Origin of the sequence: Rossellomorea vietnamensis, assembly GCF_001305855.1 — a bacterium.
Lineage (GTDB): Bacteria > Bacillota > Bacilli > Bacillales > Bacillaceae_B > Rossellomorea > Rossellomorea vietnamensis_A.
Genome location: NZ_LIXZ01000017.1, coordinates 1 through 57671 on the forward strand (window position 1 = coordinate 1; position 57671 = coordinate 57671).

The following is a 57671-nucleotide window of genomic DNA, read 5'->3' on the forward strand; positions in this document are numbered from 1 at the left end:
TTATTAATGATGGTTAAACTGAAACTACTCAAGATTAGTTTGTGGCTTGGAAAAAAGATAAAAATAATTTTCAACTCAGATACTATAAAGTTAAATACAGGAGATGAAATATGCGCAAATAATCCGAGTATATTATTAAGATAATTTTAAATGTCTAATTTGTTAAATATGAGATGTACTTATATTTTATAACTACCTTTTATTAAGGGGATCACAATATGAGAACCAAACATTCTATCTTTAACATTACTGCAGGACTAGCAAATCAGCTAATCATCACATCATTAAGCTTCATATCAAGAACCATATTTATCGGTGCATTAGGAATTGAATACTTAGGGGTTCAAGGCCTATTCACTAATATCTTTGCTATGCTTTCTCTTGCTGAAGCCGGAATTGGATCTAGTATTATTTACAGTTTATATAAACCTGTAGCTGATCATAATATTGCCAGGATAAACGCTTTAATGAGGCTATATAAAAACGCATATCTTGCAATTGCTGTAGTAATTCTGATTCTGGGTCTAGTATTATTTCCATTTCTCCCCCTATTTCTAAAAGATTCTAGTGTAGATCACATCAACATTATTTACTTAATATTTTTACTGAATACAGTAGCCCCATATTTGTTTCAATATAAGATTTCATTCTTAAATGTTAATCAAAAAAACTATGTTGTTACTTTAATATATTCAGCATCTTCAATCATTACTATGTGCCTGAAAATCGGAATACTTTACTATACTAAAAACTTTATATTATTTCTCATAGTAGAAAGCATCATTACCATAAGTACTTCAATCATTTTAGCAGGATTAGTGAATAAAAAATATCCGTTCTTAAAAAGTAAGGAAGTAACTAAACTGGACGCTTCAACTAAAAAAGGAATAATAAAAAATATAAAAGCAATTATCCTGCAGAATGTGGGTGTTTTTTTAGTTTTAAGTACAGATAACATCATTATTTCTTCTTTTGTTGGAATAGCGGCAGTTGGCCTTTATTCAAACTATAGTATGTTGATCGAAATATGTCGTAATTTTTCTTATCAAATTTCAAATAATATTCATCATAGTGTAGGAAACTTAGTAGCTACAGAAAGTAAAGAAAAGATTTATAGTATCTTTAAGGTTTCTTTATTCTCGAATTTTTGGCTGTATTCATTTTCTTCTATTTTTATGTACGTGGTTATTGAGCCATTTATTACACTCTGGATAGGAAAAGAATTTCTAATGGGAAAAACAATATTAATTATTTTATTATTGATATTTTTTGAACGAGGAATGAGAAACTCTATTACTATGGTTAAGAATACAGCAGGAATTTATCATGAAGATCGCTTTGCGCCTTTAATACAAGCTGCAATAAATTTAGGCACCTCTCTAATTTTAGTAAAGTTTATCGGGATTACTGGTGTTTTTCTAGGAACTTTGATTAGTGTCATTTCTGTGCCACTATGGCTTACTCCATTGCTAGTATACCGAAAAGTGTTCCAAGTGCCATTCTTTAAATATTGGGGGATTTATTTCCTCTATTTTGGAATTGCTTTAATGACGTGCTTTATAACAGAATCTTTTTGTAAGTATGTTATTCCAAATGGGAATTTGAATTTTCTATTAAAAGTCACAACTTGTCTTTTGTTACCCAATATTATTTTCTTAGTTTTATTTTTTAGAACACAAGAATTTAGGTACTTGGTAAGTGTGGGTGGAATCGTTGTTGAGAAATTGTACAAAAGGGTTAAGGTTATAAGCCGACTTAGAAGAGACGCCAGTGTGTGAAAGAGTTTATCATTGCTGATCCTATATAAAGTACTTTAATTAATGCTTCCTTTCGATGGATATCAACTTGCCATTCTACTTTCTAAGGCCTGTTTAAAAGTAAATTGTTCCTTTTTTACAAACGGATCATATTTCTATTGCGTTCTTAATATAATTGTTGTATCGTTCTTTATATAGTACGAAATATCTAATTGTAGAATCTTTTTTTAGAGAATACGAAAGAAAATGTTCTTTATTTTGAACAACATTAAAACTGGGGGCAATCTAATATGAAAAAAACACTGTTACAGATTTCTCTTCTTCTTATTACAGTCTGTTATTGCTCAATCATATGGTTGCAATCAAGTCACTTCAATCCAGAGAGTGCCTCGGCGCTTATCAATACACTAAGTCCATCACTTGCATTAATATTAGGAATTGGTTTTGAACTATTTCACTTCGTCGAATTTGGATTATTGTATCTATTGATCATTCTATTCCTCCTTACGTTTGGGTACCTGACCAAGAAAAAAGAGTTGATTGCTATCTTTTTTTCTGCCTCCTATTCACTGATTGATGAAATCCATCAATATTATGTTCCTTTTCGCTCTTTTTCTATTGGAGATATTATAAAGGACTTTATTGGGATTATTATAATTGGGTACTGGGTAAGAAAAGAGTTGAATACCAAGAGTCATTCTCGAATAAAGAATTTATTACATAAAGTGGTTGCAGAGTAATGTAAGTAAAAAGATGGTTGAAGTGAAGTCGGGCGTTCTTTATTAAGAATATCAAGAGGGAGGGAAATTCATTGAGTGCTATAGCAGGTATCTTCAACCAAAATAAGGAACCGGTACGAATACAAGACATAAACATGATGATGGGAACATTTGAAAAGTTTCCTGCTAATGATATTCAATTTTGGAGTAAAGATCAAGTATTTCTTGGGTGTCATGCGCAGTGGATTACTCCTGAGTCAGTTAATGAAGCTAATCCTTACTATGATTATGATCGAGGATTAACCATCACTTCCGATGCTATTATTGATAACCGTAATGAACTATTGGATAAGCTTCAAATATGTAAATCAATCAGAGATATTACGACAGATAATCAAATAATTTTATTATGCTACGAAAAATGGGGAGACGATTGTCCCAAGCATTTATTAGGTGATTTTGCTTTTATGATTTGGGATGGCCGAAATCATAAAATGTTTGGAGCCCGTGATTTTTCAGGAAGCAGGACATTATATTTTAACCAATCTGATCACAGATTCTCTTTTAGTACAACAATTGAAGGGCTACTTGCTTTACCGGGGATTAAAAAAGAATTAAATGAACAATGGTTGGCGGAATATATTGCGATCACCGGTTTAGTTGATACAGCTAATATGAATTTATCAATTATTAAGGGAATCGAGCAGCTCCCTCCTTCACACAGCATCACTATTAAGGATGGAAAAGTTACACTAAAACAATTTTGCATTATAAAACCAGGAAAAGAATTAAAACTAAAATCAAATCAGGAATATGTGGAAGCATTCCAAGCTCTATTTTCTGAATCCGTACGCTGCAGATTACGTACTTATAAAAACGTTGGAGCACAACTGAGTGGAGGATTAGATTCAGGAGCTATTGTTGGTTTTGCTGGGAAGATTCTAAAGAATGAAAATAAAACCTTACATACGTTTAGTTATGTTCCAACAAAAGATTTTGAGGATTTCACCCCGAAAAACATTATGCCAGATGAAAGTCCTCTTATAAAGAAAACGGTGGACTATGTAAGAGGTATAGAGGCTCACTATTTGGATTTTGAAGGAAAAAATTCTTTTAATGAAATAGATGACCTACTAGATATTATAGAAATGCCATATAAGTACTTTGAAAATTCCTTTTGGTTGAAAGGAATGTTTGAAAAGGCAAGTGAAAAAAATGTTGGCGTGTTACTAAATGGTGGCAGAGGGAATTTGTCCATTTCCTGGGGATCAGCTCTACCTCATTACGCTGATCTTCTCAAGCGAATGAAGTGGATTCGCTTAGTGAAAGAGTTAAACAAATATAGCCGTAACAAAGGAGGGAGTAGGTTTAGGTTAATTAAACCTATAAGTAAATTGGCTTTCCCAGCTTTTAATAACCTCTCTAAGTCAAATCAAGGATATTTCATACCTAACATGATTAACAAAGATTTTGCAGCTAGATTATCTGTATTTGAGAACCTAAAAAAATACGGAATAGAAGATTTTGGGTGGGTTTCATCCACTAATGTATATGATAATCGTAAATCTCATTTCGAGGAGATTTTCCACTGGAATGCAAGTAATACTCTAGCAACCAAATTATCCCTTCGCTATGGTTTGTGGAAGCGTGATCCTACAAATGATTTAAGGATCATAAGGTTTTGCTTATCTTTACCTGAGGAACAGTATGTTCAGGATGGAATGGATCGAGCCTTAATAAGGAGGGCCACTAAACATTATTTACCGGATGAAGTTAGGCTTAATCAAAAAGTTAGGGGGGTCCAGGGGGCGGACTGGCTTCATAGAATGAACTCTTCATGGAATACTTTTAACGGAGAAATTCAAAAACTTAACAAAAACAAAAAATTTTTATCTTTAGTGGACCAAGAAGTAATAGAAGACGCTTCTAAGAGAATTAAAAAGGATCTACATCCCGAAGATGCTGGAGATCCAAATTATAAAGTACTAATGATTAGTTTAATTTTGAATCGTTATATTCAAAAATTTAATTGAAGGGAGGTGACACTATGAAAAAAGTTTGGAACAAGCCAACAATTGAAGCTCTAGACATTAAAATGACAATGGCATCTACCGTATGGGGACCATATACTGATGAAGCTTACGTACCTGGTGAAGACGTAGATAAAGATGATCCAAAAACATGGGACCGCTTTACGAGCTGATTTAACAATATGAATTTAGTCTAAGCATTTGCAATCCAATACTTGCTTAGTGAAAGTCCTTGTTAGGATATTTGTATTAACAAAAGCCCCTATTTACCTTATGAATCTAATAGGGGCTTTTAACTAAGGAGTGAAAAATTTGTCAATTACCAAGAAAAAATTTGCCTATAAAGCTTTTGGCTTAACTCTTCTTAGTGACATATTAATGCCTGAATTAATTCCTGCTCTTGAAGATCAAACAAGGGTAGACATAACTGTAAATATTTCTAATGGCTTTCCCTTAAATTCGCCTTTAGTAAACACACCATTTAAACATATTGTCGAAGGTGATGAAGTTATATTTTATATTCCTGAAGTTGGAAGTTTTTCCGTAGTACAGGATAAAAAGATTATTGTTAATCAAATAAATGACAGAGTAGATCAGGGCTTAGTTCGTTTGTACATTCTAGGAACTTGCATGGGTATTATTTTACTTAAGAATAATATTTTACCTTTACACGGAAGCGCTATTGTAATTGGTGATAAAGCTTATGCTTTTATAGGAGATTCTGGAATGGGTAAGTCTACTTTAGCATCTGCATTTGTTAAAAAGGGTTATCCAATATTAACTGATGATATTATACCAATCTCTCATTCTAGAGAAAAAGGGTATTGTATTATTCCTTCCTATCCTCACCAAAAACTGTGGCTTCAAAGCCTAGATAATCTTGGTATGAGTAGAGAACATTACCATTCTATATATGGAAGAGAGGACAAATACAGCATCCCAGTCAAGGATCACTTTATTACTCAACCTGTGAGAGTTGCAGGTATTTTTGTCCTAGGAAAAACTTCTGAATTCCAACCTATAATGTCTGAATTCACAAAGCTTGAAGGTCTTCACGCACTTTATTTACAAACATATAGAAATTTTCTGATATCTAGATTTGGTTTACTCGATTGGCATCTGACTTTAACTGCAAACATGATCAATGAAATACCGCTATATAAACTAGAAAGACCCTGTTCAGGTTTTAGTATTAAGCAATTGGTATCAATAATATTAAATAAAGTAAGAGTGGAGATGGAGTAATGATTAGAAATCAAGAATCTATGATTCTCTGTTGTAGAGTATCCATTCATGGAGAAAGTATTGAAAGTAACATGGGCGGAGAAAGAGTATTGTTAAATGTGGAAAATGGAAAGTACTATAACTTGGGCGAAGTAGGGGGTGTAATTTGGGATTGTTTAAAGTCATCTAAGACAATTGAACAGACCATTAGTATACTACTCGATGAATATGATGTGGAGCCATCAGTCTGTGAAGAAAATGTCCTTACATTTCTTCATAGTTTGGAAGAAGAAAATCTGATAGCAGTCAATAATGATTAAGGGTTTAGAAAGATGAATTGGGAACGAATACTAAGAAGGATTTCCATATTTAGTTTGCAAAACACTCATACAAAGAAACTTTATGTAGAAGCTTACTTATTTCTAGGATTGGCTAGATTCTTAAAGCTCATTCCTTTTTCTAAAGTTGTTGAGTACATGGAACTAAAACCAGGAATAGCCAATTTGAAAGGGAATCAGAAGGATATTATAGAAATAGCACAGACGATAGATATTGTAAGTAAGTATACATTTTGGGAAAGTCAGTGTTTAGTGAAGGCACTAGCCGCCATGAAAATGTTGGAAAGGCGTAGAGTGGGAAGTACCCTCTATTTGGGAACATCTAAAGATCAACATGGGAAATTGATTGCACATGCCTGGCTTGAAAGTAAGAATATTTATGTTACTGGTGCAGAAGGGAAAGAAAGCTTCTCAGTAGTTGGTCAATTCGCAAAAAATGTTAAGGGTGAATTAAATGTCAAACATTAACACTCCATGCTCTTTGCCTAAGGAATTAAAATTAATACTAAACATTCTTAATGGCAGTAAGCCTTCCCAAACGTTAAACCAGGAAATGGATTGGGACTTGTTTCTGCAGTTAATTGTGCACCATCGGCTATATCCAGTCTTATACCCGCTGATTAAGCATAATAACAACCTTCCAGAGCAAATAAAAGTTATGGTCAGGAAATATTACCAACATAACACATTACAGATGCTTCACTTGTGTCTTGAGATGAACATACTAAGTCAAATCTGTGGGAATCAGGATATTAAACTATTAATTCTGAAGGGGCCACTACTTGCAGAGGATCTTTATGGGGATCTATCTTTAAGGACATGTGGAGACATAGATGTAATGGTTCCAATTAATGACCTAGATCGTATGGAAAAAGTTCTTAAAAGTGAAGGTTATGTTAAGGATGATTATATTAAGACTGTTTTAGGTGATTGGAAATGGAGGCATCACCATGTTTCCTATTTTCATCAAACAAAAGGGATTAAAGTTGAAGTACATTGGAGGCTGAACCCTGGACCCAGCAGCGAGCCTTCTTTTGAACAATTATGGGATAGAAAAAGAGTTTACAATTCTGGTATGCACACTACTTATTTTTTGGGTAAAGAAGATCTCTTTTTCTTTCTCGTTACTCATGGAGGACGACATGGTTGGTCAAGATTACGTTGGTTAATGGACATTCATCAGTTATTGAAACAAGAAATGGACTGGGAAGCTATCAGACTCTTATTATCACGTTATCATTATAATCATGTTGGGGGTCAAGCGATTCAGTTATCATCAATGCTTTTTAATTCACCCATCCCTTATGAGTTCAAAACCGAAGTACAAAAGAATAAGTCAAGAAAGCTAGTTAATCAAACAACCTTCTACTTGGAAAAGATGGTATGCCTACATAGTAAAAAAGTCCCAGAGGAGGTAACCAGACACCATCAACGATACTTGTTTAACATGATGTCTCTTAAGTATAGAATCTTATTTATATTGAGCTTTCTGCATCCTTATCCTGAAGACGCTGAATTAGTTCCGTTGCCAAAGAAACTACATTTTCTTTATTTTCCCTTACGACCAATTATCTGGGCATGGAAAAAGTTAAGTAAACCTGCAATAACATAGGAGTGTTACTGATGAATCACTTGTTTTACTTTATCAGACAGCTGCACCACCTCTCTGGGAGAATATTGTATTACAATCTTATAGCCATGATGTTAGTCAGTCTTATGGAGGGGATTGGAATACTACTTCTTGTCCCACTCATTAGTCTAATTGGTTTTAATGAACTAGGAAGTGAAAGTCCACAATTCATTTCATGGTTAAGTCAGCTTTTCAATGGAGTATCACCCTCTTTCAGTTTATTCTTCGTATTAGGGCTCTATATTATTATTATTGTAGGACACAGCTTTTTTCAGAGAACGCAGCTTATTCTAAATACAAAGATACAACAGAGTTTTATCAGACATCTAAAAGAATCTACGTATAACAACTTGCTACGAGCAAAGTGGAGCTTTTTTCTTGTGAATCGGAAGTCTGATATCATAAATATCATGACAAAGGAAATTATTCGAGTCAGTAATGGAACGGCACTTTTTCTTCAATTCCTAACTTCTATCTTATTCACATTCCTTCAAATCGTACTTGCATTTTGGCTATCGCCTTCTTTATCACTATGTGTACTATTCTTTGGAATAATATTAATGCTATCATCTAAAAGATTTATAAAGAAATCAAATGAGTTAGGAAAAGAAACCATACATTTATCCAAGGATTTCCTAGCAGGAATAACAGATCATTTTAATGGAATTAAAGATATAAAAAGTAATAATTTAGAAGAAGCACATATAAATTGGTTTACAACAATAAATAAGCAAATGGAAAACAACGTACTAAAGATGGTAAGATTGAGTACTTTGTCACAGCTTATATATAAGATTGTGTCAGCTTTGCTAGTTGTCTCGTTCCTATATTTTGCTATTCAAGTATATCAAGCACAGCCTGCACAACTGATTTTGATTATTGTTATATTTTCAAGGCTGTGGCCTAGATTTTCTGGTATTCAATCTAATCTTGAGCAAATGGGAGCGTTATTTCCAGCATTTAAAGTACTGCAAGAAATACAGAATGAAAGCTTAGCTTATAAAGAATTTAATAGTCAAAGTGTCGATTTTAAAAAACCTTTATTTGTATTTAACAACATTGAATGTAAGAATCTTCATTTTAAATACAACGAATCTTTATCAACGTATGCTTTAACTGATATAAATATTTCAATCCGACCAAACAAAATGACTGCGATCGTAGGTCCATCAGGTGCAGGTAAAAGTACCCTCATCGATATTCTAATGGGACTTAATAGACCAGATAAGGGTGAAGTAGTAATAGATGAAAAACCTCTCACGGACGAAAAACTATTAACTATAAGAAATTCTATTAGCTATGTTCCCCAAGATCCGTTTTTATTCAATGCAAGTATTCGAGACAATTTGATGATGATTAATCCTCAAGCTACTGATGAAGATATATGGAAATCTTTGGAGTTTTCGTCAGCTGCTGAATTTGTTAAGGATATGCCTAAGGGGCTTGATACAATGATTGGTGACCGGGGTATCAGGTTATCCGGAGGAGAACGCCAACGAATCGTCCTGGCAAGAGCTATACTAAGAAAACCCTCCATCCTAGTCCTGGACGAAGCCACCAGTGCCCTCGACAGCGAAAACGAAGCCAAAATCCAAAAAGCAATTGAACGACTTAAGGGAAAAATGACCATCATCGTCATCGCTCACCGCCTATCCACCATAAGAAATGCCGATCAGGTCATCGTCTTAGATAAAGGACGTGTTGTTCAAGCTGGCGGATTTAATCAATTGGCAAATGAGAAGAAGAGCATGTTCAGTAACCTATTAGAAAAACAGACGAAGGCGATCCCATAAAAGGAACTGGCTGTGCCAGCCAGTGCTTTTATGGAATTTTTTTGTTTTTTAAAAAAACGGTCCATCTAAAAACAGATGGACCGGCACATTATAAATATTTCAGTTCTATTTCTTCCACCACTTTTCGATAGTTCAATTCTGCTTCTTTTGTCTTTCCTTTGTTAATGAAAATCCACGCATTTTAATACTAAGTTGTGATAAAGGTTTTGATAGATTTCTAACGAATTCTCTTCTGATTTAATGCGCTCAGAAATGATTGGGGCATATTCATAATATCTTCCGACTAATTTTCTTCCTTCAACCGTTTGGACCAATATCGAATCTCTAAAATTCCTAATAATGGTTAGTTCTTCGCAATCATCCGGCAGGTGGTTGGCTTTCACACAGGAGTCTGTAATGAAGCAATGGCCAGGCGGCTTCCATGGCTTATGTTTTCTATGTAGTTTGCAGATATAGAATGGTGGCCAGCAACAGCAAACCTTTCCATCGTCCCCGCCACCACCTCCACTAATGGTTGTTTCAAATGAGATCGTCTGATGGTCGAGAATCTTCGGGACATACATCTCCTCTTTCTTCAAAACATCGCCTCCGTTCATAGTAGATAATTGTTTATGAAAAATACGTGAATCAAAAGCACTATATGATTATTCTATGCTGAGATTTGTTCTTAATAAAGTTATTTTGTTCGACAAATAATGAGATTTTTTGAATTAAATTGCTAATTTATATTGTAGATTGTCGAATGATTTGTTCTTTAAAAAGAACAATAGATATAATATAATGATAAAAGCAATAGGTAAATAGACATTTGTGCCAACATAAAGTAATTACCTGTTCGATATAGTAAAAATCATTCAGAAGAGAGGTGGAAGAAATGGTACTAGGGAAAAGGCAGAATGAAAAGTATTTTAAGCCAGAAGTTTTATCGCATCAACAAATTGTATTTGAAACGGCTCAGAGTTGGAATCCTGGTAAAGGTAATCGTGATCACAAAGGAACGGGAAACGATGGTGTGAATTTTCCTCCGGGGAATCCGAATACGATCCCTGGTGGAGCAGGTACTCCAGGTAAAGGAAAAGGTAAAGGGAAGAACTGATAGATTAGTGGAGATCAATGAGGTCCATCATTGATCTCTGATAAAAAGGAGAATCTCATGAACAGTTTCAAAACCAAAATTGGTGAACACATCATAAACCTAACCTTAGATACAAACCGCTTTATTTCTTTTTTTTCAAAAACTTTCACACCAATTAAGAATGAAGATAGAGACTTGCCCTCGCATTTGAACGTATACATTGAATCTGGGTTTGGAAATTCTTTTGTCAATTATGATGTTTCTATTACGGACCACTCTGAATACATTCAATACCACAGACAGGATTATCTAATAAAAGTGGATCCTCAATTTACAAGAGCCCAAATCTTCGCCCATGATGAATTAGCTCTAAAACATGCACTCATGAATGTTTATAGTGCTTTTATTCTCCACCATAACTGGGGATTATTAATTCATTCGTCCTGTGCTATAGAAAATCATAAGGCACATCTATTCGCCGGTCACTCTGGAGCCGGAAAATCAACGGCTGCGAAATTGTCCTCACCTAGACCTCTGCTTTCAGATGAAGCCACTCTTGTGAAAGTGACCAAAGACTCCATCACGATCTATGATTCTCCATTCCGTAGTGAGCAGGAAGGCAGCGGTGATCAAGCACCTGTCCCTTTGAGCAGTATTCAATTACTATTTCAATCTAAGCAAATTGAACGTCTACAATTAGTGAAATCTGAAGCCTATATCCAACTTATAGACAAAGTCTTCTATTGGAAACGAAATGGTGAGGAAGTTACAAGGATAATGAAGATGTTAAAAACGATTGTAAACCAGGTACCCGTATATAATCTTAAGTTTCAAAAGAACAATAAATTTTGGGAGTTGATATCATGATGACTAAATTTGTGAAAACCAAAGAGTATGAGGCTTCCCAATTCGATGATGAATGGGTCATATTAAATACAGATCAGTTTACTGCCACCAAGGTCAATGAAGTGGGGGGATTTTGTTGGGGGCTGCTTGATAATGAGCACACTGTCGATTCGATTGCGGAGGAAGTAAAGCAACATTTTGAGATAGTAGAAGATACAGAATCATTCAAGCATGACATTGATCAGTTTTTAAAAGAGCTTCATCGCTATGGTCTTGTAACAAATGTTAGCTAATCAAGAAGCGATTCATTTAATTTCAAATGTGATGAAGAAGCATAAATGGATTGATTTGCTTGCACAGGGTACCAGTATGTTTCCATATATTCAAGATGGGGATGTATGTACATTTGTGACGTGTTCACCGGCAGAGCTGCAGAAAGGGGATACGGCTTTGTATCATACTGTGCAGGGGAAATTGGTTACTCATCGCTTTGTGAAACAACAGACAATTAACGAGGATACATTTTATATATTTAAAGGAGATACAAATCTAGGTTTTGACGAGCCTGTAGGCGATCAACAGATCGTCGGGAAGCTCATTTACATAAAGCGAAGGAGAAGAAGGATTTCAGCAGAAAGCGTACGTTCTATTTTATGGAGTAAAGCTATCCTTTTGTTGCCATACTTATCTCAATGGTTGAGAAGTTATCTTAACAGCAGGGATACGGTTAGAAATTAACCTAATCTGGAGTGTAAATATGAAAAATAAAATCGTTCAACTAATAGCATTAATGAAATTATATCTCAATTTCAGGGACATGAAGAGAACGTTCACCCTGCTTAAGCCATTTCTTTATCGTCAACGGAAAGCCTATGCAGGAATGCTGCTACTTTTATTTACAGATATTTTCTTGACCATTGCATTTGCCTGGTTTTTCGGGAATATGACAGATGCAGCTGTTCGAAGTAATTTTAATGAATTGAGAAGACTGGTACCCATTGGGATTTCCCTGGTCGTACTTAGTATAGTGTCAAATTTCACTTCCATTTTGATTGAGACGGTTACAACAAATGGGCTAAAAAAGGACTTGAAAAATCATTTGTTTCATCATATCTTACGTCTTCCATTGGGGAAGGTCACTTCTCAACGTTCAGGGGAAATCATATCCCATTTTACGAACGATATTAATAGCGTCGATGGTGTGGTAGGAAGCAGTTTAATCGAATTAATAAGACTTCCTCTTATATATTTTTCAGTATTCATCTATTTATTAAATATTAACTGGAAGCTTTCTCTATTAAGTGTTTCAATTGCTCCTTTAGCAGTAGTTGCAGGTGCTTTTTTTGGTCTGTTGTTACGAAATAACAGTCGCATGATTCATGACATGTATGGAAAAATTAACAGTCTATTAACTGAGTCATTACAAGGTTTTCAAGTGATCCGTTCTTTTACTATGGAAAAGCTCACATATAATAAGTACGCCTTTCAAAACCAGAAACTCTATGATTTGGAATTAGAGAATGCTAAATTAAGTGGCTGGTTCAATTCAGGGGGGCAGATTGTCACTTCCATAACGTATCTAGTTAGTTTGTGTTTGGGTGCCTATTATGTGACACAAAACGTCATTACAGTAGGTTCTCTGTTAACCTTTGTTAGTTTAGTGAATCATCTTGTTAACCCTTTAACGGGACTTGCCGGTCAATGGGCAGGTTTTCAATGGTCCGTTTCTGCTTTGGAAAGAGTGGTTGATGTATTGGAAACTCCCACAGAGTCCAACACTCTTTCTGCTTACTCACCACCCAAGGACGAATCAATTTCCATATACTTTAGAGATGTGTCATTTGGTTACGATGAAAAAAACAGGGTGTTTGAGGAGTTCAGTTTACATATACCTTCTGGAAAGATGGTAGCCATTGTTGGACCAAGTGGTGCAGGAAAGAGTACACTCTTGAATCTTTTACAAGGATTTTACCTTCCTCAAAAAGGAAAGATATATATCGGGGGTAAGCAGACTGAAGAGTTCACTTTATCTCAATTAAGAAGCTCTATCGCTAATGTACCACAGGAAACCTTCCTGTTTGCGGGTACTATAAAAGAAAATTTACGATTAGCTTCACCTAATCTCACAGACGAACAAATAATAACGGCGACGAAAAAGGCTGATATTTATGATTTTATCGCATCCCTTCCCGATGGTTTCGAAACAGAAGTAGGTGAAAGAGGAATAAAGCTATCAGGGGGACAAAAACAGAGAATGGCCATCGCCAGGGCTATTCTAAAGGATGCTCCGATTCTATTGCTTGATGAGGCTACTTCAGCTTTAGATAGTGAAACAGAATATCATGTGAAAATAGCTTTGGAATCATTAATGAAAGACCGTACTACGATTGTCATCGCTCATCGGTTATCAACCATTCAACATGCGGATATCATTGTAGTGATGGATAAAGGAAAGGTTACACAAATCGGCAGTCATGAAGAGCTCCTGAATAAGGAAGGGTTATATAAACGCCTGCATGAACGTCAATTCTTTGAAAAGAAAGAGAAAATTGTCGCTTTAAATGCCTAAAGGAAGGGAAGAAAAGATGATGATCAAAACTCTCATTCATTCACTATATGATAAAAAGGCAAGTCTCCCTCATAAGGCATCTTACTACCACCAGGCAATCGATGAAATAGAATCTCACTCCATCTCCCCCCAGATCTATCACTTGTTAAAGGAGAAGGGACACCTGGAAAAAACACCTTTATTCTTTCAAGTACGCCTAAAGCAAAAATATGATGAGGTGCTATTCCAAAATATCCTTATCAAAAGTGAAACTGACAAAATCCTCCACGGGCTTGAAAAAGGGGGGATAGAGACCATTCCTTTAAAGGGGGTATATTTCGCCCAGGAGTATTTCGGTCATCTGGCTGCCAGAGGGACGTCGGATATTGATATTCTTATAAAAAAAGAAACGATTGAAGACACGGTACAGCTAGTAAAGTCCTTGGGATTCAAACAGGAGGAGGAATGGATCCCGGACCACTTTCATTGTTCCTTTAGCAAACCAATTTCGGGTTCACCTGTGCCACTTGTAGTAGAAATTCATTGGGGTATTGTGAAGGAAAAAACTTCACACTTAAAGATGGATCCCTTCTGGAAAGAGGCTACGTCTTTAGAAGACAATTCCTACATTAAAAGATTATCCGATCAACATACTTTTTATATGATCTGTCTGCATGGATGGAGGCATAATCTGGATTCCCCACGATATTACCTTGATATCATTCAGGTGATTTCCCGTTTGAACAATCGAATAGATCTTCATTCATTATTTCAACAAGCCAGAAAAGATGGGACTTTGAAGAGAATGGTTCGCACTCTTTCGATTGTATATGGCGAGTATCCAATGCTCGAAAGCATGATGAAGCTTCCTGTAAAAAGACAAAGGAAGGAAAGGAAAGGTGGACTGTTTCGCTATTGGGATTTCATCGATTTTCAATTCTTAAGCTATGACACATTCGGTCATAGTGTGAGAGAGGTATACAATTGGTGCTTTCCTAGAAAGAAGGACATTTTCACGGAATTAAACAAAAAGTATCAAAAGTCTTCCTATATAAATAGTATTTTCCTCTTATATAATGCAAGGTTGGGAAAAGCATTAAAAGCAACGTATGTGTTTGTAAGGGGTGCCAATCAGCCTTAGCACAGAGCACTTTCCTTTACCCATCCGCCAAAAACCCTTATAATCATACAAATAGATTCCGTTCTCTTCGTGCACCAGCGAATGTGAGTAACCTGCTGCTTCTTGCAGTACAGGTTACTTTTTTATTGGAAAGGGTACGATAAAAGAGAATGAAAAACGGCGCGTAGATAAGGGTTTGATGAGATATGAAACATTTACATAGACAACATATATGGCTGGGGAGGATCCTTGCGTCCGATCCCGGCAGGAAAAGATTTCAGCAGGCGGGTAAAGCTACGATCAGCTTGATATCGGCTGTATTTACGATGCTTTTCTTTTTGAAGCAGTTCGACCATCCTTCCATCACCCCGGCCATTGTGTCAGGGATGGTTGGGATGCTCGGGATTCTTGTCGTTATGGATGATACGACGGGGAAAAAAAAGATCACGACCTTGCTGGTTAGTGTTTCAGTAGCCACTGGGATCACACTGGGTTCGGCCTTTGCTCACTACACTCTCGCGGTGAACGCCTTATTAGTAGGGGTCATTTTTTGCGCTTTTTACTTTTCACGCTTTGCCATCCGCTATTTTTCCATGGGAATGGCAGGATTTATGTCGATTTATATATCGTCGATCTTACAGCTGGATGTGGCCCATCTGGAATGGTTTTACCTCGGGATCGTCATTGGGCTGGTGTACGCGTTTCTTTATAACTTCATCATTTTTAAAGATTCTGTCCATATGTTAAGAAGGAGTATGCGTTCGTTTCATATTCAATCCAACTTGACGTTTACGATCTTAATGAAGATGATAGAGGATCCGAATACGAGCAGTAAGCGGAGAAAACAACTGGACCGAAATGTGAGAAGGCTGAATGAGTATGCGAGAAGCGTGGCGGGTGATATTAACGAGAATGATTTAAAGAAGCTCTGGCCTGGTATCGAAGCCTCACAACTTCGTTTATATGTGTTTGATACAGAAATGCTGATTCAGACGTTAACGGATTCGTTGAAAAAGCTGAAGGACCTGGAAGCTTTGGAAGTCATGGAACTCAGGCGCCTGCTCGTATGGGTTCTTCGTTCACTTCGTGACGCCGAAGTATTGGCCCAGGATTATGATCCCCGCTCCCTTGAAGAAGCAGAAAAAGCAATCCAGGGTCTGCGTCTGGTTTTGTCGGAGGTTCTGAATCAAGAAGAGCAACCGGAAGGCTGGGTCTATCTCCTTAGACGGATCGAGTCCATTGCGAATCATGTCCTGGAAGCGGCCATTACGATTCAGGAAGAACTGAATGGGTCAGATTACAAGGAGTCGACTGTAGAGAGCGATGCTGAAACGGAGGAAGAAAACAAAGAAGATGAGTCTGAAGAGGACAAGAGCTTAAAACCGTCGACACGTAAAGCGGTACAAGCCCTTGTAGCGGGAACGATTGCGATTATCGTGGGGCAGCTGATCGCACCTGCACAGCCGTACTGGGTCTTGCTTACGACCTTTATTGTTCAAATTGGTACTGAAACGGTAGGAAGAACGTATATGAAGGCTTTCCAACGGTCGATCGGAACGGTGATCGGGGCCATCATCGGATTCGGAGCTGCCAACCTTGTATCGGGAAATTCAAAGCTGGAGGTTGTTCTCCTGTTTGTGGTCTTGTTCCTCGCCTTTTATCTTTTCCCTGTTTCATATACGTTGATGAGCCTGTTCATTACAATGCTCATTGCCTTTATGTATGACCTCCTCCTCGGTGGAATCAGCATTCAGCTCATGGGGGCGCGTGTCATCGATACGATTGCAGGAGCCGTGATTGCCCTGATTGTCTCAGCGTATGTATTTCCAAAACGAACAAAAGACAAAGTTGCCGATAGCTTTGATGATTTCTTTGGGGACCTGCAAGGATATGTTTCTTCCTATATTAAAACCTTTACGGTACCGAAAGATAAAGCGTTGACAGATCAGGCGTTTGATCTGGATCAGAAGCTCCAGGCGATTAAGGATGAGGCACAATCCATGCTGCAAAGACCCGGATCTTTGACGAGGTCAGGAGTCGGGCGCTGGATCACGGTGGTGACGGCCATTAATTATTACGCAAAGCATCTGCTTGCTTCCTCCCCCCGAAAGGTACCGGCAACATTTTCAGAGGAACTCAGCAGTGCGTTTTCAGAAACGGAAGAAAAGATCTCTCAAAACATCGAGACGCTCCGGCAATTATTAAAAGAACAGAGAAGTGCTCCTGTCATGTGGGATTTAAGCCCGGAGCGGGAACGAATTGAAACCCAGGCTCCAAGCAGGCGAAAGTCCCAGGTGGATCTTATTCATCATTTCTACTATGTGTGGAGGATCAATCAATCGATTGTGGCACTTGGAGTGGAACTGGGAGCGGAGGTGAAGAAAGGGTAAAGCGGATTCCGCTTTACCCTTTTTGATGACAGTAGTTTTTTGTCAGTTATTGTTTTAACCTGTCAAAATTCGGGAAGAGCATACCATCGACATGAATTTGAGGTGGGAAAATTGACAACGAACAGTTTATTGCTGACAAAAGAAGATATGACCAACCCTGAGATTGTCCCTCAGTGGGTTATGGAAGAATATAAGAATTTTCATGAGGTTGTAACTGACCGCACGTTTCCTTGTTACTTCGGCATGACCGGAGAGAAGAAGGGTGAGCTTCGGTATTCCTATATCAGTCATGACAATTGGGAGCATCTCCCCCAAACGATTCAGGAGTTCATCGACTTGTTTGATGTCCCTGAAGGGGAGCGCCTGATCCGTCACGGCTTCTTTTTATTTGTGGAACCCGAGAGCGAGGAGAGGTCCGTCCCTCATTACAGGGATTATTTCTGGAGGATCCTGCAGTTTCTACACGGTGAAGATAAGGAGGAGTGGCCTCGTGATTATCCGGAGGATCCGGATCATCATCTGTGGGCATTTTCCTTTGCTGGGGAACCTTTCTTCGTGTTTGGGAATGCTCCTGCCTACAAGCAGCGAAAGACGAGGGATCTTGGGAATAGTTTAGTACTCGGGTTTCAGCCAAGAAGGATTTTTGAAGGATTGGAAGGTACGTCCAAGGGGGGGATCATGTCCAGGGAAAAAGTAAGAGAGCGGGTCGAGAAATGGGACGGCTTACCGAAGCATCCGAATATCAGTCATTATGGGGACCCGGAACATCGTGAATGGAAGCAGTATTTTATTGGAGACGACGTGGAACCGATCGAAGGGAAATGTCCATTCCATCATAAATAATGAAAGAGTGCCGGGATGTATCCGGCACTCTTCGTTAATATATATCCACATTTCCACTGGACACTGAAACATCAATGGTATATTTCCCAGAGCCTGAGACCCCTGAAATATCGCCATCTTCAATCTTTTGATCTTTTAGAGGAAGACTGCAGGAAATATCCCCGCTGCTTGCCTTCCCATTCAGTTTAAAGCTTGCTTCTTCCGGCAGATCAAGCTTCACTCCCCCTGAGCTGACATCGAAGTTCAGGTCGCCCTTTAAGGAGTCCATGGTGACCGTTAATTCACCTGAGGATAATTCGCCTTCGAGGGGACCTTCAAAATTCGATAATTCTACATCGCCAGAACTGATTTCCACTTTTCCATCTTTGGTGGTGAGGCCGTTGACGACCAAATCCCCTGAAGAACCATCATGTTCGAACAGATTGGTCTCGATGTTTTCAAGTTCCATATTTCCCGATCCCATCTCCACAGACAATTCATCGAGCTTCCATTTCTTCGAATCGGATTCTCCCGCCATTACGAAATTGCCGGAGCCGATATCGACTTCCATGCTCTGGTCATACTCTTTCGGAACATAGATCGTTACGTCTGATTTACGATTGAAGCCGATCCATTCATACCATTTCTGCTTGACCGTGACGTCAATCGTATCCCCTTTCCGGGCTAACGTCATCGTCCCTTTTCCTTCAATGTCGACCTTTACTTCATTTTTGTCTGTCGGTATGACTTCTGTATCGCTGTTTTCCAGGTTCAGGTCGATATGTTTGATTTTATTCGTCACTTCAATCCGTTCTCCTGACACACTTTCTTTTGCAAACAACGAAGTATTGTCATTCAGGATGACATAGAGTGTCCCAAGTGCAAGCAGCGCAATAATGACGGCAAACGCGTTTTTCATTTCCATCCCTCACTTTGGTTTGTTTTTCCAATTGATACATTTATTTTAATGCAGTGGAGAGACTACGACAATGAGCCATAGGATTATTTTTGAATGGGACCTGAGGCGTAGGGTAGTCGGAACCTGGAATAGTGGAGCGGAGAATCTACTGCCATGACCTTAGACCACGATCGTGCATTCTTGATTTAAATAAGCAAAGGTAGGGTACAAATAGATTAGACAATGCAGATAAGGAAGTGAAATCATGAAGGGTACACCTATGCCCCCAACCTTTTACGAGCAGCCGACTCTGGAGCTTGCAAAATCTCTGTTGGGGTGTGTGTTAGTGAAAGAAACGGAGGAAGGAATCGCTTCAGGTTATATTGTGGAAACAGAAGCTTACATGGGGCCGATAGACAGGGCCGCCCATAGTTATGGAAACAGGCGCACAAAGCGGACGGAAGTGATGTTCCATGAAGCTGGCCGCATTTATACATACGTCATGCATACTCACTGCCTCGTCAATGTAGTGAGTGGGGAAAGGGGGAAGCCTGAGGCGATTCTCATCAGAGCCGTCGAGCCCCTCCATGGGCAGGAGCTTATGGAAACGAGACGATCCGGTCATGTGAAGAAGAATTGGACCAATGGGCCGGGAAAGTTGACGAAGGCTCTTGGCATTACCATGGAGGACTATGGAGGGAGTTATTTACAACCGCCGCTTATGATCACAGAGGGGTATCAACCTGAAAACATCACGGCAGGGAAACGAATCGGGATTGATAACACAGGGGAAGCCAGGGATTATCCATGGCGGTTCTGGATTAGTGGCAATCCTTTTGTCTCAAGGTAGTCTTTCTTTATGAATTTTCTAATAATTTATAAAAAAATACACCCCATAAGTACTAGTTATGTGGTATATTTTTCTTATAAGAAAATATCTTTATAAGCTGACCATTCGACTGGGGGCTTTGAACCTAAATGATAGATGGGCGCTTACATTTAGGGGAGCCAGTAGCGCAACCGACCACATGCGAACGCGGGTAATGCGTTTTTGTGTGGTTTTTTTATGGGTAAGACCAAAATTAAAGAGAGAGTATAGGGGTCCTATGAACATCTTTACTATTTTTCAAGACGACTTTATCTACCATGATTTTCAGCCATTGTATGATATGGGTGAACATCGAACCCTCTATGCTTATGAGGGCCTTTTGCGAAATAAGTATAATGAAAATCCCGAAAGTGTATTTCAATCGGCCATGAAAGCAAATATCTTGTACAAACTGGATACGCTGTCCATATCAAAAGCCCTTGAAAGTTTTTCGGAGAATGGGATCAAGGACTGCAAGCTGTTTCTTAATATTTATATCACCACCATTCTGCACCCGAGCTTTCACACTTATTTTTCCAATCTTATGAACTGCCACCCTGACATCAAGGGACGGCTTGTGCTTGAAATTAATGAATCCAGTGCGGAAGAGCTATGGCAGAATCCGTTGTTGAAAGAATCTTTGAAGGAACTGAAGCAATTTGGTGTCTGGTATGCGATTGATGATTTCGGGCAGGGAACATCCTCCATCAAGAAATCCATTGAATATGAACCGGAAATCATCAAGCTTGACCGCTATTTCGCTATAAACCTGGCACAGGATGAAAAGAAACAGCGGTTCCTCTCTTTCTTCAGCCAATTTTACGGAAGTGATACGTTGATTGTTTTAGAGGGGATCGAAACAAAACAGGATATGCAGGTGGCAAGGGAAATCGGAATAACCATTGGACAGGGCTTTTATTTGGGAAAGCCGAGCCGGTTGCTGGCGTAGACAGGAAGAGTGACTCTGACTTAGAAGAGTCACTCTTTTTGTAATTGAATTGTCAGACTTGAAATAAAATTGAAAAATTTTAACGCTTCTATTAAACTGAGGAAAAAGAGAATAAAGGGGATTCAATGCATGAAATATCTCAAGTTTCCGATCAGGTTCTTGTTTTACTATTTTCTCGGTCTAATTGGGATTTTAGCCGTGAGTATTGCTCCGGAAGTGTTCAGGGAGAGAGGGTTATATAATGTTGTAGGCTACTTGGAGGAGTTCACCAAGTTCATCTTTGTTTTCATGGATGGGGCAAACTGGAGTTATTCATATAAGGGGGTTACCGTCGATTTCCTTGATATGCTGTGGGGACCATACCTGTATTCACTTCAAATTATCGGGGGCGCCCTGGGAATAGGGCTTGGGATAGCCTTTATTCTTACCGTCTTCACTGTATTTTTACCCCGGCCGATTACATCGGCTCTCAAGAAAGTATTAAATCTCCTGGAGACGGTGCCTGATTTAATGTTCGCGTTCATGCTCCAACTGGTGATTGTTTATGTGTTTAAATATTTCGGTGTGGAACTCATGAATTTTACAGAATTCGGGGAGGAGAAGATCTTTCTTGCCCCGATGATTACGTTGTCCATCATTCCGATGATCTCGTTCTTCCGTATCCTCATTTTCATAATGGAAGAAGAGTTGCTGAAGCCTCACATCGAATTTGCCCAGAGTAAGGGGATGTCGAAAGGGCGGATCCTCTTTTCACATGTTATGAAAAATATTTCACCCAGTCTTTTCTATCATGGAAAGCTGATCATCTGGGGGATGCTGTCGAGTCTGTTTATCATTGAAACCATTTTTAACATGAGAGGCATCACCTACTACATCATTCAGGATTTCAGGCCGATGGTGATCGCGATTTCATTGATTATGATCTACACACCTTTTTTTATCGTGTATCAAGGTGTCTATCTGTGGATTAATCACGAGAGCAGCGAAGATCACACGAAATATAAACGGGATAAAACAAAATGGACTGAATGGAAGATATGGGGCTTACTTTCAACCATCCGCAGGCTGTGGTGGCAGCATATGCATAACGGCAAGTTCGCCACCGGGTTCATTGTGATATTTGGTTTGATTACTGCCAGTTTCCTCTATTCAGCGTTGAAAGAAGAGCCGATCAAACAAATTCAATTTATGAAAAATGACGAAGGTAGAATCATCAGTGCCCCTCCTCATAAACCCTTTGGGGAGATGATCCTCGGATCCGATTTCTTTGGTTACAGCATTCTCGATCAGCTTATTGTAGGGGCAAAGTATACCCTGTTGTTTGCCTTGATTGTCGCCTCACTGCGTGTGATCGTCGGATTCTATCTTGGTATTGCCTATCATTTCCATTTGAAAGAAAGCAGGAAGAACTGGCTTGACCGGATGGTGGATTCCATTCATTTTCTTCCCATGAGTCTTATCGCTTACCTCTTATTAAGACCGGTCCTTTGGGGGCTGCCTGTGTTAGGTTGGGATCACTCGATCTTTGAAAGGCTGGTGTTCGAAGCCGTTGTGTTAACGATTCTTGTACTGCCGTTGACGACTGTGTTAATCGGGAATGAACTGAAACTAATAGGGAAGCAGGACTTTGTCCTATCAGCAAAGCTCCTAGGGGGGAGCAATAAGCATTTGCTCTGGACGCATCTATTCCCTCATCTGGCACCGCGGATGTTCATCATATGGGGGCAGCAATTCATCCAGACGCTTCTCATCCTCGTACATCTCGGATTATTTCATCTTTTCCTCGGGGGAACGATCATAACCGGCGGACTGGTTCCGGACCCTCCGAAATCCGGAACATTTGAATGGTCCGGCCTGATCAGTTCCACGAAGAATTCCCTTATGACCGGCAAGTACTGGATTGTCATTGCACCACTTGTTGCTTTCATGATTGCGATCATCGCCATGCAGCTCATCGTTCAAGGGGTGAAGGAAATCCAGCAAACGAAAGTCGGGGTGCTGATGAACAACAAACCGATCAAGGTGAAACGTAAAATAGTTAAAAAGAAAACCAACCGTCCAGCGGTGGAAGACTTCCAATTGGTCCGACAGCAAACCTATAAAGGATAAGGAGGAGAGGGAAATTGAGCAGAAAAAGCCCTAAACTTTCATTGACTGATAGCGAGAGGTCTGCACTCCGTAAAGCAAAGATACGACTCGGGGACATACATGAATTCTCTCCTGAAACTCTCCGGGAGAAACTAAACATTACGATGGAGAGATCCCGTTACTTAGTCGGCATATCCATTTTTCAACAGATTCCTTCCATAGGACCTAACATGGCTCACAATGTGGTTGAAGATCTGGGGTATTATACATTGGAAGAAATAAAAGGGGAGAAGGGAGAGGACCTCATCATCAATCTTGAAAAGAAATACGGTGTATGGATGGATCCCTGCGTGGAAGACTCACTCAGATGTGTCGTCCATCACGCCAAGCACCCGGGAAGCAGCAAGAACTGGTGGGACTTCACACCTGAAAGAAAAACATATCGCCAAACTCACGGCTACCCGGGAGACCGACCCACCAAAGCATGGGATCAATAGGTCCGTCCCTCCTGAACCCAAAGCCTGGAAGCATGATCATGCTTCCAGGCTTTCTTTTTTGCTGATTGGAGAGGGACGGACCTTCAATCGTATATCTTCCTCAAAATGGACATCATAAAGAAAAAGGAGTGATGCGAGATGAGAACCTTGGTTATCTGTTTACTTATGACTTTTTCTATTCAGACGTCCGTTTCAGCAAGAAACATCCTTCCCCTTCCGGCCCATCAGAATGAACTCGCGATTGTGATCGATGACCTGGGAAACGACATGAAAGGGACAGAGGAAATTCTGAGCCTTCCCGTCACGTTGACGATTGCCGTCATGCCTTTTCTCCCAACAACCAGGGCAGATGCGGAAAAGGCCCATAAAAATGGACATGAGGTCATTGTCCACCTTCCTATGGAACCGGTGTCGGGCAAAGCGAGCTGGCTTGGGCCGGGAGCAATCACGACTTCACTATCCGATGAAGAAATCAGGAAAAGAGTGGAGCGAGCCCTGGAAGAGGTTCCTTTTGCAGTGGGAGTCAATCATCATATGGGATCGAAGGCTACAGCCGATGAGCGGGTCATGAGGATTGTTCTCGGCATATGCAAGGAAAGGGGTTTATTCTATCTGGATAGTAAAACAACAGGGAAGAGTGTCATTCCGAAGCTCGCAAAGGAATTGGGTGTTCCCTACCTTGAAAACGAGTTATTCTTTGATGACGTCTACACCATTCAGCATATCGGGAAGCAGGCGAGGCTCCTTTCAAAGGAATTGGACAGTGATGATGCAACGATTGCGATCGGACATGTGGGAGTAACGGGCATGAAGGTGGCCACCATGTTAAAAGAATTTCTTCCCCTTTATGAGAAAAAAGCGGCAATCGTGCCACTGTCTGATCTCATACCGGAATACCATTTGATTGATGAAAGCATGCCTTGAGGGTGAACTTCCTTTGTGGACTTTTAAAAAAGAAAGGTTAAAACGATGCTTAATTTTTTGAGGAAAGAAAACTCTCCTTTATAATCAGTAGGTAAGAAGGAGATGATTCGAAATGGATTATGCAATTGTGACTGGAGCAACAAGGGGCTTAGGTGAGTCCGTCGCGAAGCTCTTTATTGAAAAGGGCATCGGTATCCTCAACATTTCCCGTTCAGATAATGATAATTTACAAAAGCTTGCACGGGAAAAAGAAGTATCGTATGAGTTCATTCCCTGTGATCTTTCTCAATCAGGACAAACAGAAGCCGTTTTCCGTGAAGTGGGGACAAAGGTATTTGAATCTGAAGCTGAGAAGATTTATGTCGTTCAAAATGCCGGAGTGGTAACACCGATCAATCCGTCGGGTGAAGTGGAAAATGAAGCAATGGAAACGAGTGTCAACGTTAACTTGCTGTCACCTATGATCGCCACCAATGAATTGATCAAAGCAGCCAAAGACTCCGAATCGAAAATGATCATGGTCAACATCAGTTCAGGAGCAGGAAGCCGTCCCGTTTATGGATGGAGTACGTATTGTGCAACGAAAGCCGGAGTCAATATGCTCACAGAAACCGTGAGCCTGGAGCTCTCTAATAAGCATAGCCGTCATCAGGTCATCGCATTCAGTCCAGGAGTAATGGATACGGATATGCAGGGGGAAATTCGTTCGTCCTCCAAAGAATCCTTTGCAGATGTTGAATCATTCCAGCGTTACAAAGATGAGGGGATGTTGCGCAGTCCGGACACCGTTGCAGGTGCACTGGTGGACCTCATAACCGAGACCGATATTGAAAGTGGAAAACTTTATCATGTAAATGATTTGTTATAGAAGATAAGCAGACTCCTTAAGGCGGGTCTGCTTTTTTTGATAAAAAAGGCAACCAAACAGAAGAAAAGAGACAAACCCAGAAGATTTGTCTCTTTTCTATCATATTATGAAGAACGAACCGTGTCTCTATCCGTAACGGATCTCCGCGTGAACTTCGGAAGGGCGAATTGAATCGCAATCAACCCGCACACGGCAATGAGAACAGGATAGAAAGCATATGGGATGATGCTCACCGGTGATATGCCGGCTACTTCTGCCACTAACAGTGCCTGTGCACCGTATGGAATCAACCCTTGAACGGCACAAGAGAAAATATCCAGGATACTGGCTGACTTACGGGCATCAACGCCAAACTTGTCGCTGAGCGTTTTGGCCAGTGGTCCAGCGATGATAATGGAAATCGTATTATTTGCTGTGCAAAGATTCGTTGAACTGACTAATCCCGCTGTAGCAAGCTGCGCTCCTTGGGGAGATTTAATCTTACGGGTGGCATGATAAAGGATTGCTTGAATCCCACCATTATGACGAATCAGTTCGACGACTCCTCCGATAAGGATGGAAAGGATCACAATCTCTGCCATACCCGTCATACCATCAGCTACACTGCCAAAGTAACTCGATGGGGTAAAGCTCCCATCAACAAATCCGATAATCCCTGCCAACACGATCCCGCCGATTAGAACGACAAATACGTTCAATCCTGCAAGGGCGCCGATGATGACTCCGAGGTAAGGGATGATTTTAACCCAATTGAAGCTTCCTGCGTCTACAGAGGATGGAGTCCCCATCGTAAGGATAAAAAGGATGACCATGGTAATGATTGCTGCCGGTAAGACAATGAAGAAGTTCACCTTGAACTTGTCCTTCATTTCGGTTTTCTGTGTACGTACGGCTGCAATCGTTGTATCCGAAATGAACGATAAGTTATCCCCGAACATCGCTCCTCCAATGACGGTGGCCATAGCAAGGGGCATTGAAATATCTGCTCCTGAACTGATGCCGACTCCGATCGGGGCAAGTGCTGCAATCGTCCCCATGGAAGTACCCATTGATAAGGAAATGAAAGCGGCAATGATGAATAATCCAACAATGATCAGATTACCAGGAAGTACAGACAGGGCAAAGTTGACGGTCGAATCAACGGCACCCATCTTTTCTGCTACACCGGAAAAGGCACCGGCTAATAGGAAGATAAAGACCATGATCATAATATCCGGGTGCCCGGCGCCTTTTGCGAACCGTTCCACCTTAGCGGTCAACGATTCTTTACGATTCATCGCCAGGGCTACAATAGATGCAATGATGATGGATACGAGAACAGGGAATGCATAAAAATCCCCCGAAAGAATTCCTGCTCCAAGGAACAGGGAAACAAATATGATCAAAGGCAATAAAGCCAGTAAATTACCTTTTTCTTGGTTCATGTCAAACACTCCTTTGTCGTGTGAAATCAAATAAAAAAACCTCTTCCAACATAAGAAGAGGTTTCATTCAAACGAAACACTCCTCTTATCTTTCAAGCATTACGCTTGCTGGATGTGGCACAGCACTCATCATGAGTCCGCTGCCGAGACATCACAGGGCCAGTCCCTCCGTCTCTCTGGATAAGAAGATATGTTATTCAGTTGATTTAAAATATACTTCCATACTTTAAAGGGTTTAATTGAAAAAGTCAAACGGTAATTTTATGGAAAATAAAATGAAGGTCCTGGATGCCATTGCCCGGTAAACCGTGACTTTATCCATAAAAAGGCATAAATTCATAGACAATTGAACGGTCAAGGTCTACTATTAGATAGACAAAAAACATCTTGGGGGATACGGTAGTGGAAAGAAATGTACGAAATCAAATTTTTACGTTACAAGGGTTTTATCTATTAACGTTCTTCGGGGTTGGAAGTTTATATCCTTTACTCAGTGTGTATTTAAGTGAAAGTGTGGGATTGAATGGCTATCAGATCGGAACCATCATGTCGGTCGGCCCGATCATGATGATTTTTTTTCAGCCCATATGGGGGATGGTCAGTGATACAACCAATAAGCCAACCGTCGTGCTAGGTTTAACTTCCTTAGTTGCAGGGATCTTTGCCCTTGGTTATTTATTCATGGATGTTTACTATGGATTGTTGGTGGTGGCGATTTTAGTTGCGATTTTCCAAAGCGCCATCATCCCCGTGTCCGACAGCATCAGCTTGAAGTATATAAGTAAAGTCCGTTATAACTACGGTAATATCCGTCTATTCGGCTCATTGGGATTCGGGATTGCCGTGTTCATCATGGGGAGGCTTTCAGAGGGATTCATCGGCCCGACGATCATTTTCTACTCGTTCTTTATCTGCCTGGTCCTTTCCGGGTTCCTATCCTTCCGTTTTCCTAAAGAGAGAGCGGCGGCAAAGCTTGATTTGAAAGCCGGGATGAAAGAATTATTCACGATGAAAAAATTTCTGATCTTCCTGGCCGTCACATTCCTGGTATTCGGACCGAATTTGGCCAACAATGTGTATTTCGGATTATTCGTGGAAGATTCAGGTGGTACTTACGCCGGAATTGGCCTTGCATTTCTAATCGCCGTCCTATCAGAAGTGCCGTTTATGAGAATCGCGGGAGGGTGGATTGATAAGTTCGGTCTCTTGACCGTAGCGGCGCTGGCGGGTGCCGCATCCATGATCCGCTGGCTGTTTTACTTTACGGAACCAAGTCTATGGCTGGTATATTCTTCAGCAGTGATGCAGGGTCTTGCCATCGGATTATTCATTCCGGCCGGTCTCCGCTACATTAAAGAAATCACACCGGCACATATTACAGCTACTGCCGTTACCGTCTATTCCGCCATCGGAAATGGCCTCGGGAATTGGTTCAGTACCTTCGTGGGAGGTTTCATCTATGAAACATACTCCATTTACACGGTATACCTCTTCTTCGCAGTCCTCTCACTCCTTGGCATCTTCCTCTGCTTCGTCCTAATGAAAGAAGAAAAGAAGAATGCATTAGCTTACTAAAAAACAGGCATCCGCTACCCACGGATGCCTATTTTTTATGTAATTAAGCAAAAAGGAAGGATTTTCCTTATTGTTTGTATAAGTATATATAAGTGGCTTAATTCACTGCTGAATGTGCAGCTCAAAAAAAGAAAATCTTTAAAGGTTTTGACTTTATGTTTTTGTGGTACAAAAAGGATAAGTCATTCATTGAAATTTATATAAATACAAGTTAAAATAACATTATTAGAAAATTCTTTCAATTAAAAAGAGAACGATCACTTTAACTAAAAAGGGGACTTTAAAATGGAAAATACATTCGTTTACTCAAAAGAGAATGCAAACCTTGGGGATACAATTCAGTTTAAAAGGAAGAAGCATGTTATCAATGGTGTCGTCACGACCTTAAGAGAAAATACCGTCATCGTCAAAATGGATAGGGAGATCGCGAAGAAACTGGACTTACCCGATGATCAAACTGTCGTAGCACATAAAAACTATGTGGTGACAGAGCGAGCAGAGAACGATACACAACCTGTATTTGTTTATGATGGGTGGAATAGCGCATTAAAAGCCTAAGTTTCCGCCTTCAAATAAAGTAACCCTGAAACGACCTCACCATCAGGATGGATGAAGACGCATCAGGGTTATTTATCATGTAAAGTCTGAGTCAAGGTTATCTTATTTTAATCTCGCCACATACTCCTCAACCATTTCTGTTGTCACAAGCTTTCTTTGCGGAACGACCCCACGTCTGGCAAGGACATTGATTTCATTCGTTACTTGATTAATATGATCCGTTGTAAAAGGTTTCCCGGCAGAACAAAGCTGAACGGCTTCGTCAATCGCTTTTTCTCTTTGCTCATCCAGTATCATAAATTGCTGGACAAGCTGATTTTGCTTGTTGGAATGCTTGGAAATTTCTTTATGTACACTCACGATTTCATCCCTCTCTTTTTCTTTCACATAATAACTCTATTATGCCTTTTTCTATCTACAGATGGCAATGTCCAATCATCCCTTCTATAAGATGGGGGACAACAGCCTTGATATGGATTCCTTCACTTTAATCATCAAAGATCTTCCATTATAATCTTCCAACGTTAATTCCCTGCTCTTTTCAATATCATTTCTAAACACAACTCCCAGATTTTCAGAAAGAGTCTGATCATATAAAAAGGCATTGACCTCGAAGTTTAAACGAAAGCTCCGTACATCGATATTGGCTGTGCCGACAGAGGAAATGACTTCATCGACGACAATGGTTTTGGCATGTATAAATCCATTATCATAAATATAGATCTTCACGCCGGCTTTCAGAAGCTCCCCGATATAGGAATACGTCGCCCAATAAACAAATAGATGGTCCGGTTTATTCGGGATCATGATCCTGACATCCACCCCCGTAAGTGAGGCGATCCTTAATGAATCGAGTAGGCTCACGTCAGGAATGAAATAAGGAGTCTGAATGAAGATGGATTCCTTGGCAGATGAGATCATTTTGATATAGCCGTTTTTTATCTGTTCCCATTCCGAGTCTGGGCCGCATGTGACAATCTGAACCCCTGCATCCCCCGTAAAGGAAGGCGGGGGGAAGTACCGCAGATTAAAGGCAATCTTCTTCGACCGGCTTGCCTGATTCCAATCGAGGATGAACCGTGTCTGCATGGCGAGGGCAGAACTGCCTGCGATTCTGAGGTGGGTATCCCGCCAATAACCGAACTTGGGATTCAAGCCGAGGTATTCATCCCCGATATTAAAGCCGCCTACATAGCCAACCTTCCCATCGATGATCACCAGCTTTCTGTGATTTCGATAGTTTAAGCGGAGATTGATAAAGGGAATCTTCGAAGGGAAAAACACTTCCACCTCTCCACCGGCAGAGAGGAGGTCTTTAAAGAACCCCCGCCTCGTTCGCCGGGACCCCATTTCATCATATAGGACCCTGACCTTTACGCCTTCTTTCGCTTTTTCTGTAAGCTTCTTCAAGATGCGCTTTCCTAACTGATCTTTCTTGAAAATATAATATTGAATATGAATATGATCCTCTGCAGCTTCAATGTCTTCTATCAATGCTTCAAACTTATCTTCTCCATGTGTAAACAACGTGACCTCATTATCCTGGGTCAAGAGAGCCTCATTATTGATCAGGTGCATATAGATCAGATCCCGATAATGGAAGGAAACCTCATTTTTAAAAGGGAAACGTTGCTCCTTCAAGGACTGGATCTGATAGTGAATCAATCCTTCGATTCCGATCTTCTTCATATCCTCCCAGTCAAATAATCTTTTCCTGCTCAAGTTTTGCCCGAATACCAAATAGAGGATGAACCCCAGAAATGGAATGAAAAACAACACCATCAGCCAGGCCCAGGTCGCTCCCGCATCTTTCCGCTCTAAGAATATGATAACAGCGGCAAGGATCAGGTTAAGAAAAAATAATACCCCTAGAAGAGCAGATAGGATACTCATCATGTCATGGCTCCTTTGACTTACTTTCTATCAATAGTATACCTGAGAATGGAATAGAAAAAAATGACAAGAAAAAAGAGCAGGGGCCTGCTCCTGCTCTTTGGTATAAGGTTTATTATTCATTTACTGCTTTTTTAGGCATGTCACTTTGGCGCTTTGGCCAGCATTCTACATTCTTTAAACCAGGAATGTCATCTGCATAGAAGACAGGATCCAATCCTTGACGACGCTGCGTCATATAGTTGTCCAAAGCTTTAAAGGCAATCGGTGCCAGGATACCGATTGCAGCCAAGTTCGTAAGGGCCATCAAGGCCATTGAAAAGTCAGCCAGGCTCCAGACGATATCAAGACTTGCGACAGACCCGAAGATCACCATTCCCAGTGCAATAAAGCGGTAGATCATAAGTCCGGTCTTGCTTTTATTAATGAATGGGAGATTGGCTTCACCATAATAATAACTCCCAATGATGGAACTGAAGGCAAAGGTAAAGATGGCAATCGCCAGAAAGATTCCGGCCCATGAGTTAAAGTGTTCAGACATGGCTGCTTGAGATAGTTCGATTCCCGTCAAACCGGAACCGTAGGCGTCTGACGTTAAAATGATAAAGGCCGTTGCGGAACATACTAGAATCGTATCAAAGAATACCCCCAGTGCCTGGATGAACCCCTGCTTGACAGGGTGGGAAACCGATGCCGTAGCCGCCGCATTCGGTGCACTACCCATTCCTGCTTCATTGGAGAATAGCCCACGCTTTACGCCGTTCATGATCGCAGCTCCAATACCCCCACCGACGACTTGTTCAAAGCCGAAGGCACTCTTGAAAATCATGGCGATGACGCCGGGCATTTCAGTGATATTCGTAATGACTACAAATAGAGCGAGTACAATATAAAAGCCTGCCATGATCGGTACAATGAAAGATGAAAAGTTGGCTATGCGTTTAACACCGCCAAAGATGATGAGTGCAGTCAATCCGGCCAGTACAATTCCAATGACCAACGTATTGATGCCAAATGAATTACTGAAGGCCGTTGCGATGGTATTACTTTGGACAGCATTAAAGGTTGTACCAAAGGATAGGATGATGGTAACCGCAAAGATCGAACTCATCCAGGGCTTGCCCAGTTGTTTCTTCATATAGTAGCCAGGGCCGCCTTTAAATCCAACCGTATCCTTTTCTTTATAAATCTGTGCCAATGTGCTTTCCACAAAGGCGCTTGCTCCTCCCAGAATGGCGACCAGCCACATCCAGAAGACCGCTCCAGGTCCCCCAATTGCTAAGGCAATGGCTACTCCTGCTAAATTACCTGTACCAATTCGAGTACCTGCTCCAATAAAGAATGCCTGTAAGGAAGAAATCTGCTTTTCCCCTTCTGCTTCGACGACATCCTTATCCCCTAATAATCGAATCATTTCACCTAAGTGGCGAATTTGAACAAATCTAGATCCGATTGTGAAGTACAATCCTAAAATGAGAAGTACTCCGATTAATATATACCCCCATAATATGGAGTTTGCTTCCGTGACTAAATTGTTTAAAATATCCATGATAACCCCCTCGAAAATTTGTGTTGGTTACATGTATTATTATCTGAAAATTAAAAATGAAAGTCAAGTTATTATCTGAATATTAAAATATTACCAGAATTTATTTAGTGAAGCGAACTATTTTATCATAGTAATAAAGGTTTTCTGAATATGAGTAAGACAAAAGTAATAGGGTAAATTATTATGTTGAAATAACTTATTTACATCTATTTAAATAACATTTTTTTATGTGATGGGGAATTCCGAACACAAAAAAAGCCATAAAAATCCATGGCTGTGGTTAAGTGTTCAAGCTATTGAATAGAATAAATAATGGCAGTAATCATTCGATCAGTAAAAATCCCAAAATCCTAAAACAAATAATAAAATTCCAGTGATCATTGAAATACCAAATAACATAAATAAGAAATCAAGAATGCTGTCGGCGAAGACTCTTTTGCGGTTCTCACGTTTAAAATGACGAACTTCCTTACGGTACGATCGTGCAGCACGACTCATACGAAACCTCCTCCTCCATTAACCCTTTTGCATTAATCACATATTCGTCACAATTAAAGAAAATCCTCCCTTTACATGAAAAAAATGACGATATACCCATCTCTTCGTCACAATAAGTCGATTGGACCTTTTCACATGCTGAATAAGGGGCTGTAGAGCCCCTTATTCAGTGAAAGAAAGCTTTGAAGTTTCTGCCTGTAAGCCTTTATTAACGAAGGTGATTCTGAGAGATTCCGCTTAGGGCGCTGCCGGCACTTTGATCGGATTTCTGCTGTACTGCCAAATCCCCTAAAGCCAGCATCCCGACCAGCTGACCGTTTTCCACAACAGGCAAACGGCGCACCTGATGCTGGGACATCATAGCCGATGCTTCTTCTACGGATGCATCCGGAGATATTGTCACGACTTGCTGTGACATAACCTGTGAGACATTTCCTTGTGCACCTTGAGACAGTCCACGAGTCGCAATATCACGGTCAGTAATCATACCGACAACCTGTCCGTTTTCAACCACAGGAACGGAACCGACGTTTCTGGAACTCATCTTGGAAGCGACGCTCTCAAGTGAATCCTGATTAGAAGCTGCTTCCACGTTTGTCGACATAATATCACGTACTTGCATGAAAAATTCCCCCTCGATCATAATGGCAGTACACACTTATTATCCAGCATACTTCTCCGCCTTATTCTGAAAATGTATTCCAATTCTGGCCCGGGGGACGGACCTTCATTGCTGCTTATTTTGCTATAAACAGCTGGGTCCAGTATGTTCCGTAAGTACCGCCCTCAGCATATCCCACTCCCACATGGGTATAGGACTTGTTGAGAACATTTTTACGATGAACCGGACTGTCCATCCATTCCCTCACAACTTCTTCAGGATTCGATTGTCCGGCGGCAATATTTTCTGAAGCTTCGCAATATGAGATATTAAACCGTTTCAGCATTTCCTCGGGAGTTCCGTAGGTCGGGCTTCTATGGGAGAAGTATCCGGCATCCTTCATATCCCGTGACTTGTTCAGGGCGATTTTAGAGAGTTTCATGTCAGCCAGAAGAGGAGGGAGGCCGTATTTTTGTCTTTCCCGATTTGTTAATTCAGTGACCCGGCTCTCGAATGAAGTTTCAGATGTGATGCTTGGGATCTTGATGTTTTGCCCCGGATAAATGATATTCGGATCCTCCACCTGCGGATTTGCACTGATCATTTCAGACAATCCGATCTGAAACGTCCTGGAAATGGTCCAGAGAGTATCTCCTTTTTTTACAATATACGTGTTTTCGGCGATTGTTTTATGTAGATCAAATAGACTAAAGAAAAGGGACGATGTGATAATAACAAGGGATAGTTTAGTCTTCATGAGTATAAATTGTGTAATTCGAAACAAATTATTCTTCTGAAATGTGTAAAAGTAGGATTATCGCTTCATTTTTAGGGAAAAGGGAAACCATATAACATTAAATGAAACCTTTTACGGACTGAAACGTACAAATAGGTAACGATATTTTAAAAAGAGGTGAATAACGTGGTAAAGGAGAACGATCGCTTTAAAAAAGTGATAACGAAATTGTCGAACGTCGGTGTGAATATTTCTAAAACGAAATCAAGACGGGAAATTCTTCATTCACTAAAGCAGTATCAACCATTACCTAAGACGTTAACACAAGATTCATAATCCATGCTTATCCGAAATGTTGGACAGACATATTTCCCCAATCTTCCCGATATACTATAGCTATAGGTAAAGGGGAGGGTTAGGCATGGAGAGAATGATGTTTGATCTACAAGCATTAAAGGAAATCAGAAAGAAGGCAGATGAGATTTCATACTACTGTATGAGCCGGGAGCAGCCTTCAGATCCCCATCGTGTAAGCATGGCATTAGATCAGGTATGTCGTGCCCTGGCTATGTTTGCAGAAATGGAGCTTCATCGCATGCAGAATCAGCATATTCCCTATGACCCCCAGAGCTATATCAAAGGGCGTCTCGGAATTGCCTATCGATCTGTACTCAAAGTCCCTCAGGAAGATTCGAATACAGCTTAGTAAAAGAGGTTGACCCAAGATCCATTGGCTTCTAAGCCAAGACTACGACAGATATAGTGAAACACTCTGTACTCATATGGCCTGGTCCGATAAGGATGATATCCACTCATCGTTTTGGGTCAGCCTCTTTTTATGTATGTACCATACTAAATCTATAAGTTAGGTGACGATATTCATGGCGAGATATAAGGAAGTATTGCTTATATGCAATGGCAAGGCAGGTCAAGGTACACTCGAGGTCCTGTTGAAGGATGCGGTACCTCCTTTATTGGATATTTGCAACGAATTGATCATTCACAAAACAAAAGAAAAGGGAGATGCCGAAAGGGTCTGCAGGGAATCGGGAAGCCGCTATGAGCTCGTGGTGATAATGGGTGGGGACGGTACCATCCATGAAGCCATCAATGGGCTGGCTGTCCTTGAGGATCGTCCGCTGATTGCCGTTCTTCCTGGTGGTACATGCAATGATTTTGCACGATCCCTGAATATCCCCATGAATATTCGCCAAGCCGTAAGCCTTATAACCGAACGGCCGACAGAACAGGATATCGACATTGTCCAGGCTGGGGAGCGGTATTTCAGTAATTTCTGGGGAACGGGATTGGTTGCCCAGACGAGCGATAATATAGATGTCGGATCTAAGAATGTCCTCGGAAAACTGAGCTATTATATAAGTGCTTTCCAATCAATCCAGGATTCACCTATCTTGAGTGTGAAGGTCACTACGGAAAATGAGATTGTGGAAGAGGAGGTCGTCATGCTGCTGGTCGCAAACGGCCGATCCATCGGTTCAAATCCTCTGCCGACCTGTATCGATATGGACGATGGATTGATGGACATTTATGTGGTGAAGAAAAGTGGATTTCCGTTGTTGAAGGAATTTCTTGTCATTAAAAGTACTGGTAATATCAGCGAAGAATATGACGATATCATGCACATTCAAGCACAAGAAGCCCATATTGAACTCGGGCAAAATGAGAAGCTTGATATGGATGGGGAACTCTATGAAGGCAGCAGGCAGTCCCTGCGGGTGTTACATAAGCATCTGCGCTTTGTAGTGGGATCTTCCGAATGAAAAAGGAGCATGGGCTAACCCCATGCTCCTTTTTTGATCGGTAGATCATGGAGTTTGCTTTTTCTTCTTGATGACCAAGTAGACGAGATATACGACAATCAGCACACCGCCTGCTCCTAGTGTCAAGAAAGTAAAGTTTTCTTCGATAAAAGGTTTTGCTTTTGCTCCCAGTGTCAGTATGATCGCACCTTCCAGGAAAAAGCGGATCCCTCTGCCAATGATCGACCAGATCACTAATACCCGGATCTTCACACCGGAAACTCCCGCGAATATCGTGAAAATTTTATAAGGAACCGGTGTCAGGCCTGCAATCAGTAATGCCATTGGACCGAACTTTGTAAAATACTCTTCTACTTTTTGAACTCTTGCTTCAGAGAATAGCCGTACAAGAATCGGGCGTCCCAGCTTTTTTCCTATCAACCATCCCAAAAGGGAGCCGATGACGGAAGCGATCGTCGTATAAAGCGCGTAAAGCAGGGCACTGTCAGGGTTGGCAATCGCCAAGGGAATCAGTAATACATCAGGTGGAATAGGAAAGAAAGATGAATCTGCGAATGAGACGATCATCAGTCCCCATACACCGTAATCCAATAACCAAGCTTCGAACGTGTGAAGTAGTTCAGACATACGTAATCTCCTTTATGAATAAAGCGTTAATTTCAAATTTAATAGAACATAAGAAAGTATATCACTTTTCATAAAGGGAGTCATGAAATATCCTATTCCTCCTGAGCTTAAAGAACTGAACCATAAACATTTTATGCATAAAGTGAAATACATCTATTTCTCGGGAAATAGTGACAGTATTCTTTAGGATTCTACATTTCGACAGGAGATTTCATTCCCAATAATCGCAAACCTTCAGAAAGGACAATCCCCACGGCATGAACCAGGGCCAGACGGGAAGTTTGCTGGCTGTCATCCGAGATGATTTTGGTTTTAGCATAATAACGGTTGAAACTTTGTGATGTGACGATTAAATATTTGGCAATGATAGATGGCGCATAATGCTGCCATGATTTTTCGATGATTTCCGGAAATAATCGCAGCTGCTTTATCACTTCCCAGCTTTCGGCATCTTCAAGACCTTCAAATGTCAGTGGAGCTATTCCACCTGCTTTTCTGAGCAGTGATTGAGCTCTCGCATACGTATATTGAATATAAGGACCGGTTTCACCTTCGAACGTAAGCATATGTTCCAGGGAGAATTCAATATCATTGAGGCGGTCATTTTTCAGGTCATGAAAAATGATCGCCCCGACCCCGACATCTCTAGAAACCTCATAAGCATCTTTTAAGTCAGGGTTTTTCTGTTTAATGTTATCCTCCGCCATGTTGATTGCTTCGTGAAGCACTTCTTCAAGAAGGATGACCCTGCCTTTACGAGTAGACATCTTCTTCCCTTCCTTTAAATACAAGCCGAATGGAATATGCTTCATTTCATCTGCCCACGTGTACCCAAGCTTTTTCAACACGTTCATCACTTGCTTGAAATGGATGGTCTGCTCCTGACCTACAATGTACAGGGCTTCATCAAAGGCATATTGACGCTGACGGTAAAGGGCGGCAGCCAGGTCCCGTGTGGCATAAAGGGTTGCTCCATCAGATTTCTTGATCAGGCAGGGAGGAAGATTCCCATCATCCATCCGAACGACTTGAGCCCCTTGGGATTCCTCAAGAAGATTGTGTTTCTGCAGCAAAGTCACGACTTCTTCCATCTTGTCATTGAAAAAGGCTTCACCGTTATAGGAATCGAACTCCACTCCAAGTAAAGAGTAGATTGTTTTAAAGGCTTGGAGTGACTCATCCTTAAACCATCTCCAAAGCCTGGTTATTTCTTCATCCCCGTCTTCGAGGAGCTTAAAGGCTTTTCTTCCTTCTTCCTCAAGGGAAACATCGACTTCTGCCTGTTCATGAAATTTTTTATAAAGAATAAACAATTCGGCAATGGGATTTTTATTGACCTTTTCCGGGTCTCCCCATTTTTTGAAAGCGACGATCAGTTTACCGAATTGGGTCCCCCAATCCCCGATATAATTGATTTTCACGGTGCGATAGCCGCATTTTTCGGCAATGGAGGCAATGGCATTCCCGATGACCGTCGAGCGAAGATGTCCCATGGAAAACGGTTTGGCGATGTTAGGTGAGGACATATCTAATACGACAGTTCGGTTTTCTCCAAAGGTGTGGGTTCCATAATCCTTTCCTTTCGTCAAAATTCCCGTCACGATTTCTCTCCCCACTTTTACCCCGTCAAAGTGGATATTGATATATGGTCCAACGGCCTCCACCTTAGGGAAAAGAGGAGAGGTAATCGCAGCGGCCATATCATTGGCGATTTGTGCAGGGGCTTTTTTCATGGTATTCGCCAACTGGAAGCAAGGGAAAGCCAAGTCCCCTAAATGACTGTGCTTCGGGGTTTCAATCAAATCGTATAGATCTTCCTCGCTCCAGTCCGGCAAGAGCTGTGTCTTTAATTCTTGAGCCAATAGTGATTTCAAGTCCATCTTGTTACACCTCCCATTAATATGAAACACAAAAAAACCCGTCTCTATACAGAGACGAGTTTAGCTCGCGGTACCACTCTTATTCCCGATTAAGGACACTCATTGTATAACGGGAGATCCCGGTTCTTCCCTACTGATTTCAAGAAGAACTTCTCAGAAGTGCGGTTCATCCAGGACTTCACACCGGGCTCCCACCGCCCCCGGCTCGCTTATGATCCACGTCGGGATTACTCTCTTCTTCACAGAATATTCCATATCTAATTACTATTATTTTACACATATCAGGGATGAATGCAACCTGTAATTAAGAATCTTCTGAAGAAAACATATACGTTTTATGATGATACCTCATACTGAACACAAGGCCGAGGGCCAGCATATTCCCCATGAGGGAGCTCCCTCCATAACTGATGAACGGAAGGGGGATACCGGTGATCGGCAGTAATTGGATCGTCATTCCGATATTCTGGAACACATGGAATGTGATCATACTGATGATTCCTGCACAGACATAAGCGTTGAAAGGCTCTTTCGTATCAAGCGCCGTCTTGGTTAGATGGTAGATCAGCAGAAAGTATAAACTGATGACGACACTTGCGCCGATAAATCCATACTCTTCGCCGATGACACTGAAGATAAAGTCTGTATGATTTTCCGGAATGTACACTTCACCGCCACTGTAGCCTTTCCCGAAAATCTGTCCTGAACCTATGGCATTAAGGGAGTTGATCAAGTGAAATCCTTCTAATTTCGCATAATTGTACGGATCAAGCCAGGCATAGATCCGGCCGAATTGGTAAGCTTTCACGTTTAAGTATTTCTCCAATAATTGCGGTGCCCATATTACCAGTGAAAGGATGCCCGCACCTAAGACTCCGATAGAAGCATAGATAGGTACGATCAGCTTCCACGTAATTCCTGAAACGAGGATGATACCAGTCATGATGGCGAGTATGACCAATGATGTCCCTAAATCCGGCTGCTGCATGATGAAAGCAAGGGGGAGAAGGGTGGTCAAGCCGATTTTAATTAATAACAGAAAGTCTGTCTGCAATGTTTTTCTTGGATTAAGTTCATGATGATTGGTAATGATACGTGCCAAAGCAAGGATTAAAAATGTCTTCATGAACTCTGAAGGCTGTATCGATCCAAGCGGTCCCAGCATGAACCAGCTTTTAGCTCCATTCCGGTGAGGTGCAAGGCTTTCCGGAGAAATCAATAATAAAACGAGAAGGAAGATTCCTGCGCCGTATATGTACCAGGCAAGCCGTTTATACTGATCTGAGTCGAGAAATAACGCAGCGCCGATGATGATACCGCCCACTACGTACCAAAAAGCCTGTCTAATCACAAAGTTTGTCCCATATTGCCCTGAGGTCTGGGCGCTGCTGATTCCCATTGCACTTACAATAAAGAACAGCATTAATAAAAAGAGAAGACCCCAATCGATCTTATCAGCAAATCGCTGGCGAGTTTCCATAATCTATTCACCTGAATTTCTAAAGATTTCACATTCCTAGTCTAATAGAAATGAAAGGAAATTTCTACTCATGACCCGAGAAATTCGAGAACTTCTGTCGGCATATGACACGTATTTGGAACAGGTGAAGAATTGAATTCATCGGGAATGTTGATAGCAGAAGGGCTCAGGAGAAAAACAGAGAGGGTATATTCCATTTATTACATGTTTATAGTAGGTATTTGATATAAAAATAGATTATATTTAATACTATTTGGTTTAGAAGCTAATATCGACGATAAATACTTTGAAATGAAGTTATTCAAACCATAGTGTTGAGAGGTGTTTGAAAGTCATATCCTTAAAGTTGATTGGAGTGGAAGGTGCTCGACTCCTGCGGGAAACGCTGGACAGGTGAGACCCCGCAGGGCAAAGCCCGAGGAGGCTCACCGCCAGCCCCGCGGAAAGCGAGCACCTGGAACGGAAATCAACCGACGCATTCCAAATTAAAGCAATAAAGTAGGAAATAGAAGCATAACTTCAACACAAAGTACTGAAATATGACTATTTTCGACAATTACCTGCGACTTTTGTCATCATTTTGAAATGAAATAGAAAAGAACAAATATGTTCTATATTTGATAAAATAGAAGCTATGAACTGTGCACCGTGTTAATCAGATGGAGGGAATGTTCTTGAAGGCAAATAACCAAGTTAAAGATATCATCTATGTTCACATGAATCTGGATCGCCAATATGTCGTTTCTTACGGAATCCATTTCAACGAGTTTACAATGAATGCCCGTAAACCCTTGAAGAACTTACTTCTTATCAAGCATCAGTACGAGCATGGTGCTTTCAATATACATACCCATATGGAATATGTAGAACAGGACGAAATGAAAAAGATCATCGATGACGGGGTTCAGGGCTATGGAGACTTCTGCTGGATCGATTTTGAAGAAGAGGTCGGAGTCGATGAATTGAACGGACAGGAAATTGCAGAACTCCTTTATATGGGGCATATCAAACAGCCATTAAACCCTCCATTTTATTCTAAACTGAATAACCGCTATGCCTATCTTTCCAATGATGACGGCTGGTTTAATAAAATTTATTACCGGGACTTTGAGGACTTCTATCATATGCTGGGAGCGACCCTTTCATCGAAACTCAGTACGGTCAAGAGTGGGAAAGGCCTCTTCGGTATGAAGAAGGAGAAACCCTATCCTGTGATTGGGAAGGAAGTCATTCATTCCTTCCGGGATAAGTTAAAAGAAGGAATGGTCATCTCCCTTGAAAAAGCAGTATTGACGAGAGGGAAGATCGAGATTCCCATATGGGTGATCGGCGATTATTATGACATGGATGAAATGACAGAGGACTATAAGCAGATCCGCAAATTACCTGCGAACGGATTATTATCATATGACCGTAAAACAAAGAGCTGGAGCGCCTTGCTTAAATGAGGGACCGTGAAGTTTTCGCAGAGATCCCATTCCATGACACCCTCGTTCAAGCCGTCTTTCTTGAACGGCTCAATCGGTTTGTGCTGGAGTGCGAGCTTCCTTCAGGTTCAAAGGAAAAAGTCCACTTACCCGATCCGGGCAGGCTGAAGGACTTGCTGGTACCTGGAGGGCCGATCTGGCTAAAGGAATCCAGGGACCCAAAAAGGAAAACAAGGTGGTCAGCGGTCATGACCCATGATCCCGTAAACGATATGTATGTTTCCTTGAATACTCAATATCCAAACCGGTTGGTCCTTGCAGCCCTGCAGACGGAAGTACTGGAGGAGCTGAAGGGTTGGCGCTTGGAAAAAGCCGAATATAAGGTGGGAGGTTCCCGCTTTGACTTCCTCCTCCAACATAAACAAAATGGTGATAAATTACTACTCGAAGTCAAAAGTGTCACGATGGTCGAGGACGGAATAGGTAAGTTTCCCGATGCCGTCACAGCAAGGGGAGCGAGGCATGTAGAGGAACTGACCCATTTGCAGATGAAGGGAAGCTATCAAACAGCGGTCTTATTCATTGCCCAGCGTACAGATTTGCGGGGAATCACTTCCGCTCCTGAAATCGACCCCCATTTTGCCCGGGTTATGGTAGAAGCCGCCAGACACGGTGTCAGGTTTTTCGGAAGAAAGTGCATCGTGACGCCTGAACGCATCTCTCTCAGTGGATCTATCCCCGTTTACACAGAAAAGGATTAATCTCGCCGTGCCCGTGAGATTAATCCTTTTTTCTATCCTATTCCACCACTACCTTAGCCGTCGCTTTATAGTCCTGATCCCCCTTGGCGGTCATCCAGACGGTCAATGTATAAGAGCCGCTTTCAACCTTCGGGAGGACAATTTCACGAGAAAACGCTTCCCCTTGCTTCACAGTGATTTCCTGTAATGCCTGTGTATACATTTTATTCTTTGAATCTTTATAAACGATCTCGCCTTTTTCGTTTCGAAGTTCATAGTCGATTGTCTGACCGGATGAGAAAGAAAATGTTTTCTCCTGCTCTGTTTGGTTTTTCACACTATATACATATACACTTTGACCATTAGCATCTTTCTTGGTTAATGAAGGTTCCATTTCTCCTGCGACAATTCCTTTCTGTACAGAAATATCTTCACCAGCTCCCTGTTCTGTCCCATTTTTCTCCGGCTGACTGTCGTTTTGATCAGCTGCTCCACAGCCGGCCATTCCGGTTATAAGAATGATTAGCATCATCATGAATCGCTTCACGCTAGAGTCACCTCCTTACTGTATTAGACAGAGTTTGCTCAAAAAAGGTTACAAGCCTTCGGAGAATATGAGCTCGGAAGGCATGGGGGATGTGCTCTTCTGGTTTCTTTCACCCATTATTGGGGCATTCAGTTACATATGTAAGGCAGATTACTTTTTTATCTTATACGGTTTAGTACTATATAATTATAGAAAAGCGCAGAGGAGCATGATGGATGAGAATTTGGTTAGCGATTGTAAGCGTATTTTCCTTACTATTAGTATCGGCTTGCGGCTCGTCAAATGCAAACGATAGCGTGAGAATTCCTGATGAAGAGTGGGGAACGATCACGTCGAAAGCAAATGGGACCAAGGTGAATATGTTCATGTGGGGAGGAGATGACGGGATCAACCGATATATCGATGAAGTCATGGCCCCCATGTTAAAAGAAAAGAACAATATCGAACTGAACCGGGTACCTTTAGATACGCCGGAAATCCTGCAGAAGCTGCAAACCGAGAAACGGGCAGGGAAAGAAAAGGGGACGATCGACATCGTCTGGATCAACGGTGAGAATTTTAAAAATGCGAAACAACAGGATCTTTTGGCAGGTTCCTTCACGGACAAACTGCCTAACTTCAACGAATACTATGATACGGACAGTGACGCCTTTCAATATGACTTCGGAACGGAAACAGAAGGGTTTGAATCCCCTTGGGGTAAAGTTCAATTCGTTTTTTTCTATAATAGTGAAAAAGTGAAAAATCCGCCGGCTACCTTTAAAGAGTTGAAAGCATTCATGAAAGGGAATCCCGGGAAATTCACTTATCCAAATCCAAGTGATTTCACTGGGAATGCGTTTCTAAGACATCTTCTTTATGCCAAAACGGATTCGAATCTGGCCAGGGACGGGTTTGATGAAGAAAAGGCGGAGGAGATTGGAGCGGAAGTGTGGGACGAATTAAACACCATTAAGCCTTATCTGTGGAGAAAAGGGGAGACGTATCCAACCACCTTGACGGATCTTGATAAGCTGTACAGCCAGGAAGAGGTGTGGATGACGATGGGATATAACGAAGCAAGGGCGGAACATCTGATCAAGGATGGCGTGTTTCCGGAAAGCACGAAGTCGTTCATATTGAGTGACATCGGATCGATCGGGAATACTCATTTCCTTGCCATTCCTTTCAATAGTCCCAATAAAGAAGGCGCCATGGTGGCTATAAATGAGTTCCTGTCCCCGGAAGCGCAGTATGAGAAGCTGAAACCGGATTATTGGGGGGAAAGTTCTCCCATTTCCTACGACAAGCTTGATGAGGAGTGGAGGAAGAAATTCATGGAGATCGATCGCGGTGAAAGTGTATTGGAGGCGTCAAAGCTTGAGGAAAACTTCAAGGGTGAGCTTGATGCTGCCTATGTTGAATGGCTGAAGGAGAACTGGATCCGTGAAGTGGCCAGCCAATAACGCACTTCTCCTCCTGCCGGGCATACTCTTTTTCCTCCTGATTCCCGGCCTCGGGATCGTTCTTGCGATTTTGGAAAGTGTAAGGGGCGGGGGATTCTTTACATTCGAATATTACCGGGAATTGTTTGAACACGATCGTTTTATCGCATCGGTCCTGTTCAGCCTGACGGTGACCGTGATCTCGACGATCCTGTCCCTTTTCATTGGCTTGGGTATCGTCAAGGCTTTCTCTCCATTGTTAAAGGAAACCGGACATAAACTGCTGGTGTGGATCCCGATGCTCGTCCCCCATTTTGTATGGGCGTATCTCGTCTACTTACTCTTTAATCAGAGCGGCTTTTTCTCACATATTGCAGGAGTGCTCGGCTGGATTGATGATCGCAGTCAATTTCCTATATTGGTGCAGGACCGGAATGGGATCGGGATCATATTGACATATGTGTGGAAAGAAGTTCCCTTTGTGACCCTGATGCTGTTACCCGTGTATGCTACTATGCACAAAGGGTATAAAGAGGTCGCTTCCTTGCTGGGAGCGGGGTCCTATCAAACGTTCAAAGTAGCAGAATGGCCGTTTATCTACCCTGTCCTCATTGAAACCGGGGCCATTCTTTTTGCTTTTATTTTTACGGGCTTTGAAGTTCCACGGTTGCTGGGGGTCACGTCTCCACAAATGCTTGCAATCCTTGCATACGACTGGTTTTATAGCGGTAACTGGAGTGACCGCCCATTAGCGTTTGCCTCACTTGTCATGACCGGACTCGGCATCGGGGTCTTCATGTGGATTGTTCTTTATATCACGAACAAGAAACGGATGCACATCACTAAAGGGATTGGGAATTAGAGGTGTCTTGATGAGAAATACGTTGTTTTACAGCATATCCTTTATCCTTTTTATTTTTCCCCTCTTCTTTTTATTGTATAAAAGCTTTTACGGGGTAACGGCATGGGGGAGTTCTACTGGAGGAGATCCAAGCGTAAGGGCATGGGAGCTCTTGATGAACGAAGGAGAGTTTCTGAATTCAGTAGGGGTCTCGGTGTGGATTGCGCTAGTCGTGTTGATTCTCAATCTTCTCATCGGCATCACCGCGGGAAAAGTGTTCTCCTTTTCTTCATTCAGGGGAAAATCAGTAGTGGAAGCGTTCATGATGCTGCCACTGTTCATTCCCGTTTTGGTCGTGGCCATCGGACTTCATATTACCTTTATACGTTATGGCCTCTCCGATCACTGGCTCGGGGTCGCCCTCGTTCATTTGGTGCCGACGATTCCTTACAGCATAAAAATGTTTAAAACAGGCTATGAGCAGATTGGATCGAAATTACTCGAACAATCCATCATCCTTGGAGGGAGTGCCGTCAAGCGCGTATACCATATCGAATTACCACTGCTCCTTCCAAGCATCCGCAGTGTATTGTTCCTGACGATTGTCATCTCTTTAAGTCAATATGTCCTGACGGCGATCATAGGCGGGGGGAACGTCGTAACCCTTGCAATGGTCTACTACCCATTTACTGATACGGCAGATGAAGCGGTCATGGCGGCATTCTCCATTGTGTTCGCCCTTATTCCCATCATCTTATACATCATACTTGAGGGGTGTTTGAAATTCACACTCCCATACCAGCATCTAAGAGGGAGGAAGAAGCAGTGAGTTCGTTTATAAATATCCAGGGAGTGTCGAAAACCTTTAAAGAGAAAGAGATTTTGAAGAATGTAACCTTCTCCTTGCAAAAGGGGGAGATCCTCTCATTGGTAGGCACATCGGGTTCAGGGAAATCCACCTTTTTGCGGATTCTCGCAGGCTTAGAAACTGCTACAAAGGGAAAGGTATTAATAGATGGTAACGATATTTCTTTAACCAAACCTCAAAACAGACCTATTGGTATGGTCTTTCAGCAGCCTTTGTTATTTCCTCATATGAATGTTCTTGAAAACGTCATGTACGGGTTGGAAATGAGTGGGGATAAGAAACGTGAAAATAAAAGGAGTGCGAAAGACTATATTCAAAGAGTCGGTTTAGGTGAAGTCATGCATCATTATCCCTCTGAGCTTTCGGGAGGCCAGCAGCAGCGGGTATCCCTTATCCGCTCCCTCATTCTGAAACCGAAGCTGTTACTCTTAGACGAACCTTTCAGCAGTCTCGATTTACAACTGAGGAAAGAGTTGAGGCAGTGGGTCTTGAACGTATTTAAAGAAGAAGGAACCACGGTCTTGTTCGTCACCCATGACCGTGATGAAGCATATGAGATGGGAGACCGGGTGGCAGTGTTACACGAGGGACGATTCCTGCAAATCGGGACACCGGAAGAGATCTATTACCGTCCCGGATCCTCCTTTGTCGCTTCTTTCATGAGTGATGGACTCACCCTGCCCCGAAGACAATTCATTCATGCTTCCCATCTGTGCGTAAGTTCCTCGGGACATGATCTGCACTATCCGAATTGGGAAGGGACGGTGCTGCAAAAGCTGTTTGTAGCAGGAACGAATATCCATGAAGTATGGGTGGAAGAGCTGGATCAGAATCTCAATCTTCCCCTTGAAGGGACCTCTTCCCACGAAAAGATTTGGCTATATGCCAAGGAAGAGAACATTCAAACGTTTCAGAAAGAGGAATAGGAGGGAAGAACATTGAAGAAGAAGGAAATCGGCAAGATCTTTCTATTCATCGCGATACTACTGTGCCTCATGTGGATCAGCCGGAATTTCTTTCATGTAAAGCCCCATGATATCAGGGATTGGATTGTGTCATTCGGCATTTGGGCACCGATTGTTTTTATTGTCGTCTATACGGTCCGCCCCTTGATCCTTTTCCCGGCTTCCATCCTATCGTTCTCGGCAGGCCTTGCTTTCGGTGCCGTGGAAGGCTTCTTTTATATTGTACTGGGGGCGCTGGGTGGTGCGACGGTAGCCTATTATGCAGCAAGCATCCTTGGGGCGAAACTCTTAAAAAGACCATCCCCCCGCATGGCGAAAATTCGGGAAAAGATGGAGGAGAGCGGCTTCATCTATGTCCTGGTATTGCGGCTGGTGCCATTCTTGAACTTTGACTTGGTCAGTTACCTGGCCGGGATGGGAAAAGTGAGATACCTTCCATTCATACTCGCCACAGCCATCGGAATTTTACCCGGCACGTTTGGCTATGTCTTTCTGGGGTCAAGCTTGGTAGGAGAAGATCGGACGAATTTATATATTGCCATTGCGTTTTTCTCAGCCATGATCATCGTACCACTCATCTTTAAGAAGAAGATGAAAGCATGGCTTGGATTATCTGGCAAAGAAGATAAGTAAAGGATGGGAAGTACATGTTAGACACGCATGCCCGTAAGTGGGTGCAGCCAAGTATAGAGGGGACGGCGCGACTGTTCCTGAACAAAGGATTAACGGCCAATCAAGTGACGGTCACCGCCTTCATCGTGGGGTCAGTGACAGGTCTGGTCTATTACCTGGGCTTCCCGTTCATGGCCGTCCTCTTATTATGGCTGTCAGGATTCCTGGACGCCGTGGATGGAACCATGGCCCGACTGACCAAACCATCTCCCTTTGGCACCGTCATGGATGTGACGTTTGATCGGATCGTCGAAATCAGTGTCATCCTCGGAGTTGCCTTCTTGCACCCCGACATCATGTGGGCCCTCCTTTTACTCAGTGTTTCCATCATCATTTCCATGACCATTTTCCTGACCGTGGGAGCTGTATCAGAGAAGCAGGGCATGAAGTCATTCTATTATCAGGCGGGACTGGCCGAGAGAACGGAAGGATTCATCCTGTTCAGCCTCATGATGATCTTTCCATCCATTGTCCTGTGGACGACCCTCCTGTTTTTTGCAGTGGAGTTATACACGGGTATCCAACGATTCCTAGAAGCGAAACGACTACTTTCATAAGGAGAGATTCAGATGGAACAATACGATTTAATTGTCATAGGAGGAGGGGCCGGCGGATTGACCGTCGCTTCAGGAGCCGCTTCCCTGGGAGCGAAAGTGGCACTTGTTGAAAAAAGCGGCCTCCTGGGCGGGGATTGCCTTCACTTTGGCTGTGTCCCGTCCAAGGCTTTCATCCAATCGGCAAGAGAAGTGGCGACCATACGTGCCGGTGGGGATTATGGATTTGAAACAAAGGGTTCTGTCGATATGAAGAAGATAAGAGAAAGAGTCAAAGGAGCCATTTCTCACATCCAGCAGCACGATGATCCCGACCGCTTCCTGGAGCTCGGTGTGGATATTTATTTCGGAGGAGCCGAATTCCTTGATCCCCATACCATTTTAGTAGAGAAAGAGGACCGGATCTCCGGGAAGAGGATTGTGGTGGCGACAGGATCAAGTCCCCTTATCCCGGGAATCGAAGGCCTGGCCGACGTAGAATACCATACGAATGAAACCGTATTTGAAGTCGGTGAATTGCCTCGCAGGGTGGTCTTCATAGGCGGAGGCCCCATCGGTCTTGAACTGGCACAGGCTTTCTCCCATTTAGGTTCTGAAGCTATTGTCCTGGAGCAGCACGATGAAATCCTGGTGAAAGAAGATAAGGATATTCGCGAAGTGGCCACCGGGTTATTGGAAAAGGATATTCAGTTTGTATATGGAGCGGAAATCAAACGTGTGTCAGAGCAGGATGGACAGAAAGTGGTCCATTATGTGAAAGATGGACAAGAGGAATCGGTGGATGGAGATTTATTGTTTCTTGCAACAGGACGTAAGCCTGGTACGGAAACCCTGAATTTGTCTGCTGCCGGAGTGGAAGTGGATGAGCGTGGCTTCATCAAAGTGAACGACGAACTAAGAACGAACCTTTCCCATATTTTCGCCATTGGAGATGTGAACGGACGATATCCTTTCACACACGGTGCCGGAATGGAAGGGAAGCTCGTGGTCCAAAACGCCGTTTTCGGATTGAAACGAAATGTTTCCTATAACAAGCTGCCGTGGACAACCTATACGACACCTGAGATCTTTCATATCGGCCTGACGGAGGAAGAAGCGGTGGAAAAAGGAATGGAATACAGGGTCTATAAGAAGACTTTAGACGAGGTCGACCGGTTCGTGGCAGATCAGCGGACAGAGGGACTCGTCAAAATCATCACAGACCCGAAAGGCAAGATCCTCGGTGCTCACGCAGTCGGTTCCGGTGCAGGTGACTGGATGCAGCCGGTCGTGTTCGCAATGGAAAAGGGAAGCAAGATCGGTGCCCTTTCCAATATGGTCTATCCGTACCCGAATCACGCAGCGGCAGTCCAGCAGACAGCGGACCTGTACTGGAGAGAGAAACTGTTCGACGGGGTATTGCCTGTGATTAGTAAGAAGTATGTGGAATTGTTTAGATAAAGATGTTTTGAGGGCACGGCTGCTGATGAGGTGGCCGTGTTTTTTGTTTGTGTGAGGGGAGAGTTTGCTTAAAGAAAATAGAGAATGGAACAAGTCTAGCACGGTCCTCACTATCATTCAGTCCATGAACCTCCCCTCAACCGGCCAAACCAACAACAAAACGTACTTGCTTACTCCCAGTATTTTCCTACAAACCGTCGATCGATCCAGTTCTTCAACCGCCATGCCCAACCGCTGACCAATGAAAAGGATCCGTAGGTTAAGAAGCCACGCTTATCCCCAATAGACATAATCGCCAAATATCGTTTCTGTGGTTCAAAGGGGATAATCTTGCCGCCAGCCGCTGCACCGGTCAGATTTCTCCATAATACAGGTCCTTGCCTGACAGCCGTGACCCCGTTTTTCGGAAGGTCGGGGAAGTCTTGTAAAGTCGCACAGTCCCCGGTTCCAAACACGTTTGGGTATTTCACTGATTGAAGGTAGCTGTTCACGAGCAGATATCCTTGTTCATCTGTCGGCAAGACACTGCTTCCGAATAGGGGAGGTGCTTTGGGTCCGCCTAAGAAAATCACTTCTTCATACTCGAGGCTCTCACCATTATCTGTATACAGTTTGGCCTCCTCTACTTTCGTCACACGTCCCTGATGCAAGTCGATGCCTTTTGAAAGGGCAACACCCGTCATCTTTTTAGACGAAAAGGAACCGGCTTTTTCTAAAAGTAGAGAGGAGTGGACGACCGCAATCGAATGATCTTCATAACCCTTGTCCACCATCCATGCTTTCAAGGATAAAGCCATTTCAATACTCGCTGCTCCACCCCCGATAAAGACGGTCTTCCTGCTGTTATGCAGTTTCCCGATTTGCTCGGGGAACCGGTAATTTGGTTTGATTGGCAGGTTGTGCTCCTGTAAGCCTTTGATCTCCATCGAGTCATTTCGGGAGCCGATATCGAAGGAAACAAAATCGTAAGTGAAAATCTCGCCTTTGTCTGTTAACAGATGCTGCTGGTCGGGATCGATGGAGAGAACCGTGCTTTCGACAAAGTCACAGCCGGAGCCCTTACACAGGTTCTTTAAGTCAATCCGGGTTTCTTCCAATGAATAGATTCCTTCTGTGTACCCGGAGAACATCCCTGAATAATATTGATAACGGGAAGGGGAGATGAGGACCCATTTCACGTGTTCCTCCTGGTGTTGACTCTTTTTTATGCAGTGAAGGTGGCTGTGTCCGCCACCGACTAAGATGATTGTTTTCATAGTGGGTCTCCTTTTAGTGAGAGCGCTTTTCTTCCCATTCTTCCCGGATCATACCCATACGGATGGAGTCGTAATAGACGCCATTATAATACCGGCATTTTCTCATGCGTCCTTCAAGCTGCATCCCGACTTTCTCGGCTGCCTTCATCATCCGTTCATTCCCTGACCAAGTCGTGATGCCGACCCGTCCGATTTCCTTCGTAGTAAAGAGGTGATCGACCCATAGGGATAAGGCTTCGGTTCCATATCCGCCGTTCCAGTATGCCGGATCGTAAATGACGATCCCCGCTTCAAGCCATCTGGTGGGCTCGTAATCCCAATAGTATCCCACGGTTCCGATGATGGTACCGTCGACCTCGATGACCCGTTGGAACTCATCGCTGCGACTTTTATTTCTGATGGATGATTCCATATACTCTTCAAGGGGGACGTACGTATGCTTAAAATAAGGGGCGTCCCATTTTTTCCACTCTGGAGAAGGATCCCCGTAAATATAGTCCCAAAGACAAGGAAGGTCTCTCTCTTCTATTTTTCTAAGTGTTACACGCTGACCGGTTAATTTCAATTCATGAGCACTCCTTTATTGTGTTACTATTTCCATTATACAGAAAATAGCCGGAATTATCAGAATAGATCATGAGAAAATCAGAGGTCCGTCCCTCTGTTGTGAGGGACGGACCTCTGGTTGGTTAACTTGCTTTGATTGAGGACACTGGTGCTTTTTTCTTTTGGGTCAGTTTGTCGACGATGGATGTGATGGCACCGTCGCCTGTTACGTTGCAGGCAGTTCCGAAGCTGTCCTGTGCAAGGTAAAGGGCAATCATGAGGGACGTCATAGTCGGTCCGAATCCAAGCATCGTTTCAAGTAATCCAAGGGCTGCCATGACGGCTCCCCCTGGAACACCAGGCGCTGCAATCATTGTGATGCCGAGCATCAAAATGAAGGGGAAAAGCTGAGTGAACTGCAGTGCTTCACCCTGGATGAACATGACGGCCATGGCACAGCTGACAAGGGTGATGGTACTTCCTGATAAATGAATTGTGGCGAGAAGCGGAACAGAGAAGTCGGCGATCCGTTCTCTGGCACCGATTTTCTTCGAACGCTCAAGGGTCACCGGAATCGTTGAAGCAGAAGACTGCGTTCCGAGTGCCGTGAAGTAAGCAGGGAGCATCCCTTTCATCATGGAAAGCGGATTTTGCTTTCTCAGTGTACCGGCGGCTGTATATTGAACGACTAAAAAGACAAGGTGTAAAAGAATGATCATGATAAATACTTTCGCGAATACAGACATGATGGCACTTACTTGTCCACCTTGTGTCATATTGGCAAAGATGCCAAGGATATGAATCGGTAAAAGTGGAATGATGATCTTTTCAATAACGAGTTCCACAATGTTTCTGAATTCATCCATACCTTTTTGGAGGGTATCCCCTTTAATGGCCGCCATTCCCAGTCCAATGGTAAACGCGATGAGAAGAGCTGACATCACGCCCATGATCGGAGGCATGTCCACTGTGAAGAATCCTTTAAGAAGAGCTTCTTCGGGATTTTCAAATGATTGGGACGTTTGATTAGCGAGTAAAGTTGGGTAAATAGACTTCGCGACCGTAAAGGCGAGTAAACCGGCTAACACTGTTGAACCATATGCAAGGGCAGTAGTCAATCCGAGAAGTTTTCCCGCGCCTTTACCCATGGAGCCAATCCCCGGAGCGATAAAGCCGATGATGATCAATGGAATCGCAAACCCAAGGAAATTACCGAATAGTCCATTGAATGTAGCAAATATTTTTACAAACCATTCTGGTGCATATGCTCCTATGACAATACCTAACGCAATACCTAAAAGGATCTTAGGCAGTAAACCGAACTTTCTCATCTGGGTGTCCTCCTTAAAAATACAAATGTTTTTAATACGAGGATTATACACCTAATAGTGTGATAACTTAATAGCTTTTCAAATAGGCGAAATTTTAAGTGTATTCTGAATAATAATTGAAAGAACAGTCGCCGGACTGGTTTCCGTTTGCATACATATATAATGGGCAATCCTCCCGAATGCCATTTGAATCAAGACAAATGTGGTAATTTTTATTTTCCAAAGGAATCATTCTTTCCCTTTCCGGTGAACGTGATAAAATAGAAACATCTATTGTGAATATTGGAGGTAACGAAATACATGAAAACGAAGTTGTGCTTACTGTACGGCGGTAAATCTGCCGAACATAATGTTTCCCTGCAAACAGCCAAGGCCGTAATCGGTGCCCTGGACTTAAATAAATATGAAATCCACCCTATTTTTATTTCGACGGAAGGTAATTGGATAAAAGGACCACAATTGAATGCTCCCGTTGAAGATGTGAAAGCATTGCAGTTTAAAGATGGAGAAGAGATCGCTCCGAATGCGTTGAGTACGTCCATCGCTCCCTCTGAATCTGAAGGATATGACATGATCTTCCCATTGCTCCACGGACCGAATGGTGAAGACGGCACGGTTCAAGGCATGCTTGAGCTATTGAATCTTCCATACGTAGGAAACGGTGTCCTTGCTTCATCTGCCGGAATGGATAAAGTCATCATGAAGAATCTATTTGCTCAGGCGGGCATTCCTCAAGTCAACTACACGTGGTTCATCCGCAGCACGTGGAAGGGGAACCCGGAGTCTGCTTATAAACAGGTGGAAGAAGAGATTGGTTACCCATGCTTCGTGAAACCTGCCAATTTAGGTTCATCTGTCGGGATCAGCAAGTGTACGTCCCGTGAGGAATTAGCGGCTGCCTTCAGAGAAGCGTTCCAATTCGACCGTAAGATCATCATTGAAGAAGGCGTGAAGGCTCGGGAAATCGAGCTTGGAGTACTTGGCAACGATCAGCCGGAATGCTCCGTGGCAGGAGAGATCGTACCTAAGAAAGATTTCTACGATTATAAAGCCAAATATGAAGATGGGGATACAGCCCTCATCATCCCTGCAGAAGTAGAAGGTTCTATCTACAATGAAATGAAGGAAATTGCGATTCAGTCATACAAAGCCCTGGATTGTTCAGGACTTGTACGTGCAGACTTCTTTTTAACGGAAGATGGTCAGATCTATATGAACGAAGTGAACACGATGCCAGGTTTCACGCCGTACAGCATGTTCCCGCTTCTCTGGAAACACACGGGAGTGGATTATCCTACCCTGATCGGGAAACTCGTGGACCTTGGAATGGAACGCTATCAAGACAAACAAACGATTAAACATACGATGTAGGCAACGTGGGACTGACCAGGGGATTCACCGTCTAGGGGCAGTCCCTGCTCTATTTGGACGGAAAAATGTGTAAAAGGAGAAAACGAATGTTCGAGAAGACGATTAGAGAAATATGTACCATACTCGATGTGAAAAATGATCTTTCTGCATTTGACTCAGTAGTCGTGAGAGGTGTTTCCATTGATACAAGAAAAATTGAGAGTGGCAACCTGTTTGTTCCGTTTAAAGGAGAAAATGTCGACGGTCACCAGTTCGTCCGTCAGGCGATCGACAATGGAGCTTCCGCTGCCTTCTGGGATATCAATGTCCCTAATCCCCCGGAAGATATTCCGGTCATCGTGGTGGAAGACCCGCTGCTTGCCCTTCAGTCGTTGGCAAACCAGTACCGTCACGAGCTTGATTTAAAGGTAGTCGGGATTACCGGAAGCAATGGGAAAACGACCACCAAGGACATTGTGGCGAATCTTCTTTCCGTAAAATACCGGGTTCATAAAACCCAAGGGAATTACAATAACCATATCGGTCTGCCATTAACGATCCTTTCTCTTCCACAGGACTCGGAAGTGGCGGTACTTGAAATGGGGATGAGCGGATTCGGGGAAATAGAACTTCTGTCTAACATCTCACAGCCTGATGCGGCCATCATCACGAACATCGGAGAATCTCATCTTCAGGATCTCGGTTCACGGGAGGGTATCGCCAAAGCCAAGCTTGAAATTGTAAAAGGCTTGAAACCGGATGGGTTATTTGCCTACTATGGAGATGAACCGCTGTTGCAATCAGGCGTCCGGGAACTCGACCTGAATCACATGGAGACATTCGGAAGAAGTGAATCCAATACGATTTACCCGACAAAAATCGAAATGAACAATCAAGGAAGTTATTTTGAAACTTCTCTCGCTGAAGGCGAAACTTTCTTCCTGCCAGTATTGGGGCAGCACAACATCCATAACGCCCTTGCCGGGATCCTGATCGCCCGTCATTTCGGACTCAGCGTGGATGAAATGAAAGAAGGCTTGCAGTCATTGAAGCTGACTCAGATGAGGATGGAAATGGTGGAAGGGAAGAAAGGCGAAAGCATCATCAACGATGCCTATAATGCGAGCCCGACTTCCATGAAAGCGGCCATCGGACTTGTGTCAGAGCTTGAAGGATTCCGTACAAAAATCCTCGTCCTGGGTGATATGCTCGAACTTGGAGAGGACGAAGAAGAATTCCACCAAGAGATCGGACGCTTGATCGATCAAGAAAAGGTTCAGCAAGTGTTTACGTTTGGACGGCTTGGAGCGTTGATCGCAAAAGGGGCCCTCGAGAATTTCCCTGAAGATCTCGTTCATTCTTTTACGGATAAAGAATGTCTGACAAATGAACTGTCTTCCTTGATAAAAGGGGACGAATTGATTCTATTTAAGGCTTCAAGAGGAATGAAGCTGGAAGAAATCATTGAAGGATTAAAGGCATAAGTTTAAACCTTCATATAAATGAGCAAAATGAGCTTGTATATGTCGGGAGGGTGGCTCGCTCCCTACCTTTTACTAAGTAAGTGGGGATAACATGATCGGTTGTTTACTAATCCATGGTTTCACAGGGAGTCCTTTTGAAGTAGAACCCCTGGCTGAATTCCTCCGAGAAAGAACCGATTGGAAAATCGTCATGCCGACTCTTCCGGGTCATGGGGAAACACTCGAACTGAAAGGGATTAAGCATATTGAGTGGATCGAACATACTGAGTCCGAGCTGAAAGCCCTGTTGGACACATGTGATAAAGTGTATGTAATTGGTTTTTCAATGGGTGGATTGATTGCCTCATATCTTTCGGTGAAGTACGATATAGATAAGCTCGTCCTGTTAAGTGCTGCAGCTTACTATATAAATGTTAAACAGTTACTGAAAGATATTGGAAATTTAATCAAAGAAGGAATACAAGGAAATATAATGGAAAACGAGCTGTACAAACGGTATAAATTCAAAGTGACCAAAACCCCGATCCTGTCGACATACGAATTCAGGAAAGTCGTCCGTATCGCTCGTCCGCTCCTCCAAAAGGTGAGCATCCCAACCTTTATCGCTCAAGGAGAGAATGATGGAATAGTCCCCCCTAAAGCTGCGAAATATATATATGAGACTATTTCCTCAAAAAAGAAAAACCTATTTTATTCCCCTGAAGCCAAACACTTGATATGCCATAGTAAGGATAAGCACGAACTTTTTGATAAGATCTACCAATTCCTGCAAAGTGAATAGAGTGACTATTTGACATTAGATTGAAATTCCATTCTAGAAGTGGTAACATTACTACAACATAGTTCTTAATTTGTTGGACGTGCTAGCTCTTCTATTTTGAAGAGTGTATTTTTTTGTACCAAACATAAAAACTAAACATCTCATATAGACGGTTTTAGATTAGATACCGAAGTCTTTCGGTGGGTAAGATTTCGTTCCAACCTAAAAATATAATCAGATAATGATTAGTTATAAAAGATGTAAATTAAAGGAGAATGTAACATTGACTAAGTTTGCAGATTTAAACTTAAGCGCATCTACGTTGAAATCAATTAAACGTATGGGCTTTGAAGAAGCGACACCAATTCAGGCGAGTACAATTCCAGTCGGTTTAGAAGGTAAGGATATTATAGGTCAGGCACAAACTGGAACAGGTAAAACAACAGCATTTGGAATCCCGATGATCGAGAAGATCGATGTGAAAAATCCAAACGTTCAAGCTCTTATCATTGCACCAACTCGTGAACTTGCCATCCAAGTTTCAGAAGAGTTATACCGTATCGGAGCTGACAAGCGTGCACGCGTGTTATCTGTCTACGGAGGACAGGACATCCAACGTCAAATCCGCGCGATGAAAAAGAACCCTCATATCATCGTTGGTACACCAGGTCGTCTTCTTGACCATATCAAACGTAAAACGCTCAACCTTGAAAACGTTGAAACATTAGTACTTGACGAAGCAGATGAAATGCTGAACATGGGCTTCATCGAAGACATCGAAAGCATTCTTGAAACTGTTCCAAGCACAAGACAAACACTTCTATTCTCTGCCACAATGCCGGATCCGATCCGACGCATTGCAAACCGCTTTATGACAGAGCCGGAAGTAATCAAGGTTAAATCAAAAGAAGTAACGGTTTCGAACATCGAACAATTCTATACAAAAGTAAGCGAAAAAGAAAAATTCGATACTCTTTCCCGTTTAATCGATGTACAATCACCGGAACTCGCGATTGTATTCGGTCGTACAAAGCGTAGAGTAGACGAATTAGCGCGTGCTCTCAGCATCCGTGGCTACCTGGCAGAAGGGATTCACGGAGATCTTTCTCAAGCTCGTCGTATGACAGTTCTTAAGAAGTTCAAAGAAGGCCGCATCGATATCCTGATTGCAACAGACGTTGCTGCTCGTGGATTAGATATCTCTGGCGTAACACATGTTTACAACTTTGATATTCCTCAAGATCCTGAAAGCTACGTTCACCGTATCGGACGTACAGGTCGTGCAGGTAAGAAAGGTATGTCCATCACTTTTGTTACACCAAGAGAAATGGGTTACCTGAAGATCGTTGAACAAACAACGAAGAAGAAAATGACGGCCCTTAAGCCACCTAGCTTAAACGAAGCACTTGAAGGTCAGCAACGCATGGCACTAGAGAAGCTGGTTGAAGCTGCGAAGGAAAGCGATCTTAAAGAGTACTAT

At 42.2% G+C, this 57671-nt stretch carries 57 protein-coding genes, 2 riboswitches and 1 other annotated feature (1 of these 60 running past the window's edge); of the genes, 41 read left to right on the forward strand and 16 right to left on the reverse strand.

Going from position 1 to position 57671, the window contains the following annotated elements; all coding sequences use genetic code 11:
- The first annotated feature begins 218 nt into the window (after positions 1 to 218).
- The 9 genes from AM506_RS17410 to AM506_RS17445 all read left to right on the forward strand — a co-directional run bounded on the left by AM506_RS17410 (position 219) and on the right by AM506_RS17445 (position 9491).
- Complete coding sequence (locus tag AM506_RS17410; protein ID WP_060673812.1) at positions 219 to 1778, forward strand: lipopolysaccharide biosynthesis protein; 1560 nt, start codon at positions 219 to 221, stop codon at positions 1776 to 1778.
- Positions 1779 to 2047: 269 nt separating this feature from the next.
- A complete protein-coding gene (locus AM506_RS17415; protein WP_060673814.1) occupies positions 2048 to 2497 on the forward strand; it encodes a VanZ family protein in 450 nt (149 codons plus the stop codon).
- A 71-nt stretch (positions 2498 to 2568) separates the two neighbouring features.
- Positions 2569 to 4509: an asparagine synthase-related protein gene (locus AM506_RS17420; RefSeq protein ID WP_060673816.1), complete on the forward strand. Its 1941-nt coding sequence runs from the start codon at positions 2569 to 2571 to the stop codon at positions 4507 to 4509.
- Between the two features lie 14 nt (positions 4510 to 4523).
- Entirely contained in the window at positions 4524 to 4679 is a 156-nt protein-coding gene (locus AM506_RS22580; protein WP_152968623.1) for a paeninodin family lasso peptide, read from the forward strand.
- A 139-nt stretch (positions 4680 to 4818) separates the two neighbouring features.
- Positions 4819 to 5751: a hypothetical protein gene (locus AM506_RS17425; protein ID WP_060673818.1), complete on the forward strand. Its 933-nt coding sequence runs from the start codon at positions 4819 to 4821 to the stop codon at positions 5749 to 5751.
- The gene (locus AM506_RS17430; RefSeq protein ID WP_060673820.1) at positions 5751 to 6050 is read left to right on the forward strand and encodes a lasso peptide biosynthesis PqqD family chaperone; all 300 of its coding nucleotides are present in this window, start codon (positions 5751 to 5753) and stop codon (positions 6048 to 6050) included. The genes AM506_RS17425 and AM506_RS17430 overlap by 1 nt, the downstream gene beginning before the upstream one ends.
- Before the next feature lie 12 nt (positions 6051 to 6062).
- On the forward strand, positions 6063 to 6536 hold the full coding sequence (locus AM506_RS17435) for a lasso peptide biosynthesis B2 protein (RefSeq protein ID WP_060673822.1): 474 nt from the start codon (positions 6063 to 6065) through the stop codon (positions 6534 to 6536).
- A complete protein-coding gene (locus AM506_RS17440) occupies positions 6523 to 7680 on the forward strand; it encodes a nucleotidyltransferase domain-containing protein (RefSeq protein WP_060673824.1) in 1158 nt (385 codons plus the stop codon). The genes AM506_RS17435 and AM506_RS17440 overlap by 14 nt, the downstream gene beginning before the upstream one ends.
- A gap of 11 nt (positions 7681 to 7691) precedes the next feature.
- A complete protein-coding gene (locus AM506_RS17445; RefSeq protein WP_060673826.1) occupies positions 7692 to 9491 on the forward strand; it encodes an ABC transporter ATP-binding protein in 1800 nt (599 codons plus the stop codon).
- Between the two features lie 161 nt (positions 9492 to 9652).
- On the opposite strand, the gene AM506_RS17450 is transcribed toward AM506_RS17445, so the two are convergent.
- Positions 9653 to 10069, reverse strand: coding sequence for a CFI-box-CTERM domain-containing protein (locus tag AM506_RS17450; RefSeq protein ID WP_060673828.1), 417 nt, complete (start codon positions 10067 to 10069; stop codon positions 9653 to 9655).
- 296 nt (positions 10070 to 10365) lie between these two features.
- Here AM506_RS17450 and AM506_RS17455 point away from each other — a divergent pair, with 296 nt between their 5' ends.
- From AM506_RS17455 to AM506_RS17490, 8 genes are all read left to right on the forward strand, one after another.
- Complete coding sequence (locus AM506_RS17455) at positions 10366 to 10587, forward strand: hypothetical protein (protein WP_060673830.1); 222 nt, start codon at positions 10366 to 10368, stop codon at positions 10585 to 10587.
- A 57-nt stretch (positions 10588 to 10644) separates the two neighbouring features.
- The gene (locus AM506_RS17460) at positions 10645 to 11433 is read left to right on the forward strand and encodes a hypothetical protein (RefSeq protein ID WP_060673943.1); all 789 of its coding nucleotides are present in this window, start codon (positions 10645 to 10647) and stop codon (positions 11431 to 11433) included.
- Positions 11430 to 11705, forward strand: coding sequence for a PqqD family protein (locus AM506_RS17465; RefSeq protein ID WP_060673832.1), 276 nt, complete (start codon positions 11430 to 11432; stop codon positions 11703 to 11705). Before AM506_RS17460 ends, AM506_RS17465 begins: the two co-directional genes overlap by 4 nt.
- Entirely contained in the window at positions 11695 to 12150 is a 456-nt protein-coding gene (locus tag AM506_RS17470) for a signal peptidase I (protein WP_060673840.1), read from the forward strand. The genes AM506_RS17465 and AM506_RS17470 overlap by 11 nt, the downstream gene beginning before the upstream one ends.
- Before the next feature lie 79 nt (positions 12151 to 12229).
- The gene (locus AM506_RS17475) at positions 12230 to 13981 is read left to right on the forward strand and encodes an ABC transporter ATP-binding protein (protein ID WP_268788409.1); all 1752 of its coding nucleotides are present in this window, start codon (positions 12230 to 12232) and stop codon (positions 13979 to 13981) included.
- Positions 13982 to 13997: 16 nt separating this feature from the next.
- A complete protein-coding gene (locus AM506_RS17480; protein WP_235576150.1) occupies positions 13998 to 15101 on the forward strand; it encodes a nucleotidyltransferase domain-containing protein in 1104 nt (367 codons plus the stop codon).
- Between the two features lie 185 nt (positions 15102 to 15286).
- Positions 15287 to 17470, forward strand: a complete 2184-nt coding sequence (locus AM506_RS17485; RefSeq protein ID WP_060673844.1) for an FUSC family protein — start codon at positions 15287 to 15289, stop codon at positions 17468 to 17470.
- Positions 17471 to 17617: 147 nt separating this feature from the next.
- Positions 17618 to 18313 carry a YqcI/YcgG family protein gene (locus tag AM506_RS17490; RefSeq protein WP_060673945.1) on the forward strand — a complete coding sequence of 232 codons (696 nt, stop codon included), beginning with the start codon at positions 17618 to 17620 and terminating at the stop codon, positions 18311 to 18313.
- A 34-nt stretch (positions 18314 to 18347) separates the two neighbouring features.
- Here the strand turns inward: AM506_RS17490 and liaG are convergent, their stop codons facing one another.
- Positions 18348 to 19211, reverse strand: a complete 864-nt coding sequence (gene liaG / locus AM506_RS17495) for a LiaG family protein (RefSeq protein ID WP_060673846.1) — start codon at positions 19209 to 19211, stop codon at positions 18348 to 18350.
- A gap of 244 nt (positions 19212 to 19455) precedes the next feature.
- Here liaG and AM506_RS17500 point away from each other — a divergent pair, with 244 nt between their 5' ends.
- From AM506_RS17500 to AM506_RS17525, 6 genes are all read left to right on the forward strand, one after another.
- On the forward strand, positions 19456 to 20040 hold the full coding sequence (locus tag AM506_RS17500; RefSeq protein ID WP_060673848.1) for a DNA-3-methyladenine glycosylase: 585 nt from the start codon (positions 19456 to 19458) through the stop codon (positions 20038 to 20040).
- Between the two features lie 104 nt (positions 20041 to 20144).
- Positions 20145 to 20225, forward strand: a riboswitch (cyclic di-GMP riboswitch).
- Between the two features lie 71 nt (positions 20226 to 20296).
- On the forward strand, positions 20297 to 21007 hold the full coding sequence (locus tag AM506_RS17505) for an EAL domain-containing protein (RefSeq protein WP_060673850.1): 711 nt from the start codon (positions 20297 to 20299) through the stop codon (positions 21005 to 21007).
- A 129-nt stretch (positions 21008 to 21136) separates the two neighbouring features.
- Positions 21137 to 23116: an ABC transporter permease subunit gene (locus AM506_RS17510; RefSeq protein ID WP_060673852.1), complete on the forward strand. Its 1980-nt coding sequence runs from the start codon at positions 21137 to 21139 to the stop codon at positions 23114 to 23116.
- A gap of 14 nt (positions 23117 to 23130) precedes the next feature.
- Positions 23131 to 23592: a helix-hairpin-helix domain-containing protein gene (locus tag AM506_RS17515; protein WP_060673854.1), complete on the forward strand. Its 462-nt coding sequence runs from the start codon at positions 23131 to 23133 to the stop codon at positions 23590 to 23592.
- A gap of 138 nt (positions 23593 to 23730) precedes the next feature.
- Positions 23731 to 24516 carry a divergent polysaccharide deacetylase family protein gene (locus AM506_RS17520; RefSeq protein WP_060673856.1) on the forward strand — a complete coding sequence of 262 codons (786 nt, stop codon included), beginning with the start codon at positions 23731 to 23733 and terminating at the stop codon, positions 24514 to 24516.
- A gap of 112 nt (positions 24517 to 24628) precedes the next feature.
- Complete coding sequence (locus tag AM506_RS17525) at positions 24629 to 25384, forward strand: (S)-benzoin forming benzil reductase (RefSeq protein WP_060673858.1); 756 nt, start codon at positions 24629 to 24631, stop codon at positions 25382 to 25384.
- A gap of 104 nt (positions 25385 to 25488) precedes the next feature.
- Here AM506_RS17525 and AM506_RS17530 read toward each other — a convergent pair whose 3' ends face one another.
- Positions 25489 to 26808 (reverse strand): Na+/H+ antiporter NhaC family protein, encoded by a 1320-nt coding sequence (locus AM506_RS17530; RefSeq protein WP_060673860.1) that lies wholly within the window; start codon positions 26806 to 26808, stop codon positions 25489 to 25491.
- A gap of 82 nt (positions 26809 to 26890) precedes the next feature.
- A riboswitch (SAM riboswitch) is annotated at positions 26891 to 26995 on the reverse strand.
- A gap of 215 nt (positions 26996 to 27210) precedes the next feature.
- Between AM506_RS17530 and AM506_RS17535 the strand changes: the two genes are divergently transcribed.
- Positions 27211 to 28383 carry an MFS transporter gene (locus AM506_RS17535; RefSeq protein WP_060673862.1) on the forward strand — a complete coding sequence of 391 codons (1173 nt, stop codon included), beginning with the start codon at positions 27211 to 27213 and terminating at the stop codon, positions 28381 to 28383.
- A 285-nt stretch (positions 28384 to 28668) separates the two neighbouring features.
- The gene (locus AM506_RS17540; protein WP_051758445.1) at positions 28669 to 28941 is read left to right on the forward strand and encodes a DUF2187 family protein; all 273 of its coding nucleotides are present in this window, start codon (positions 28669 to 28671) and stop codon (positions 28939 to 28941) included.
- A gap of 102 nt (positions 28942 to 29043) precedes the next feature.
- Here AM506_RS17540 and AM506_RS17545 read toward each other — a convergent pair whose 3' ends face one another.
- The 6 genes from AM506_RS17545 to safA form a co-directional block, all read right to left on the reverse strand.
- Positions 29044 to 29301: a YpbS family protein gene (locus AM506_RS17545; RefSeq protein ID WP_060673947.1), complete on the reverse strand. Its 258-nt coding sequence runs from the start codon at positions 29299 to 29301 to the stop codon at positions 29044 to 29046.
- An 84-nt stretch (positions 29302 to 29385) separates the two neighbouring features.
- A complete protein-coding gene (cls, locus tag AM506_RS17550; protein ID WP_060673949.1) occupies positions 29386 to 30834 on the reverse strand; it encodes a cardiolipin synthase in 1449 nt (482 codons plus the stop codon).
- Between the two features lie 115 nt (positions 30835 to 30949).
- Complete coding sequence (locus AM506_RS17555) at positions 30950 to 32383, reverse strand: alanine/glycine:cation symporter family protein (protein ID WP_060673864.1); 1434 nt, start codon at positions 32381 to 32383, stop codon at positions 30950 to 30952.
- Positions 32384 to 32713: 330 nt separating this feature from the next.
- Positions 32714 to 32881, reverse strand: coding sequence for a hypothetical protein (locus AM506_RS22845; protein ID WP_160316896.1), 168 nt, complete (start codon positions 32879 to 32881; stop codon positions 32714 to 32716).
- Between the two features lie 208 nt (positions 32882 to 33089).
- The gene (locus tag AM506_RS17560; RefSeq protein ID WP_060673866.1) at positions 33090 to 33503 is read right to left on the reverse strand and encodes a CBS domain-containing protein; all 414 of its coding nucleotides are present in this window, start codon (positions 33501 to 33503) and stop codon (positions 33090 to 33092) included.
- Between the two features lie 115 nt (positions 33504 to 33618).
- A complete protein-coding gene (safA, locus tag AM506_RS17565) occupies positions 33619 to 34266 on the reverse strand; it encodes a SafA/ExsA family spore coat assembly protein (protein WP_235576151.1) in 648 nt (215 codons plus the stop codon).
- A gap of 138 nt (positions 34267 to 34404) precedes the next feature.
- Here safA and AM506_RS23010 point away from each other — a divergent pair, with 138 nt between their 5' ends.
- The 3 genes from AM506_RS23010 (at position 34405) to AM506_RS17575 (ending at position 35999) form a co-directional block, all read left to right on the forward strand.
- Positions 34405 to 34554: an Lmo0850 family protein gene (locus AM506_RS23010; protein WP_098351100.1), complete on the forward strand. Its 150-nt coding sequence runs from the start codon at positions 34405 to 34407 to the stop codon at positions 34552 to 34554.
- Positions 34555 to 34639: 85 nt separating this feature from the next.
- Positions 34640 to 34924 carry a hypothetical protein gene (locus AM506_RS17570; protein WP_235576152.1) on the forward strand — a complete coding sequence of 95 codons (285 nt, stop codon included), beginning with the start codon at positions 34640 to 34642 and terminating at the stop codon, positions 34922 to 34924.
- 175 nt (positions 34925 to 35099) lie between these two features.
- The gene (locus tag AM506_RS17575; RefSeq protein ID WP_060673870.1) at positions 35100 to 35999 is read left to right on the forward strand and encodes a diacylglycerol/lipid kinase family protein; all 900 of its coding nucleotides are present in this window, start codon (positions 35100 to 35102) and stop codon (positions 35997 to 35999) included.
- 45 nt (positions 36000 to 36044) lie between these two features.
- On the opposite strand, the gene AM506_RS17580 is transcribed toward AM506_RS17575, so the two are convergent.
- The 3 genes from AM506_RS17580 to AM506_RS17590 form a co-directional block, all read right to left on the reverse strand.
- A complete protein-coding gene (locus AM506_RS17580) occupies positions 36045 to 36626 on the reverse strand; it encodes a YqaA family protein (protein ID WP_060673872.1) in 582 nt (193 codons plus the stop codon).
- Positions 36627 to 36817: 191 nt separating this feature from the next.
- Complete coding sequence (gene argS, locus AM506_RS17585; protein WP_060673874.1) at positions 36818 to 38506, reverse strand: arginine--tRNA ligase; 1689 nt, start codon at positions 38504 to 38506, stop codon at positions 36818 to 36820.
- Positions 38507 to 38553: 47 nt separating this feature from the next.
- Positions 38554 to 38758: a binding site (T-box leader), on the reverse strand.
- Positions 38759 to 38810: 52 nt separating this feature from the next.
- A complete protein-coding gene (locus tag AM506_RS17590) occupies positions 38811 to 39986 on the reverse strand; it encodes an FtsW/RodA/SpoVE family cell cycle protein (RefSeq protein ID WP_060673876.1) in 1176 nt (391 codons plus the stop codon).
- A 668-nt stretch (positions 39987 to 40654) separates the two neighbouring features.
- Between AM506_RS17590 and AM506_RS17595 the strand changes: the two genes are divergently transcribed.
- Both AM506_RS17595 and sfsA read left to right on the forward strand, forming a co-directional pair.
- Positions 40655 to 41434, forward strand: a complete 780-nt coding sequence (locus AM506_RS17595) for a hypothetical protein (protein WP_060673878.1) — start codon at positions 40655 to 40657, stop codon at positions 41432 to 41434.
- Complete coding sequence (gene sfsA / locus AM506_RS17600) at positions 41431 to 42174, forward strand: DNA/RNA nuclease SfsA (RefSeq protein ID WP_060673880.1); 744 nt, start codon at positions 41431 to 41433, stop codon at positions 42172 to 42174. Before AM506_RS17595 ends, sfsA begins: the two co-directional genes overlap by 4 nt.
- A gap of 37 nt (positions 42175 to 42211) precedes the next feature.
- On the opposite strand, the gene AM506_RS17605 is transcribed toward sfsA, so the two are convergent.
- Entirely contained in the window at positions 42212 to 42700 is a 489-nt protein-coding gene (locus tag AM506_RS17605) for a BsuPI-related putative proteinase inhibitor (protein ID WP_060673882.1), read from the reverse strand.
- A gap of 215 nt (positions 42701 to 42915) precedes the next feature.
- Between AM506_RS17605 and AM506_RS17610 the strand changes: the two genes are divergently transcribed.
- From AM506_RS17610 to AM506_RS17640, 7 genes are read left to right on the forward strand one after another with little or no spacing between them, the layout of a single operon-like run.
- Positions 42916 to 44145 carry an ABC transporter substrate-binding protein gene (locus AM506_RS17610; protein ID WP_060673884.1) on the forward strand — a complete coding sequence of 410 codons (1230 nt, stop codon included), beginning with the start codon at positions 42916 to 42918 and terminating at the stop codon, positions 44143 to 44145.
- Positions 44126 to 44986: an ABC transporter permease gene (locus AM506_RS17615; protein ID WP_060673886.1), complete on the forward strand. Its 861-nt coding sequence runs from the start codon at positions 44126 to 44128 to the stop codon at positions 44984 to 44986. The genes AM506_RS17610 and AM506_RS17615 overlap by 20 nt, the downstream gene beginning before the upstream one ends.
- Before the next feature lie 10 nt (positions 44987 to 44996).
- Entirely contained in the window at positions 44997 to 45794 is a 798-nt protein-coding gene (locus AM506_RS17620) for an ABC transporter permease (protein ID WP_060673888.1), read from the forward strand.
- Positions 45791 to 46759, forward strand: coding sequence for an ABC transporter ATP-binding protein (locus AM506_RS17625; RefSeq protein WP_060673890.1), 969 nt, complete (start codon positions 45791 to 45793; stop codon positions 46757 to 46759). Before AM506_RS17620 ends, AM506_RS17625 begins: the two co-directional genes overlap by 4 nt.
- 12 nt (positions 46760 to 46771) lie before the next feature.
- Positions 46772 to 47431, forward strand: a complete 660-nt coding sequence (locus AM506_RS17630) for a TVP38/TMEM64 family protein (RefSeq protein ID WP_060673892.1) — start codon at positions 46772 to 46774, stop codon at positions 47429 to 47431.
- Between the two features lie 14 nt (positions 47432 to 47445).
- Positions 47446 to 48027 carry a CDP-alcohol phosphatidyltransferase family protein gene (locus AM506_RS17635; protein ID WP_060673893.1) on the forward strand — a complete coding sequence of 194 codons (582 nt, stop codon included), beginning with the start codon at positions 47446 to 47448 and terminating at the stop codon, positions 48025 to 48027.
- Positions 48028 to 48039: 12 nt separating this feature from the next.
- Positions 48040 to 49464 carry a dihydrolipoyl dehydrogenase family protein gene (locus AM506_RS17640; protein ID WP_060673895.1) on the forward strand — a complete coding sequence of 475 codons (1425 nt, stop codon included), beginning with the start codon at positions 48040 to 48042 and terminating at the stop codon, positions 49462 to 49464.
- 170 nt (positions 49465 to 49634) lie between these two features.
- On the opposite strand, the gene AM506_RS17645 is transcribed toward AM506_RS17640, so the two are convergent.
- From AM506_RS17645 to AM506_RS17655, 3 genes are all read right to left on the reverse strand, one after another.
- Positions 49635 to 50720 (reverse strand): NAD(P)/FAD-dependent oxidoreductase, encoded by a 1086-nt coding sequence (locus AM506_RS17645; protein ID WP_060673897.1) that lies wholly within the window; start codon positions 50718 to 50720, stop codon positions 49635 to 49637.
- Between the two features lie 13 nt (positions 50721 to 50733).
- Positions 50734 to 51285 (reverse strand): GNAT family N-acetyltransferase, encoded by a 552-nt coding sequence (locus tag AM506_RS17650; protein WP_060673899.1) that lies wholly within the window; start codon positions 51283 to 51285, stop codon positions 50734 to 50736.
- Positions 51286 to 51409: 124 nt separating this feature from the next.
- Positions 51410 to 52597 carry a dicarboxylate/amino acid:cation symporter gene (locus AM506_RS17655; protein WP_060673902.1) on the reverse strand — a complete coding sequence of 396 codons (1188 nt, stop codon included), beginning with the start codon at positions 52595 to 52597 and terminating at the stop codon, positions 51410 to 51412.
- Positions 52598 to 52897: 300 nt separating this feature from the next.
- Here AM506_RS17655 and AM506_RS17660 point away from each other — a divergent pair, with 300 nt between their 5' ends.
- The 4 genes from AM506_RS17660 to AM506_RS17675 form a co-directional block, all read left to right on the forward strand.
- Complete coding sequence (locus tag AM506_RS17660) at positions 52898 to 53968, forward strand: D-alanine--D-alanine ligase (RefSeq protein ID WP_060673904.1); 1071 nt, start codon at positions 52898 to 52900, stop codon at positions 53966 to 53968.
- Positions 53969 to 54054: 86 nt separating this feature from the next.
- Positions 54055 to 55431 carry a UDP-N-acetylmuramoyl-tripeptide--D-alanyl-D-alanine ligase gene (locus AM506_RS17665; RefSeq protein ID WP_060673905.1) on the forward strand — a complete coding sequence of 459 codons (1377 nt, stop codon included), beginning with the start codon at positions 54055 to 54057 and terminating at the stop codon, positions 55429 to 55431.
- Between the two features lie 91 nt (positions 55432 to 55522).
- Entirely contained in the window at positions 55523 to 56212 is a 690-nt protein-coding gene (locus AM506_RS17670) for an alpha/beta hydrolase (RefSeq protein ID WP_060673908.1), read from the forward strand.
- 262 nt (positions 56213 to 56474) lie between these two features.
- A protein-coding gene (locus tag AM506_RS17675) for a DEAD/DEAH box helicase (RefSeq protein ID WP_060673910.1) crosses the window boundary here: on the forward strand, positions 56475 to 57671 show its 5' portion. The gene runs 321 nt beyond the window's last position; the window shows 1197 of its 1518 coding nt (coding positions 1-1197); the start codon lies at positions 56475 to 56477; its stop codon lies off the right edge, out of view.

Coding starts and splice junctions, on each gene's coding strand:
- AM506_RS17410 (WP_060673812.1), top strand. CDS start 219: ATGAGAACCAAACATTCTATCTTTAACATTACTGCAGGACTAGCAAAT.
- AM506_RS17415 (WP_060673814.1), top strand. CDS start 2,048: ATGAAAAAAACACTGTTACAGATTTCTCTTCTTCTTATTACAGTCTGT.
- AM506_RS22580 (WP_152968623.1), top strand. CDS start 4,524: ATGAAAAAAGTTTGGAACAAGCCAACAATTGAAGCTCTAGACATTAAA.
- AM506_RS17430 (WP_060673820.1), top strand. CDS start 5,751: ATGATTAGAAATCAAGAATCTATGATTCTCTGTTGTAGAGTATCCATT.
- AM506_RS17435 (WP_060673822.1), top strand. CDS start 6,063: ATGAATTGGGAACGAATACTAAGAAGGATTTCCATATTTAGTTTGCAA.
- AM506_RS17440 (WP_060673824.1), top strand. CDS start 6,523: ATGTCAAACATTAACACTCCATGCTCTTTGCCTAAGGAATTAAAATTA.
- AM506_RS17445 (WP_060673826.1), top strand. CDS start 7,692: ATGAATCACTTGTTTTACTTTATCAGACAGCTGCACCACCTCTCTGGG.
- AM506_RS17455 (WP_060673830.1), top strand. CDS start 10,366: ATGGTACTAGGGAAAAGGCAGAATGAAAAGTATTTTAAGCCAGAAGTT.
- AM506_RS17460 (WP_060673943.1), top strand. CDS start 10,645: ATGAACAGTTTCAAAACCAAAATTGGTGAACACATCATAAACCTAACC.
- AM506_RS17465 (WP_060673832.1), top strand. CDS start 11,430: ATGATGACTAAATTTGTGAAAACCAAAGAGTATGAGGCTTCCCAATTC.
- AM506_RS17470 (WP_060673840.1), top strand. CDS start 11,695: ATGTTAGCTAATCAAGAAGCGATTCATTTAATTTCAAATGTGATGAAG.
- AM506_RS17475 (WP_268788409.1), top strand. CDS start 12,230: ATGAAGAGAACGTTCACCCTGCTTAAGCCATTTCTTTATCGTCAACGG.
- AM506_RS17480 (WP_235576150.1), top strand. CDS start 13,998: ATGATGATCAAAACTCTCATTCATTCACTATATGATAAAAAGGCAAGT.
- AM506_RS17485 (WP_060673844.1), top strand. CDS start 15,287: ATGAAACATTTACATAGACAACATATATGGCTGGGGAGGATCCTTGCG.
- AM506_RS17490 (WP_060673945.1), top strand. CDS start 17,618: ATGACCAACCCTGAGATTGTCCCTCAGTGGGTTATGGAAGAATATAAG.
- liaG (WP_060673846.1), bottom strand. CDS start 19,211: ATGAAAAACGCGTTTGCCGTCATTATTGCGCTGCTTGCACTTGGGACA.
- AM506_RS17500 (WP_060673848.1), top strand. CDS start 19,456: ATGAAGGGTACACCTATGCCCCCAACCTTTTACGAGCAGCCGACTCTG.
- AM506_RS17505 (WP_060673850.1), top strand. CDS start 20,297: ATGAACATCTTTACTATTTTTCAAGACGACTTTATCTACCATGATTTT.
- AM506_RS17510 (WP_060673852.1), top strand. CDS start 21,137: ATGAAATATCTCAAGTTTCCGATCAGGTTCTTGTTTTACTATTTTCTC.
- AM506_RS17520 (WP_060673856.1), top strand. CDS start 23,731: ATGAGAACCTTGGTTATCTGTTTACTTATGACTTTTTCTATTCAGACG.
- AM506_RS17525 (WP_060673858.1), top strand. CDS start 24,629: ATGGATTATGCAATTGTGACTGGAGCAACAAGGGGCTTAGGTGAGTCC.
- AM506_RS17530 (WP_060673860.1), bottom strand. CDS start 26,808: ATGAACCAAGAAAAAGGTAATTTACTGGCTTTATTGCCTTTGATCATA.
- AM506_RS17540 (WP_051758445.1), top strand. CDS start 28,669: ATGGAAAATACATTCGTTTACTCAAAAGAGAATGCAAACCTTGGGGAT.
- cls (WP_060673949.1), bottom strand. CDS start 30,834: ATGAGTATCCTATCTGCTCTTCTAGGGGTATTATTTTTTCTTAACCTG.
- AM506_RS17555 (WP_060673864.1), bottom strand. CDS start 32,383: ATGGATATTTTAAACAATTTAGTCACGGAAGCAAACTCCATATTATGG.
- AM506_RS22845 (WP_160316896.1), bottom strand. CDS start 32,881: ATGAGTCGTGCTGCACGATCGTACCGTAAGGAAGTTCGTCATTTTAAA.
- AM506_RS17560 (WP_060673866.1), bottom strand. CDS start 33,503: ATGCAAGTACGTGATATTATGTCGACAAACGTGGAAGCAGCTTCTAAT.
- AM506_RS17570 (WP_235576152.1), top strand. CDS start 34,640: ATGGAGAGAATGATGTTTGATCTACAAGCATTAAAGGAAATCAGAAAG.
- AM506_RS17575 (WP_060673870.1), top strand. CDS start 35,100: ATGGCGAGATATAAGGAAGTATTGCTTATATGCAATGGCAAGGCAGGT.
- AM506_RS17580 (WP_060673872.1), bottom strand. CDS start 36,626: ATGTCTGAACTACTTCACACGTTCGAAGCTTGGTTATTGGATTACGGT.
- argS (WP_060673874.1), bottom strand. CDS start 38,506: ATGGACTTGAAATCACTATTGGCTCAAGAATTAAAGACACAGCTCTTG.
- AM506_RS17590 (WP_060673876.1), bottom strand. CDS start 39,986: ATGGAAACTCGCCAGCGATTTGCTGATAAGATCGATTGGGGTCTTCTC.
- AM506_RS17595 (WP_060673878.1), top strand. CDS start 40,655: ATGTTCTTGAAGGCAAATAACCAAGTTAAAGATATCATCTATGTTCAC.
- sfsA (WP_060673880.1), top strand. CDS start 41,431: ATGAGGGACCGTGAAGTTTTCGCAGAGATCCCATTCCATGACACCCTC.
- AM506_RS17610 (WP_060673884.1), top strand. CDS start 42,916: ATGAGAATTTGGTTAGCGATTGTAAGCGTATTTTCCTTACTATTAGTA.
- AM506_RS17620 (WP_060673888.1), top strand. CDS start 44,997: ATGAGAAATACGTTGTTTTACAGCATATCCTTTATCCTTTTTATTTTT.
- AM506_RS17635 (WP_060673893.1), top strand. CDS start 47,446: ATGTTAGACACGCATGCCCGTAAGTGGGTGCAGCCAAGTATAGAGGGG.
- AM506_RS17640 (WP_060673895.1), top strand. CDS start 48,040: ATGGAACAATACGATTTAATTGTCATAGGAGGAGGGGCCGGCGGATTG.
- AM506_RS17645 (WP_060673897.1), bottom strand. CDS start 50,720: ATGAAAACAATCATCTTAGTCGGTGGCGGACACAGCCACCTTCACTGC.
- AM506_RS17655 (WP_060673902.1), bottom strand. CDS start 52,597: ATGAGAAAGTTCGGTTTACTGCCTAAGATCCTTTTAGGTATTGCGTTA.
- AM506_RS17660 (WP_060673904.1), top strand. CDS start 52,898: ATGAAAACGAAGTTGTGCTTACTGTACGGCGGTAAATCTGCCGAACAT.
- AM506_RS17665 (WP_060673905.1), top strand. CDS start 54,055: ATGTTCGAGAAGACGATTAGAGAAATATGTACCATACTCGATGTGAAA.
- AM506_RS17670 (WP_060673908.1), top strand. CDS start 55,523: ATGATCGGTTGTTTACTAATCCATGGTTTCACAGGGAGTCCTTTTGAA.